A 51,077-nucleotide genomic window follows, 5' to 3' on the forward strand; every position below is an offset into this window, starting at 1 on the left:
GGGGTTGACCTCGGCCGCGGTGCACTACCACTTCGGGTCCAAGCAGGCGCTGGTCGCCGCGTTGTTGCAGAGCAGGCTCGGACCGCTGTGGGAGGCGTCGCTGGACGATCTCGCCGAGCGGGCGGCCACGGTGGCCGAATGCGTGGACGCGGTGCTCGACCCGCTGGCCCGGCTGGCCGACGATCCGATCGGCCGGTTGCATATCCGGCTGCTCGCGCGGCTGGTGCTCGGTCGTCAGGACATCGGCTGGACCGCGCGCTGGTTCACCCTCGACCCGTTCGCCGACTTGCTGCGGCAGCAGTATCCGGCGCTGTCCGCGCATGAGGCGCGGTCGCGCTGGATGCTCGCCTTCGATCTCATTCTGGGCCAGTTCGGTTCGCCGCTGGCCGAGGATCGTGACCTGTCGCCGCAGACGGTCGCGACGCTGCGCGCGTTCGTGACCGCGGGCCTGTGCGCACCGGTGGAGGCATGATGAGCACGGTCTTCGCCCCTGCCCCGCTCGGTCCGATCACCTTGCGTAATCGGGTGATCAAAGCGGCGACCTTCGAGGGCCGCACACCCGACGCGCTCGTCACCGACGATCTGATCGAGTACCACCGCGCGCCCGCGGCCGGCGGAGTCGCGATGTCGACGGTCGCCTACTGCGCCGTCTCCCCCGAGGGCCGCACCGACCGGCATCAGATCTGGATGCGCCCGGAGGCGGTGCCCGGCCTGCGCAGGCTCACCGACGCCATCCATGCCGAAGGCGCGGCCGCCAGCGCACAGATCGGGCACGCGGGGCCGGTCGCCAATGCCGCGTCCAACCGTGTGCCCGCGCTCGCACCGGGCCGGATGTTCAGTCCGCTGGGCATGGCTCGGACGGTGCGCCCCGACGCGGCCGAATTGCGGCGCGTGGTGCGCGCCTTCGCCGACGCCGCCCGCACCGCCGAGGAATCCGGGTTCGACGCTGTCGAACTGCATTTCGGGCACAACTACCTGATCAGCTCGTTCTTCAGCCCGCTGCTCAACCACCGGCGCGATGCCTACGGCGGCAGCCTCGTCAACCGCGCACGGCTGGCGCGTGAGGTCGCCGAGGCGGTGCGCGAGGCGGTCGGCGGGCTGCGGCTGGAGGAGAGCTTGCAGATAGGGCGCTGGCTCGAAGCCGACGGCACCCTCGATGCCCTGGAGCTGACCATCGGAAGTTCGCTGCTCAACCCGATGTACCTGTTCCACGGCGATGCCCCGCGCAAGGAATTCGCCAAGGCCTTCCCCGGGGCGATGGGCTGGGGCATGCGGCTGGGCGGACGGTTCTTCCTGCGCGAATACCCGTACCGCGAGGCCTACATGCTCGACCTGGCCCGCCAGTTCCGCTACGAGCTGAAGATGCCGCTGGTCCTGCTCGGCGGCATCACCACCGCCGAGACCATGCAGCGGGCGATGGACGAGGGATTCGAGTTCGTGGCGATGGCGCGGGCACTGCTGCGGCAACCGGATCTGCTGCTGCGGATCCAGCAGAACGCGAACACCCCATCGCTGTGCACGCACTGCAACAAGTGCATGCCGTCGATCTTCAGCCGCACCACCTGCGTGCTGGCAGGCCCGGACCAGCCGGTGCCGCGGTGAATCCGTCGTCGGTGGACAACTGCTGACCGCACACTCGGCTGCACTGCGCTGCTCGGCACTCGACTCGGCGATTCCGCCGACAGCGTGGGCCTGCCGCGCGGGTGGCCGCTGGGCGGCGACGACGGACGCCTACCTCCCTATCGCGAACGGGCGCCCGCTAGACCCCTGCGACAGCGTGCGCCCGCTCCGTCCGCGCCACCGCATCTGCCAGGTGGGAGTTCGCCGCCGCGAGGGCCGAACGCGCGCCATCGGAGAGCTGCGGTGTGCGCATCAGTTCCTCACACCGCCGGGCCAGCTCACGCCGGTCGGAGCCGGGCTGCTGGATCGGCTCCAGCACGATCTCGGCGACGATGCCGCGCGAGCGCAGAATGCGCCGGGCCGAGGTGGCGAAGGTGTCGTCACCCACGAAACCCGGTGCGGTGCAGGGCTCTCCGTGCGCGTCCAGGTAGCGCAACCGGATCGGCTGGACCGGCGTGCCGGTGTCGATCGCGGCCTGGAACAGCGCGGGCCGCAGCTTGCCGAAGGCCCGCCCACACCAGGTGGTGCCCTCCGGGAACGCCGCCACCCGCTCACCGGCGCTCAGGCGCTCGGCGATCTGCGCGACCACCCCGGGCAGCGTCCGCAACCGCTCGCGCTCGATGGGAATGATCCGCATCAGCTTGGCCAGCCCGCCGAGCATCGGCCAGTCGATCAGATCGGCGCGCGCGACAAAGCTCAGCGGCTGCACCGCGGCCAGCACGACCACATCCGACCAGCTGATATGTCCGGCGACCACCAGTACACCGGTGCCGGGCGAGGCATACTGCGCCCTCGGGCCCTGCGCATCCCCGCCGAGCCCACCGCCCGATCCGCGATTGTCGATCACGCGCAGCGTGATACCGCAGCTGCGCAGCACCGCGCGGGCGTACTCGCGTTGCAGCTGTTCGCGCCGGCGCGCGGGAGTGAGGATATGGGCCGCCGGGTAGCTGGCCAGCAGTCCGGCCAGGCGGACCGCACGGCCGGCCACCCGGGCCGAACCCGCCGCATCGGTGGCCTGAACGCAGCCGGGCCCGCAGGGACTGACCGGCATCCACGAATGCACCGCGGTCGCGGGCGGGGCGTCGAACACCATGACGCTCACCGCCCGCTGTCGAATCCGGCGGCGGCGCCCTGCAACCGCTCCAGGTACCGGGTGTTGATGGTGTCGAGGCCGAGCAGGGCGACGAAGTCGGCGACCGCGAAGTCGGGGTCGTGGGCCGGTTCACCGCAGATCTCCGCACCGAGGCGCAGGTAGCCGCGCAGCAGCGGCGGCAGCTTGGGGCGTGCGGGCGGGGTGAGCTCGTCGAGCGTTTTGCCGTCCACCACGACCGGGCGATACGGGTCCACCCGGCGCTCGGGGTCGCAGGCGTGGCGGCCGAGCAGCAGGTCGCGTACGCCGCGCACGTTGACGCCGACCGGATCCTCCGGAGTGTCGCGCATCGGCACCGACACGCATCCCATCACCCACTCGTATCCGGTGAGCTGGATGTAGTGCAGGATGCCCGCCCACATGAGGGTCAGCACCGAACCGTTGCGGTGATCGGGCACCACACAGGCGCGGCCCATCTCGACGATGCGGTGGCCGGTGGGATCGAGGCGGGTGAGGTCGAATTCGGTGGCGGTGTAATAGCCGCCCGCGGCGGCGACCTTGTCCGGCGGCAGCATCCGGTAGCAGCCGACGAACTGCTCGGTCAGCTCGTCGCGAACCAGCAGGTGATCGCAGTGCTCATCGAAGCGGTCGGCGTCGAGGCCGGTGCCGTCATCGGGGATTTCGAAGCCGGGTTCGGCGGCGAAGACGTCGTAGCGCAGGCGCTGCGCTGCCGTGCGGTGCTCGGTATCGGAGGAGACGACCAGTGAATACCGAGACCGTTCCACCCCGGTGTCCGTCGGTCGAGCCGGGGCTGTCAACACGGACGTAATAGTCATATCCGTTATGAGGCCAGCCGCAGACTGCGCCGGAGCGTCCGCCGAGTGTCGCGTGTATGCCCGTTCGGTGAACGAGACGGCCGTCACACCCGGTGTTCACCGCGACGTCGACGCGCGTTCCCTGCGGCGTCGGCCGCGCACAACCGATCGCGCCGTCCCGGTGCGGGACAACGCGATCGCGGCAGGTATCGAGCCTGGTCAGGCAGCTATAGGCGGTTGTTGCTCGACGGCGGGGCGGTCCTTGCCGATCTCGGCGAAACCAGGGCGGCCGTTGCCGGTGAAGGCGACCAGCCAGCCCATCACCGCCATGAACCTGTTCCGGAAGCCGACCAGATAGAACAGGTGCACCGCCAGCCACATGTACCAGGCGATCAGGCCCTTGAACTTGATCTTGTCGCTCACCTTGGCGATGGCGCTGCGCCGGCGGATCACCGCCATGCTGCCCTTGTCCCAGTACTCGAACTCGGTGCCGGGCAGCTTCTTGCGCCGGATGATGTCGGCGGCGTGCCTGCCTTCCTGCATCGCGACCGGCGACTGGCCCGGGTAGCCCTTCAGCGAGGTCATATCGCCGATGGCGTAGATGTCGGCGTAGCCACCGACGGTCAGGTCCGGGTTGATCAGCAGCCGCCCGGCGCGGTCGGTCTCGGCGCCGGTGGCTTCGGCCAGGATCTCGGTGAAGCCGCTGGCCTGCACACCAGCCGACCAGACGACGGTCTCCGCGGCGATCCGATGCTCGACGCCCTGCTTGTCCTTGACGGTCACCTTGCCGGGTTCGATATCGGTGACGAAGGTGCCGAGCAGCACCTCGACCCCGCCCTTGGTGAGCGATCGCTTCGCGTACTCCGACAGTCCGCCGCCGAACGGCGGCAGCACCTCACCGGCGCCCTCGACCAGGGTGACCGACACGTCCTGGTGGTAGTAGCGCTTGGCGAGTTCGGCCAGCTGGCCTGCCACCTCGACACCCGTGGCACCGGCTCCGACGACGACGAAGCTGAGCAGCCGCTCGCGGGTCTCCTTGTCGGCGCGCTTCGCCTCGGTGAAGACGTGGTCGATCTGGGCGCGCAGCCGCTTGGCGTCGTCGATGGTCTTGAGCGAGAAGGTCTTCTCGGCGAAATCGTCGCGGCCGAAATACGACTGGTTGGCGCCGGTGGCGGCGATCAGCGAGCCGTAGCGGATACGGCGCGGCCCATCGGCGGTCTCGTAGACGAGTTCGGCGGCATCGGGATCGATCGCGGTGACCTTGCCCAGCCGGACATCGGCCTTCTCGTGCCTGCGCAGGATCGAGGCGATGGGCGGTGCGATCTCGTCGGCGGCCAGCACGCCGGTGGCGACCTGGTACAGCAGCGGCTGGAACAAGTGTTCCGGCGTGCTCGAGATCAGCACGTAGGGCACATCCGATTTGGCCAACTGCTTGGCCGCGGCGAGGCCGCCGAAGCCCGATCCGACGATGACGACTTCGACGAACTCCGTTTCCGCAGCCCGTACGGCTTCCGTATTACGCATCCTCACAACACCCCTGTTGATCATGACAGCCTGTTCATCATGAAGAACCGTTATCAGGAGTCGAGATATTTCACCCGTCAGGGCGCATAATTCAGATGACTCTTATCTGAATCACTAATTAATGGAGGTAACGGTGGAGCTGCGCCAGCTCACCTACTTCGTCGCGGTGTGCGAGGAGCTCAGCTTCAGCAGGGCCGCGACCCGCTGCTTCATCTCGCAGTCGGCGATCAGTCATCAGATCGCCCGGCTCGAACACGACCTCGGCGTCCAGCTCTTCGAGCGATCCACCCGATCGGTCGTTCCCACCGACGCGAGTACCAGGCTCCTTCCGCTGGCCAAGCAGATGCTCAGCCTGGAGTCTGCCATCAGGGCCGCGGTGCGCACCTCGCGCCCGCGCATCCGGCTGGCGGCGAACATGTCGTTCGCGACGCGCTCGCTCTCGGCGATCGCGGGCGCCCGTGATGCCCACCCCGGCGCCGAGATCGAGTTCGTCATCAAGCCCTTCCGCCAGCGTATCGCCGCCGTCGCGGACGGCGACTGTGACCTCGCGCTGATCCGCGGCAGCGTGGACCAGCCGGGGCTGACGGTGGAGCAGCTGTGGGTGGAGGACCTGATGATCGCCACCGCGCCCGCGCATCCGCTGGCCGGACGCACCGACGTCACGCTGACCGAACTCAGCGCCTATCCCCTGCTGCTACCGCCGGAATCCGAGCAGGTGCTGCTGCACAATGTGGTGCGCGCGGCCTTCGCCGACCAGCCCTCCGGCCCCACCTTCGGTCCACCCATCCCGCCGGATCACACGGCCACCATGGAGCTGATCAACCACCCGGACGCGTGGACGATCCTGTACGCCAACAGCCCCACCGAAGGCATCGCGACGCTGGAGTTGGCCGGGCACCCGCTGCGCGTGCCGGTCTCGGCGGTCCTGCGCACGGGTGCGCGCCGATCGCCCATTCTGACGACGTTGCTGGCGGCGTTGCACTGCGCATGAGCGGTGGTCGGATCAGGCCAGGGCCCACGCCACCGCGAGATCCCGCTTCAGTTGCGAGCCCTCGTCCTCGATCGACCAGACGACCTGCTCCACCGCACGCATGAACGCCCAGCCGCGGGCACGTTCCCGATCTACTCCGAGCGCGTCGGCAGTCATGGCGATCATCCGGCGCGCGTCGGCCGGGTTCGGCTCGCTCTGCACCTGTTTGAGGATCAGGAACCCGGCGTCGTAGGCCGCCTCACCCAGGTACGGCTTCGGGTCGATCAACAACCACGGCTCGCGTTCGGCGGCAACGATATTGCCCAGGTGGGTGTCACGGTTGACGATCAGCAGCGGGCCGTCGAGCTCGGCGAGCTCGGCGCACCAGCGGCGAGCCCGATCGAGCAGCAGCGCGGGGAGCGCCGCGACGATCTCCGGATCGTCGGACCACTGCGCCCATTCGGCCACTGCTTCCACGGCCGACGGCGGTGCCGGATATCCGGGAGGTAGCTCGCCGGGTTCGCGCCGCAGGCGCCGGTACAACTCGGCCGCGATCAGCACTTTGCCTGCGTTTTCGGGCGCACCCTCCAGCGGCGGAGTCGGCTGTCGCAGCAGGGGAACACCCGGTCGCGCCCATTCCAGCAGCATCGCACCGCTACCGGGATCGAAGTCGAACAGCCGCACGGCGCCATCACCGGCGTAGCAGTACAACCCTGCGGGCTCACCGGCGTTCTCCTCGTCGACGAAGGGAACCTTCAGCACCGCGACCGAACCGTCGCCGCACCGCACCGGCGCGACGAACGAATGGGTGCCGCCCCCGAATGGTTCGCCGATGAGTTCGAGGCTCCAGTCGCGGCACCGGGCCGCCACGAGTCCCGGTAGGGCCGCCAGCCAGTGCTCGCCCTCGTCGCCGAAGAAATCGCGGATCGATGCGGCCACGTCCGGCGGCAGTGCGATGGTCACCCGGTCAGCCTGCGGCTCGGGGCCGGCCACGGGCAAGCGAATTCTTGCTGCGTGTCCGGCGGGTCTGCGTTTCCGGCGGGTGCCCGGTCCGGTGGCGCTCCTGTGATGCCGACGATGTGCCGCTCAGCCCCAACGGTGCGCACCGCGCAGCGCCACCCGGTAGGCGATCCATCGTTTGGTGGACGGGGAGGTGGCGCAGACCAGCGCGGTGCCCACGATGACCAGGAGCGGGACATAGGCGATCAGCGCGAGCCATTCGCCGGTGACGCCGATCGCGACGCACGCGATGAGACACAGCAGAGTGGCCAGTACCGAGCAGATGATCGTCAGTATCCGTCCGGAAGGTCTGCCGGTCAGCAGTAGAAGGCCTGCGGAATTCCACAGCAGCGCGACCGCCGCTACCACCCCGAGTAGCGGAATGTTCTGCTGCACCAGCTTGTCGTTTCCTTCGCCGATCGCCTTGACGGTATCGGTCACGCCGAGGATGAAGATGCCGGCGAAGAGCAATCCGAACAGCTGCGTGATGATTCCGGCGGTCAGCACGGTCTTCATCGAGGGTTTCGGGCCGTACGCCGGATTCGATGGCGCCGGGCCGTAGCCGGGCACGGCGAACCGTGCCCCGGAACCGGGCATCGGGACGCCACCGTGCGGCGCCCACGCGGCGGGCGGCGCGGAGACACTCGCGCCACCGGCCGGACCGATCGGCCCCGCCTGCCGGATGGTCGGCGACGACGGATGCACCGGCACAGCCACATGCCTGCCCTCCAGCGCATCACGCATCGCGGTGGCGAATTCGGTGCAACTGCCGAACCGCTCATCGCGCCGTTTGGCCATGGCGCGGCCGAGCACCGCGTCGACGCTCGGGGGCAGATCCTTGCGGATATCGGTGAGCCGGGGCACCGGCTGGGAGATGTGCCCCATCACTACCTGGCCCGGATTGGTCGAGGCGTACGGCGAGCGACCAGCGAGGATCGCGAACAGCGTGCAGGCCAGCGAATACTGATCGCTGCGCGCGTCGACGACCTCACCGGAGAGCTGTTCCGGTGAGCCGAAAGCGATGGTGGCGGTGAAGGTTCCGGTGGCGGTGAGTGTGGTGTTGGCCTCGGTGAGCCTGGCGATACCGAAATCGGTGAGCACCGCGTGTGATTCGCGGCCCGCGTCGGCATCGGCGATGAGGATGTTGGCGGGCTTCACGTCGCGGTGCAGTACGCCCTGGCCGTGCGCGTAATCGAGCGCGCCGGCGGTGTCACCGATCAGCCGCGCCGCCGTCGACGCCGGGTGCATGCCCGCATTCCAGGAACCGGCATCCGTGCCGCGCACATATTGCATCGCGATCCACAGATGACCCTCGTCGGCTCCGCGATCGAACACCCCGACGATCCCCGGATGATCCAGTCGCGCAACCACATCGGCCTCCAGCTCGAACCGCCGCGTGAGCTCGGGATCATCGGACACCGCCTTGTTCAACAGCTTCAACGCCACACTGCGCGGCAGCCGCGGATGCTTGGCCAGATACACCGTCCCCATCCCGCCCTGCCCCAGCACACCCTCGAGCTGATACCCGGCGAAGGTCGTACCCACCCCCAGCACGCCTGCTCCTTCCGATCGCGGTCGAACACCGCGACGCTACCGCATCGGGGTGCCGGGAAACGGCCGTGGTGTGCGGATCAGAAAGCCAGCGCGGACCAGGAAATCTCGATCGGGAAGGGGTACGGGAACGACACCCCGTCCGCCGAATCTGGTGTCCATTCACCGGCCAGCAGGTAGTTCGACGAGCGGAGCGGGCGTACGCCGGAAGGCAGTTCGGCATGGCCGATCTCGAGGATGTAGACGCGGATCGCTCCGATACCGGTGAGGTCGGGTTTCAGGTCGACTTCCCAGTACGACGGGATGCCGGCGCCGGCGTACCGGGCCTTCTTCGCCTCGACATCGCCTGGTGTATTCGATGGTGACAACACCTCACCGACCAATACCGTGTCGGTGGCGCGGACATCGGCGCCCGGCGGGAGGCAACGGTGGACGAGGAAATCGGGCGTGACGAAGTCGGATTTACCGGTCGTTCCAAAGAAGACATTGGTTTCGAGATTCCCGCGCCAGCACCGCTCAGGATGAGAGGCCCTGTCGTCGCCGGCGCAACTCCTGATCTCCTGCGCCAGCAACAATGTGGCCAACTGATGTTCCCCCGGCCCACGCCGTAGCCACACCACGCGCCGATCCCACAGCTCGATCTGATCGGCGATCTCCTCGGGCAGCTTTTCCAGCTCTTCCCAGGTCATGTACTCGGGAAGATCGGGACGGTCGGTGCGCGAGGCACTCGGCACGGTCATGCGCTCATGGTACCCACCAGCACCGATACAGCCGTCCAACGCGTGTGGCCCCGGCCGGAAATTCCGGCCGGGGCCACACGTCGCTGCGCGGCGGACTAGCCCTTGTGCGACTTGACCGCTTCGGTCAGCTGCGGCGCGACGTTGAACAGGTCGCCCACGATGCCGTAGTCCGCGATCTCGAAGATCGGGGCCTCTTCGTCTTTGTTGACCGCGACGATGGTCTTCGAGGTCTGCATACCGGCGCGATGCTGGATGGCGCCGGAGATGCCGAGGGCGATGTAGAGCTGCGGGGAAACCGTCTTACCGGTCTGGCCGACCTGGAACTGGCCCGGGTAGTAGCCGGAGTCGACGGCGGCACGCGAGGCACCGACTGCGGCACCCAGCGAGTCGGCCAGCGCCTCGACGACCGAGAAGTTGTCGGCCGAGCCGACACCACGGCCACCGGAGACGACGATGCCGGCCTCGGTGAGCTCCGGACGGTCACCGGCGACGACGGGCTCGCGCGAGGTCACCTTGACCACGCCCTCTTCCTGCGCCGGAACCTCGACGGTCACCTTCTCGCCGGCACCGGCCTGCGGGGCGGCCTCGATGGCACCCGGGCGCACCGAGATCACCGGCACGTCGCCGGTGGCCTTGGCGTCGACGGTGAAGGCGCCACCGAAGATGGAGTGCACGGCCGAGCCGTCGGCGTTGACGCCGATGACGTCGACGAGCAGGCCGGAGCCGATGCGCGCGGCGAGGCGGCCCGACACCTCCTTGCCCTCGGCGGAGGCGGCGACGATGACGGCGGCGGGCGAGGCGGCCTCGACCAGACCGGCCAGCACGTCGACCTTCGGGGTCACCAGGTAGTTGTCCACATCGTCGGACTCGGCGATGTAGATCTTCTCGGCGCCGGCCGCGGCGAGCGCGTCGGCCAGCTTCTCACCGGTGCCCGCGGCGCCGAGCACCACGGCGGACGGCGAGCCGAGGGTACGGGCGGCGGTGATCAGTTCGGTGCTGACCTTCTTGACCGCACCGTCGGCGTGCTCGACGAGCACAAGTACTTCTGCCATTTGTGTTCTCCTGTGTCTGATTGCGGTGTTCGCGATGCCCTGCGCGGTACCGGGGCGGGCATCGGATTCACATCGCGAAGCAGTCTGGTACGGGCGGGATCAGATGATCTTCTGACCGATGAGGTACTGGGCGATCTTGGTGCCGCCGTCGCCCTCGTCGGCGATCTTCTCGCCTGCGGTACGCGGGGGCTTCGGGGTCGACGCGGTGACCGCGGTGCCGGCGTTGGCCACGCCCACGGTGGAGGGGTCGATACCGAGGTCGGCCAGCGTGAAGGTCTGCACTTCCTTCTTCTTGGCGGCCATGATGCCCTTGAAGGAGGGGAAGCGCGGCTCGTTGATCTTCTCGGTGACCGAGACGATGGCCGGGAGGTTGGCCTCGAGCTTGAACACGCCCTCGTCGGTCTCGCGCTCGCCGGTGATCTTGTCGCCGTCGACGGTCAGCTTGCGCAGGTGGGTGAGCTGCGGGATGCCGAGGTATTCGGCGATGATCGCGGGCACGGCACCGGCGCGGCCGTCGGTGGCCTCGTTACCGGCGATGACCAGCTCCACACCTTCCACCTGGCCGAGCGCGCCGGCCAGCACCCACGCGGTCTGCACGGCGTCGGAGCCGTGGATCGCCGGGTCGTTGATGTGGATGGCCTTGTCGGCGCCCATGGACAGCGCCTTGCGGATGGCCTCGGTGGCGCGGTCGGGTCCGGCCGACAGCACGGTGACCTCGCCGCCCTGCGCCTCCTTGATCAGCAGCGCTTCCTCGACGGCGCGCTCGTTGATCTCGTCGAGCACCGCGTCGGCGGCCTCGCGGTCGAGGGTGAAATCACCATCGGAGAGCTTGCGCTCGGACCAGGTGTCGGGAACCTGCTTGATGAGTACGACGATGTTCGGCATCGGTCTTCGTCGACCTCCTGTTCTGGGTACACGGGGTATGGGCGGTCGGTCGCACGATCCGGCGGGCCGTACGTCCATGTGAGTCGCTCAGGGCGTGACACTACCCTACGTTAAGTTACTCGTGGGTAACTTACTCCGCGAGGGCCCTGAACACCAGACCGGGAACAAGTTCACCGGCCCGTACCAGTAACGTCAGAACGATGAGTGAGGCTGTGATTCCTGCCGCAGTAGGCGAACCGGCACCCATGACCGCCGCGACGCCGGGCGCACTCGACCCGCTGCCGCTGACCGGCGAGCGCACCGTGCCTGGAATCGCCGAGGAGAACTACTGGTTCCGCAGGCACGAGATCGTCTACGCGCGGCTGCTGGAGCGCTGCGCGGGCAAGGTGGTGCTCGAGGCGGGTTCGGGCGAGGGCTACGGCGCCGACATGATCGCCGGCGTCGCCACCCGGGTGATCGGACTGGACTATGACGCGAGCGCGGTCGAGCACGTGCGCGCGCGCTACCCGCGCGTGGAGATGATCCAGGGCAATCTCGCCGATCTGCCGCTGGACGACGCCTCGGTCGACGTGGTGGTGAATTTCCAAGTGATCGAACATCTTTGGGATCAGGCGCAGTTCCTGCGGGAATGCCTGCGGGTGCTGCGACCGGGCGGCGAGCTGCTGATCAGCACGCCGAACCGGATCACCTTCTCCCCCGGCCGCGACACTCCGCTCAACCCGTTCCACACCAGGGAACTCAATGCCGCCGAACTCACCGAACTGCTGGTGGAGGCCGGTTTCGAGGTGTCGGTGATGACCGGCGTGCACCACGGCGAGACGCTGAAAGCGCTGGACGCCAAGCACGGTGGCTCGTTCATCGACGCGCAGATCGAGCGCGCGCTGGCCGGTGAACCCTGGCCTGCCGAACTCACCGCCGACGTCGCCGCGGTGACCGTCGACGATTTCGCCCTGACCACCGACGACATCGATGCGAGCCTGGACCTGGTGGCCATCGCGGTGAAGCCTTGACCGATAACGCACAACCCGTGCCCGGCCAGTTCACCCTGGTCCTGCATTCGCATCTGCCGTGGCTGGCCCATCACGGCCGCTGGCCGGTGGGTGAGGAATGGCTCTATCAGTCCTGGGCCGCGTCCTACCTTCCGGTCGTCGACGTTCTGAGGACCCTTGCCGCCGAAGGCCGTTCGCATCTGCTGACGCTCGGCATCACCCCGGTGCTCGCCGCCCAGCTCGACGATCCGCACTGCCTGGCCGGTATGCATCACTGGCTGGGCAATTGGCAGTTGCGCGCCGACGAGGCCGCGATGGCCGGCAACATCGCGCTCGGCAGGCATGAGCACCGGCTGGCCGCGGCCGCATTGGCGGAGTTCGAACAGCATTGGCGTCACGGCGCCGCCCCGGTGTGGCGGCAGCTGATCGATGCCGAGGCGATCGAACTGCTCGGCGGCCCGCTGGCCCATCCGTTCCAGCCGCTGCTCGATCCCCGACTGCGCGAATTCCAGCTCACCGAAGGGCTCGCCGACGCCCGGCTGCGCTGGGGCCACACCCCGTCCGGCATCTGGGCGCCCGAATGCGGTTACACCCCCGGGATGGAGGTCGGCTACGCCGCCGCGGGTGTGACGCATTTCATGGTCGACGGGCCGGCGCTGCGCGGCGATTCCAGCCTCGGACGGCCGGTTCGCGAATCCGATGTGGTGGCCTTCGGCCGCGATCTCCAGGTCAGCTACCGGGTCTGGTCGCCGAAGTCCGGCTATCCGGGCCACAGTGCCTACCGCGATTTCCATCACTACGACCACGCCACCGGTCTCAAACCGGCCCGGGTCACCGGCAAATCGGTCGCCGGGCCGGACAAGGCGCCCTACGACCCCGAGCTGGCAGCCGCCGCGGTGCGCGCCGACGTCGACGATTTCGTCGCCACCGTGCGCGAACGGCTGATCGGCGAGTCCGAGCGGATCGGCAGGCCCGCCCTGGTGGTTGCGGCCTTCGACACCGAGCTGTTCGGGCACTGGTGGCACGAGGGTCCGCAGTGGCTGGCGCAGGTGCTGCGCGCGCTGCCCGAGGCGGGCGTCACCGTCGGCACCCTGGCCGACGCGCGGGCGAACGGCTATGTCGGCGAGCCGGTGCAGTTGACCGATTCGTCGTGGGGCTCGGGTAAGGACTGGCGGGTCTGGGCCGGCGATCAGGTGCGCGATCTGGTGGAGCTCAACGACGATATCGTCGCCCTCGCGCTGGACACCGTCGACAAGATGCGCGCGGATTCCTCGGCGACCGGCCGCGACCGGGTGGCCGATCAACTCCTGCGCGAGGCCATCCTGACCGTGTCCAGCGACTGGGCGTTCATGGTCAGCAAGGACTCCGCGGCCGGGTACGCCCGCGAACGCGCACACCAGCACGCGCACGCGGTGCGTGAGATCGCCGCGGCCGTCGGGGCCGGTCAGCTCGCCAAAGCACGGCAGTTGGCGGCAGGATGGGGGGCGGCCGACGGATTCTTCCCGGCCCTGGACGCGCGTCGGCTGCGCGCTGCCACCTCAGAAGGACATACATGAAGATCTTGATGGTGTCGTGGGAATACCCGCCGGTCGTCGTCGGCGGGCTGGGCAGACACGTCCATCACCTGGCCACCGAGCTCGCCGCCGCGGGCCACGAGGTGGTCGTGCTGGCGCGCCGCCCCACCGGCACCGACCCGTCGACCCACCCCACGCATTCCTACATCGCCGACGGCGTCCTGGTGGTCGCGGTCGCCGAGGACCCGCCGTTCTTCGATTTCGGCGAGGACATGCTCGCGTGGACGCTGGCGATGGGCCATGCGATGGTGCGCGCCGGCGTCGCACTGAACAAGCCCGGCATCGGCGAGGGCTGGACCCCCGATGTGGTGCACGCCCACGACTGGCTGGTGGCCCATCCGGCCATCGCCCTGGCCGAGTACTACGACGTGCCGCTGGTCTCGACCATTCACGCCACCGAGGCCGGCCGGCACAGCGGCTGGGTCTCCGGCCGGGTCAATCGCCAGGTCCATTCGGTGGAATGGTGGCTGGCCAATGAATCCGACGCGCTCATCACCTGTTCGGCGTCCATGCAGGACGAGGTGGAGCGGCTCTACAGCCCCGACCGCATCCCGCTGACCGTCATCCGCAACGGCATCGATGTCGGCGCCTGGACCTTCCGGCCGCGGCCGCCGCGCACCGGACCGCCGCGGCTGCTGTATGTGGGCAGGCTCGAATACGAGAAGGGCGTGCAGGACGCGATCGCGGCGCTGCCGCGGATCCGGCGCGCCCACCCCGGCACCACGCTCACCATCGCCGGGGTCGGCACCCAGTTCGAATGGCTGCGCGAGCGGGCCAGGGTGCACCGGGTGGCGCGGGCGGTCACCTTCGCCGGCCAGCTCGACCACACCGAACTGCTCGGCTGGCTGCACGGCGCCGACGCCATCGTGCTGCCGAGTCGCTACGAACCCTTCGGGATCGTCGCGCTGGAGGCGGCCGCGGCGGGAACCCCCCTGGTCACCTCCACGGCCGGCGGGCTCGGTGAGGCCGTGATCGACGGCGTGACCGGGGCGTCCTTCGAACCGGCCGACGTGGACGGACTCGTGCAGGCGGTGCGCGCGGTGCTCGACGATCCGGCCGCCGCCCAGGAACGCGCCTACGCCGCCCGCGAACGCCTGACCGCCGATTTCTCCTGGGATGTGGTGGCCGCCGAGACCGCGCAGGTGTATCAGTCCGCCAAGCGGCGGGTGCGGACCCCGCTCGGGCGTCCGGTGATCACCATGCGCCCACTGCCGGAACGCGATCCCAACCAGCCGGTCTGACCGGCCGGCTCATTCCTGCGGGGCGAAGACGAAGATCTCGCCGATCCGGGTGGCCACGACCACCTCGCCGTCGGCGCTGACCGAGGTTCCGGTGGTGGTGCCGCTCGCACCGGGCAGCACGTCCGAGTCGAGGGTCTGGCCGGTCTCGGTATCGAAGGTGATCAGGTTGAGGCCGTCACCGATGGCCGCCACCGTGTAGCCGGTGTGCCCCGCGGTCTGGGCGGGCGTGCCCCGGTGGCCGAGATCCTTACGCTCCCAGACCTGTTCGACGCTGTCGCCGTTGTCGCGCAGGGCCAGCAGGTAGCCGTCGTCGCCGGCCGGGATGATCAGCCCGTCGGCGGAGACGGAGATGCCGCGGCGCGGAGTCCACTCCAGCGGATGCACCCATTTGGTGCTGCCCTCCATGGCGTCGACGGCGATCAGCCGGTCGCTGTTGTCGCCCACGTAGACGGTGCTGCCGTCGGCCGACAGGGCCGGGCTGGTGGCGCTGCCGCCCTCCAGCATCTCGGCGCTCCACAACCGCTCGATCTCGCCGTCGATGTAGCGCAACGCCACCAGCGAGGCCCTGGCGTCGCCCGGACGCCACACGGTGGCGTAGAAGCGCCCGGAGTCGGTGTCGATGGGCGAGACATTGGCCACCGCGCACTGCGGGCCGCCGGTGGGGCAGTCGTCGAGGCCGTCACCGGACGGCGGCCAGCTGAGAGCGGGAAGTTCGAGATGATCGGGCTGGCCGAGCAACTGCATGGTGGGCACCAGCCGCTGACCGGTCTGCCGTGACAGCACATCGATCTGGCCGGCCTGGGTGATGGTGAGCAGGTTGCTGTCGCCGGTGAACTGCAACGAGACGGGCACGCCCGCCACCGCGGTGCGCCAGCGCGGCTGGCCCAGGTAGTTCATCGACGTCACGCCGCTGTCGTCGCCGACATAGACGTTGGCGAGGCCATCGATCAGCGTCGGCGAGGAGATCGCGTTCGGCCCCATCGGGTTACAGAACCGTTTGCGGCCGGTGGGCATCTGGAAGGAAAAAATATTGCAGCCCGACGGCGTGCGGGTGGTGACGAACATCTGGCCCTCGGCCGCCACCCCGACCGGAGTCGCGATCGGCCCGCCCACCGGGCGCGACCACTTCAACTCCACCGCGTGCGCGCCGGTGACCGGGCTGGTACCGCTGTTGCGGGCGTCGTGATGGGCGCCGGGCCAGCCGAGGCCGGGGCCGACGGTGATGTCATCGACATCGGTGCCGCAGCCGGTGAGCACCACCGCGCCCACTGCCAGTAGCGCCGCCGCCGTATTCACCCGCAGCCGTTGCCGCCCGGATACAGCTCGTACGCTGCCGATTCGCACCTGCTGCTCTCCTTCACACGCGATCTGCCGTGATCATCTCCCCGCGCGCCCGCGCGTGCCAGTGAGGTTAGCCGACGGGTATCGATCCGTTCGGGGCAGCACGTCAGTAGGCTGTGTGCGCGATAGGCGGACACACGACGGGAGAACAGTTCGTGACGAGCATGTGGGGCGCACCGTTGCGTTCACGGTGGCGGGGATCGCGGCGCCGCGATCCGCAGCAGGCACGCTTTCTCACCATGGCGTCGCTGCGCTGGGTGATCGCCAACCGTGCCTACACGCCGTGGTACCTGGTGCGCTACTACCGGCTGTTCAAGTTCCGGCTGACCAACCCGCATATCGTGTTGCGCGGCATGGTGTTCCTCGGCCGGCGGGTGGAGATCCACGCGACCCCGGAGCTGGGCCGGATGGAGATCGGCCGCTGGGTGCACATCGGCGACGGCAATGCCATCCGCTGCCACGAGGGTTCGCTGCGCATCGGCGACAAGGTGGTCTTCGGCAAGGACAACGTCGTCAACACCTACCTCGATATCGAGATCGGTGAGTCGACGCTGGTCGCGGACTGGTGCTACATCTGCGACTTCGACCACAAGATGGACGACATCACCATGCCGATCAAGGATCAGGGCATCGTGAAGAGCCCGGTCCGCATCGGCCCGGACACCTGGATCGCGGCCAAGGTGACGGTGCTGCGCGAGACCCGCGTCGGCCGTGGCTGCGTGCTCGGCGCGCACGCCGTGGTCAAGGGCGAGATCCCCGACTACTCCATTGCCGTCGGCGCACCGGCCAAGGTGGTCAAGAACCGCAAGGCGGCCTGGGAGTCCGGTGCCGAACAGCGCGCGGCCTACCTCGCCGCGCTCGAGGACATCGAACGCAAGAAGAACGGCGCCCCGGCTCAGGCGTGAGCGGCGGGCCCGCCGCCCGCACGGGCCCGATCACGGCTGCGGTAACGCCCGGTTGTCGGCGCGATCCATTACGGTCTGCCCCATGACGAGGTACGCGGCGCTGTTGCGCGGGATCGCCCCGATGAACCCGAACATGACCAACGACAAGCTCAGAGGCGTGTTCACCGGGCTCGGCTTCGAGGCGGTCGCCTCGGTGCTGTCGAGCGGCAATATCGTCTTCCGCACCGGCGAGGCCGATCCGGCCGAGCTGGAGGACCGGATCCAGCGGGCACTCAACCGGGAACTGGGCATCCCGGGCGGCACCATCATCCGCGACTACGACGAGCTGCGCACGCTGCTGGACTCCGACCCGTTCGAGGGACTGACCCATGGGCGCGGCACCTACCTGACCGCCACCTTCCTGAAGAGCACCAGCAACGAGCCGATCGAGCTGCCCGACGATCCCGATCCACTCACCCGCGTGGTCGGCTACGACCCCGCCGCCCGGGTCTTCCTGTTCGTCGTCGACAACAGCACGCCGAGGACTCCCGATTTCATGGCCTGGCTGGAGCGCACCTACGGCAAGGACATCACCACGCGCACCTGGCTGACGGTGCAGCGGGTGGTGAAGAAGATGGAAGCGATCACCTGAGCACCCGGGCTGCGCGCGATCACGCAGCGAGGCGTAGCGCGGCAGGCTTCCGGGTCGCGCCCGAGATCGATCATGTGCCTGGCGTCCTCGGCGGCGGTCGGGCAGAGCTATCCGGAGTCGGGCCGAGCGGCAGCTACGGCCTCACACAGGAACACGGTGGCGTGGCGGCCGATGCGCGTGATCACGAGCGTGAAGGGCTGGGAGCCGGTCGGTTTCAGGCGGCGGCGCAGCTGGTCCGGGTCGACGTCGACGCCGCGCACCAGGATCTCCAGCGCGCCGCAGTCCCGTCGGCGCAGCTCGGAGCGCAACGACTTCTCGCGGAAATCCAGCTGGTCGAGCACCCGGAAGCCGCGCACGCCCTCGGGCACCCGGTCGCCGGTGAGGTAGGCGATACGCGGGTCCAGCTGCCAGAGACCGTGTCTCGCCGCGTACTGGCGGACCAGGCCGGCGCGGACGATGGCGCCGTCGGGGTCGATGATCCATTCGCCGGGGGCGCGCTCGGGGATGTCGTCGGGCTCGGCGTCGGTCAGGATGGTGGCCCGGCCAGTCGACGACAGCACCGTCGCACGGCGGGTGACGCCGGAGTCGGTCAGTCCGGGCGACCACAGGCAGGCTTCCCGCACCGAACCGTCGAGGGACACGACCTCGATCTCTCCGGTCCAGTCGAGGCTATCGAAATCCAGTCCGGGGGCGCATTTCACGGCCAGATCACGACCGGGATAGGCGGCGAGGAGATTCGGCAGCGGTGGTTGGAGTTTCGCCGGATCGTGCGTTCGCCTGCCGTCGGCTCGGCGCGCTGGATCAGCGATGATCACAATGTCCCGTGTACACGGGACCAATGCATCCGCCTTGACCAGCAGCACATTTCGGGCGGTTACCGCGTCGTCGCCGGGCCGCCGAGCAGGTGCGATCCGCTCCGGCACGACAACCCCGGCGGACGCGTCGTCGGACGACACCGAACCGGTCGATGCATAGTCGGCCGGCTCGTCGACAGCAGCCGTCGTGCCGATAATGCGAATCGTTCGGGCCGGCCGCCGCGCCAGCGACAGCGCCGATCGGCCTAGATTGTGCCGCGCCATCGCGAGGCGAACGTCGTCCAGGTCGCTGCCGATCACGGCCGGGCACACCCGCGCCAGCTCGGCCAGTTCCGCGCCGATCGAGCAGGTCACATCGTGGACGGCGCGACCGGCGAGCCGGGCCGCCCGGTGCCGCGCCACCACTGTTGGCGTGGCCTGCTGGAGCGCGTCGTCGGTGAACAGCCACTCCCCCGCGTCGGCGAGTTTGGCGGCGGCCCGGCGGCGTAGCCGCACGGTCTCGATCAGTGCCGCCGCCCGGTCGCCATGGTCGCGGCGCACCCGCTCCAGATCGCGCAGGTGCGTCGACGGGGTCAGCTCCAGCCGGTCCACGTCGGCCAGTGCGGCGGCGCCCGCCGCACCGGCCAGGAAGACGACGTCCTCGTGGCTGAAGCCGTAGCCCACTACTGGCCCGGGGCGCCCGGCTTCACACCGGTGATCATGGCGTTGTAGAAGAACTGGCGCGGCACCACCCGGCGCATGACGTTCTCGTCGACCCAGCTCAGGCCCAGCCACGCCTTGTACATCGCCATCCGGTAGCGCCAGGTGAGCTTTTCGGCGGGCACGGCGGCCTCGAAGGTGCGCACCGGCCAACCCCACAGCGCCGCGGCGAACTCCTCGGTGTGCGCGGCGACCTCGACCGCGCCGGCCGAGCGGGCCATCGCCTCGAGCTGATCGGGGGTGAAGGTGTGCAGGTCGACGACGGCCTCGAGGGCGGCGGCGCGCGAGGACTCGTCCAGTTCCTCCTGCGGACGGCGCCAGCTCGCCAGACCGGGCAGCTTGGTGAGGTTGGTGGTGGCGCCCCAGGTGATCCGCCCGAGCCAGCGCGCGTAGAAATTGCCGGCGGTGGTGGGCTCGCCGGCGAAGACCAGGCGCCCGCCCGGCTTGAGCACGCGCAGGCATTCCTTCAGCGCGAGTTCGACATCCGGGATGTGGTGCAGCACGGCGTGGCCGACCACCAGGTCGAAGGTGTTGTCCTCGTAGGGGATGGTTTCGGCGTCGGCGACGCGGCCGTCCACGTCCAGGCCGAGGTTCTGCGCGTTGCGCAGGGCGACCTTCACCATGCCCGGCGACAGGTCGGTCACCGAACCGCTCTTGGCCACCCCGGCCTGCATCAGGTTCAGCAGGAAGAAGCCGGTGCCGCAACCGAGTTCCAGCGCCCGGCCGTAGGGCAGCGCCACCGGCCCGACCGCCGCGTCGAAGCGGCCGCGCGCGTACTCGATACACCGTTCGTCATAGGAGATCGACCACTTGTCGTCGTAGGTCTCGGCTTCCCAGTCGTGGTAGAGGACCTGGGCGAGTTTGGTGTCCTTGAGCGCGGCTTCGACCTCGGCCTCGGTGGCATGCGGGTTCGGCGCGGGGTCGTCGTGGCGTACCGTCATGGTGGCCTAGCCTAAACCCTCGCTGTAGGTCGTCTCATACCAGTGGGTGGGATCGCGCGCGCGGCGGCGGGTCAGCGTCCGACGAACTCCGCCGAGCCGGGCCCGTCGGCCAAATAAGAACGTGTTCCTATCAGGCGATCTTCCGTGCCGAACAGCTCCGACCACGCGATTCGGGCCCGATCGTGGCCGTGCGGGCCCGCCTCGAAGACCGCTTTCGCGGCCGCCAATGCGCGGGCCGGGCCGTCGAGGAAACCACGCGCCCAACCCACTGCCGCGGTGTAGACGTCATCGGGTGCCACGACCTCGTCGACCAGTCCGAGGGCGCGTGCCTCGTCCGGTTCCACGAAGCGGCCGGTGTACACCAGATCCTTGGCGGCGCCCGGCCCGATGAGCGCGGTGAGCCTGCGGATGCCTGCCAGCGGGATCAGGCCCGCCTTGATCTGCGGCAGCCCGAGCTTGACGTTGTCGCCGATGACGCGGCGGTCGGCGCCGAGGGCGAGTTCCAGGCCGGAACCGAGCGCGTAGCCGCTGATCGCGGCCACCGTCGGCTGCGGAAGCCGGGCCAGGCAGCCGAGCGCGTGCTGCAGATCGGCGGCCACGGCGCCGGCCTGCTCGGCGGAGAGCGCGGCCAGTTCGGCGAGATCGTCGCCGGCGCAGAAGACGCGTTCGTCACCGTAGACCACCACCGCGCCGATGCGCGGATCCACGCCGACCGCATGCGCCGCGGCGGCCAGCTCCCGCACCACCTGGATGTTCAGCAGGTTCATCGGCGCACGGGCGATACGCAGTACCGCCACCCGGCGTTCGGTCTCGCCGTCCAGCTCGTCCACGGTCACGAATTCGGCCATGGCTGGCAACCTACCGGGTGCGCGCCGGATCTCTCATTCGCGCGTGGAGCCCTGCAGCTTGCGCTGATCGGGAAGGTCGTCGAAGTACCGGGCGCAGTCCGGGAAGCTGAGCGCCTTCCTGCCCTCGGCGGCACTGAACACCGGTTCGATCGGGTCGATGGCGCGCTCGGCGGCCAGGATCTCGGCGGTGGAGGCATAGCCGGACAGCGCGTCCAGCTGAGCCCAGGTGGGCGGCAGCAGGATGTCGGCACCGGCCCGCCAGCGGTCCAGCGCTTCGGCGGGGGTGCGCCACTGGACCTCGTCGGCCTCGGAGGTCGCGCCGTCGGCGCGCTGGCCTTCGGGCAGCACGGCGACGAAGAATCGGGTGTCGTAGCGACGCTTCTCGACCTCGGGGGTGATCCAGTTGGCCCACGGGCGCAGCAGATCGGCGCGCAGCACCAGCTTCTCCTCGACCAGGAACTGCGCCAGCGACAGCTCACGCCGCTCCAGCTTGCCCCTGGCCTCGCGATAGCCGGTGGTATCGGCGACCACCTGGTCGGCGGCCGGGCCGGCCAGCAGCACTCCGCACTCTTCGAAGGTTTCCCGCACGGCGGCACAGACCAGGGCCTGGGCACGCGGTTCGGTGGTGCGGAAACGCACGGCCCACCAGGCCGGTTCCGGCCCGGCCCAGGCGATGTCGGCGGTCGCGTCGGAGGCGTCGACGCCGCCGCCGGGGAAGACGGTCATGCCCGCGGCGAAGGCCATGGCTCCGACCCGGCGCTGGAGGAACACCTCGGGGCCGGTGGCCCCGTCGCGCACCAGCATCACCGTCGAAGCATCCTTGGGCAGCACCACATCACTCATTCCTGCACCCTAACGCTCGCTTGGGAACGGGCACGCCGACGGCGTGGGGTTCCGACCACTCAGCGAGAACGGTGTTTGCCGAAGCGGCGCGCCCGGCGCGCGAAGTATCGTCCGTCGACTCGATCGAGCGCGATGGACTGACTGAAGGCCTCGCTGAGGTTCTCCGCCGTCAGCACATCCGTCAGCAGCCCCTGGGCGACGACGGAGCCCTCGTTGAGCAGCAGCCCGTGGGTGAACCCCGGTGGGATCTCCTCCACGTGGTGGGTGACCAGCACGATGGCCGGTGCGTCCGGATCGGCGGCCAGGTCGCCCAGGCGCTCGACCAGTTCCTCGCGGCCGCCGAGATCCAGGCCGGCGGCGGGTTCGTCGAGCAGCAGCAGCTCCGGGTCGGTCATCAGCGCACGGGCGATCAGCACGCGTTTGCGCTCCCCCTCGGAGAGGGTGCCGTAGGTGCGGTCGGCCAGGTGCTCGGCACCGAGGCTTTCCAGCATGTCGATGGCGCGGTCGGTGTCGACGTCGTCGTAGCGTTCGCGCCAACGGCCGAGCACCGCGTAGCCGGCCGAGACCACCAGATCGCTGACCTTCTCCTCGCGCGGCACCCGGCCCGCTACCGCGGCCGAGGACAGACCGATGCGCGGGCGCAGTTCGCTGACGTCGACCTTGCCGAGCACCTCGCCGAGCAGATGCGCGATGCCCGAGGTGGGATGCACTTCAGCGGCGGCCATCCGCAGCAGCGAGGTCTTGCCCGCGCCGTTGGGGCCGAGCACGACCCAGCGTTCGTCGAGCTCCACCTGCCAGGTGACCGGGCCGACGAGGGTATGGCCCGAGCGGCGGATGGTGACGTCGGTGAAATCGATGAGCAGATCGGGATCCGGTTGCGGCACGCGCTCCATCTTGGCTCAAAAGCCACGCGCGCGTACGACCGGGCCGCGTACCGGCGGTGACAGATACCGGGCGATTCAGCGAGTGAGCAGGCCGGGTGTGGCGATGACCGTGATCGAACCCGGTGCCACTTCGGTGAATCCGGCATCGCGCACCGCGACGGCCGTGCCCGCGTGCACCGCGCGGCTCAGCTCGGCCCAGTGCTCGGGATCCGATTCGCGCACCGCGCAGGCGAACTCACGCTCGGCCCAGGCCAGCGCGGCACGCTCGGGCAGCGCACCGGCGAGCAGCATGCTCGCGTGCCCCACCTGTGCCGCGGCCTTGCCGAGGGTCATGCCGAGGGCCGAATTCACCCACAGCACGGGCAGTTCGGGATCCGGCAGGCCCGGGTCGTCATGGTCGAGGTCGGTGCCGCCGATCTGCAGCTTCCTGATCCGCGGGTCGATCGCGCCGACCGGGCCGGGGACGAGCGCGCGGGCCTGTGCGCCACCGAGATCCACGGTGACGCCGTCGACCTCGTTCGCCGCGGCCCACTGCGCCCCGCGCGCACGCCTGGCGACCTTGCGGATCCGGGACCGTTTCCACGCCAGGTATCGGTCGGCCCATTCCCCGCCGGGGCCGACGCGCGGATCCAGGCACAGCGCCACGGCGGACGCCGCCGCGGCCGCCAGCAGCGCGCTGCGGGCGGGCGGGTCGGTTTTGGGCAGGTACAGCACCATCTGCATGGCCTGCACCAGCGCCGGATCGTCGGGGTCGCCCGCACCGCCGTAGCCCGCGGCGAGCTCGGCGTGCCTTGCGGCGAAATCACCGTCGGTCGGGCGTGGTTCGGCGGGCGCGGTGTCCTCGATCTCCTCGACCGGGGCGGCCTGCTGCGGCGTATCGGTCATCGGCTCAGCCCAGCGGTACCCGGCGCAGCAGTCCGTCCATGGCGTCGGCCGCCTCCACCTCGTCCCTGGTGACGCCGAGGATGAACAGCACCGCATCCAGGTAGGGGTGCGACAGCGCGGCGTCGGCGATCTCGCGCAACGCCGGCTTGGCGTTGAAGGCGACACCGAGTCCGGCGGCGTTGAGCATGTCGATGTCGTTGGCGCCGTCGCCCACCGCGACGGTCTGCTCCATCGGCACCCCGGCCTCGGCGGCGAATTTGCGCAGGGCGGTGGCCTTGGCGGCCCGGTCGACGATATCGCCGACCACCCGTCCGGTGAGCTTGCCGTCGACGATCTCGAGCGTGTTGGCCTGCACGAAATCCAATTCCAGATCGTGCGCCAGCGGTTCGATCACCTGGCGGAAACCGCCGGAGACCACCCCGCAGCGGAAGCCGAGCCTGCGCAGGGTGCGGATGGTGGTGCGGGCGCCGGGGGTGAGCTCGATCCGTTCGGCGACCTCCTCGATCACCGACTCGTCCAGCCCCTCGAGGGTCGCCACCCGCTGGCGCAGCGATTCACCGAAATCGATCTCGCCGCGCATGGCCGATTCGGTGACCCGGCGGACCTCGTCCTCGACGCCGGCGTGCGCGGCCAGCATCTCGATCACCTCGCCCTGGATCAGCGTGGAGTCGACGTCGAAGACGATGAGCCGCTTGGCCCGGCGCGCCAGTCCGGCCCGCTCCACCGCCACGTCGACCTGCTCGGCCACCGCGACGTCGGCCAGTGCGGTGCGCAGCCGGGAATCGGTGTCCTCGCCGGGGTCGGTGGCGCTGACCATCAGCTCCATGCCGGTCACCGGGTAGTCGGCGACACCGCGGATGGCATCGATATTGGCGCCGAGCGCGGCGAGCTGACGGGAGACGGCGCTGAAGGCACGGGCGGTGACGGGTGCGCCGAGGATCACCACAGCGTGGGTGGGCACCGGCGCGCGGGCCGGCTCGGCATCGATGTCGACGTCGACGTGCATGCCGACGGTGTTCATCGCCTCTTCGAGCTCGTCCTGCAGTTCTTCGGGATCGTTCGGGCAGGTCACCAGCACCCCGAGGGTCAGACGGCCCCGGATGACGACCTGCTCCACATCCAGCAGGCTGACCTGATGGCGCGACATCGCCGTGAGTAGCACCGACGTCACGCCCGGCCGGTCGGGACCGGTGACGGTGACGAGAACTGTGGTGTCTGCCAAAACCTGCGCTCCAGTCTGTGTGAAACGCAGAAGCGGCGTACAACGGATACCCCGGGGGGCCGCCGACGCCGCAACTACGAATTGTCTGCTGCGCATGCACCCGCTGGTCACCCCGGCGAGTGCACACTCATCGTCGAATGCTGTCTTCCGCTACTTGGTCAGGGCGCCTTCATGCACCTCGGTGGCATGCTTGCCCGAACCCCAGCCGACGTGGGCCTCGGCCCGCATCCGCTCGACCATGTGCGGGTAGTGCAGCTCGAAGGCCGGACGCTCGGACCGGATCCGCGGCAGCTCGTAGAAGTTGTGCCGCGGCGGCGGGCAGGTGGTGGCCCACTCCAGCGAGTTGCCGTAGCCCCACGGATCGTCCACGGTGACGACCTCGCCGTAACGGTAGCTCTTGAAGACGTTCCACAGGAACGGCAGCATCGAGGCGCCCAGCACGAACGCGCCGATGGTGGAGACCGTGTTCAGCGTGGTGAAGCCGTCGCTGGGCAGGTAGTCGGCGTAACGGCGCGGCATACCCTCCGCACCCAGCCAGTGCTGCACCAGGAAGGTGGTGTGGAAGCCGATGAAGGTGGTCCAGAAGTGCCACTTGGCCAGCCGCTCGTCCATCATGCGGCCGGTCATCTTGGGGAACCAGAAGTAGATGCCGGCGTAGGTGGCGAACACGATGGTGCCGAAGAGCACGTAGTGGAAGTGCGCGACCACGAAGTAGGAGTCGGTGACGTGGAAGTCCAGCGGCGGGCTGGCCAGGATGACACCGGACAGACCACCGAAGAGGAAGGTGACGATGAAGCCGATGGAGAACAGCATCGGCGATTCGAAGGTCAGCTGCCCCTTCCACATGGTGCCGATCCAGTTGAAGAACTTCACACCGGTCGGGACCGCGATCAGGAAGGTCATGAACGAGAAGTACGGCAGCAGCACCGCGCCGGTGGCGTACATGTGGTGCGCCCACACCGCGATGGACAGGGCGGCGATGCCGAGGGTGGCGTAGACCAGGGTGGTGTAACCGAAGATCGGCTTACGGCTGAAGACCGGGAAGATCTCGGAGACGATGCCGAAGAACGGCAGCGCGATGATGTACACCTCGGGGTGGCCGAAGAACCAGAACAGGTGCTGGTAGAGCAGGATGCCGCCGGTGGCCGGGTCGTAGATGTGGCCACCCAGGTGGCGGTCGTAGGCCAGGCCGAACAGGGCGGCGGTCAGCAGCGGGAAGGCGAGCAGGACCAGGACGCTGGTGACGGCGATGTTCCAGGTGAAGATCGGCATCCGGAACATGGTCATACCGGGCGCACGCAGGCAGACCACGGTGGTGAGCATGTTGACACCACCGAGGATGGTGCCGAGACCCGAGACCGCGAGGCCCAGGATCCACAGGTCGGTGCCGACGCCCGGGGAGTGCAGGATGTCGGTCAGCGGGACGTAGGCCGTCCAGCCGAAGTCGGCCGCGCCGCCGGGGGTGATGAAGCCCGCGGTCGCCATGGTGGCGCCGAACGCGTACAGCCAGTAGCTGAAGGCGTTCAGTCGCGGGAAGGCGACGTCGGGGGCGCCGATCTGCAGCGGCAGGATGATGTTGGCGAAGCCGAACACGATCGCGGTCGCATAGAACAGCAGCATGATCGTGCCGTGCATGGTGAACAGCTGGTTGAACTGCTCGGGCGAGAGGAACTGCAGACCCGGGCGCGCCAGCTCGCCACGCATCATCAGCGCCATCAGGCCGCCGATGAGGAAGAAGACCATCGAGGTCGTCAGGTACATGACGCCGAGGACCTTCGGGTCGGTCGTGGTGACCATCTTGTAGATGAACGACCCCTTGGGACCGGTCCGCGCCGGAAAAGGCCTAGTCGCTTCTAATTGAGGGACTGGCTGGGGCTCTACGGCAGTCACTGATCCTCCTGAAGGTGCCTTTAGGTCGCTCCGCAGGCTCCACTGTCAGCATGTGTCCGGTGGCGCCCGGGCACACGACGGTTAGCTTGCGCTCTTCGAATCGTAAACCGTGCTGCCGCAGGCGACCGAGCGGGTCCTACTCTGTGTCGTATTCGCGGCCCCTCGACACCCGTTTCCGCTGCCCTGGCCCGGTGTGTCGGCGCGGCGCGGACCGATGAGTCCGGCTCGACCGCGTCGTCTCTATCGATGGACATCGCCGCTGATCCCGGCGGCGGTGCGAACACCGAGGAGAGCGCAGATGGCACAGAACGCAGCGCACCGGCCCGGCGATCCCTGCTGGGTCGATGTCTACAGCTCCGACCCCGATCGCACGATCGCCTTCTACGGGGAACTGTTCGGCTGGACCGCCGAACGCGATGACGATTTCGGCGGCTATCTCACCTTCCGCACCGACGGTAAGGCCGTCGGCGGCGGGATGGGCCGGATGCCCGATGATCCCGACAGCCCGGATCAGTGGACGGTCTACCTGGCCGTCGAGGACGCCGAGGCGACCGCGAGGGCCGCCGTCGCGCACGGCGGGCAGATCGTGGTGGCGCCGATGGCGGTCGGCGATCTCGGCTCGATGGCGATCCTCGGCGATTCCAGCGGCGCGGGGGTCGGCATCTGGCAGGCGGGCACCTTCGGCGGTTTCGAGACCGCCGGGCTGGTCGAGGGCGGGCAGTGGAGCGATCATCACGGCGCCCCCTCCTGGTTCGAACTCACCACCCGCGATTTCGCCGGCTCGGTCGAGTTCTATCGGACCGTCTTCGGCTGGGACGACCTGTTCCCGATCTCCGACACCCCGGAGTTCCGCTACAGCACGCTGCATTCCACCAGCCCCATGCTCGGTGGCGTGATGGACGGTTCGAGTTTCCTGCCGGAGGGGTCACCGGGCGGATGGTCGGTGTATTTCGGCGCCGACGACGTCGACGCCACCGTCGCGAAGGCGGTGCGGCTGGGTGCGACGGTGACCGCGCCCGCCGAGGACACCCCGTACGGGCGGCTGGCCACTCTCGTCGACCCGAACGGTGCGCGATTCAGCCTCGGCGGCGACAAGGGCTGAGCACCGGCCGACCTCACCTGCGGATCGAGGGTGCGCGCATGTACCCTCACCGGCATGCCGGTGAGCGCGATGGGTCATGCACGCACCCGAATCCGCACGATCATGGGTGCCGTCGTCGTCGGCTGCGCCGCGATGCTCGGCGCGGGTTGCGCGACGCCCGCCGATGATTCGGCCTCGATCATCCGCACCACCACCAATATCGCCGGTGCGGGTGTGGTGGGGCTCGAGCGCGATACCGCGCACGCGTGCAGCCTGCCCACCGCGCCCGATCCGGCCGCCGGCGCCACCCGCACCGTCACCCACCCGTTCGGCGTCACCGAGGTGCCCGCCGACCCGCAGCGCATCGTGGTGCTCAGTACCGCGGCGCTGGACGCGGTGTGTGCGGTGGGCCTGTGGGAGCGGGTGGTCGGCGCCGCCACCGTCGATGGCCCGCGCCCGCAGCCGAGCTACCTGGGCACCGGCATCTCCGAGATCCCCGGCGTCGGCACCGTCGCCGCGCCGGACCCCGCCCTGATCGCGGCCCTGCACCCCGATCTCATCATCGGTGACCTGCCCGCGGCCGGCGCCGATTTCGGTGCGCTGTCGGGGATCGCGCCGACGGTGCTGATCGGTGACACGGGCGACTGGCAGCACCAGTTCACCTCCCTCGCCGCGGCAATGGGACGGTCCGCGGCGGCGGAGACGGCGCTGGCGAACTTCCGCACCGAGGCGGCCGACGCCGGAAACGCCGTGGCCGCCAATCTCACTCAGGCCTCCCTCGTCCGCTTCACCGGCGACGGCACCAGGGTGCTCGGCAACGAGACCATGCCCGCGCAGGTGCTCGCGGCCCTCGGCGCCCATCGTCCGACCGCCCAGCGCGCGGGCTCGTTCGACGTCGACGAATCCGAGCTGACGCCGGTGGAAGGCGATCTGATCTACGTCATGTTCGCCGGCCCCGAAGGCCGCGAACACGGCGAGACGGTGCTGCGTTCGGATGAGTGGAAGGCGCTCGGCGCCGCCACCGACCGGCGGGTGTTCGCGGTGGACGACACCATCTGGCACACCAAGGGCCTGACCGCGGCCCGCGCCGTGCTCACCGATCTGCGCAACACCCTCAACGCCTACGTCAACGACTGATGCCCCGGCCGGGGCCACCCTTGGTGGGCAAACCACCACCCTGAGAGGGTGTGAGCCCGCGCCTTGGGGTGCTGGGGCCGCGGCCCCGTGACGGCGAGAGTGGAAGACAACCAACAGCGCCTTCCATTCCTCCGAGGGGACACCATGCACACTCCAGTCGAATCGCACACCGGCAACGTCACCGTGCTGCCGACGGCCCGGCCCGCCGCCGTCGACCCGCAGGCGGTCGTGCTGGACGCCGCGGATGTCTCGCTGTCCTATGCCGAGCTGGACAGCTGGTCGAACCGACTGGCCAGGCTGCTGCTCGAGATCGGCGCGGGCCCGGGGATCCGCGTGGCGATCGCCGTCGACGAGCCGGTGGAGGCCGTGGTCGCCGAACGCGCCGTCGTCAAGATCGGCGCGATCCCGATGACGATGCAGGAGGGCGAGTCCACCGCCTTCGGCACCGGTATCGGTGTCACCACCAAGCAGGAACGTCCGCAGCTCGACGATCGGATCAGCTGGCTGGTGCTCGATGACCGGTCGACGTTGCGGCGCTACCTGGCCGGCTCGGACGGCCCGCTGACCGAGGCGGATTTCGCGGTCATCGCACGCTCGGCCTGATCGGCGTTTTCTGCTCGTCGCGCGGCGCGGCCCGGCCCGGAAAATCGCGGGCGCGCAGTGTGGCCGATACGCCCACGGCGCGGCGCGCGCCGGTTCACACTGGACTTGCCGTGTTGTTGCTGCGCGGCGAGTACTACCACCACCGGGGTAGCTCGGGGGCGAATGCCTCGGTCGGCTACAGCGCGGTCGGAACGTAGGACTTCCATGACACAGCTATCCTCCGCACCCACCGACTCCGCACCCGCTCTCCCGGCGGGCGCGTTCCCGCTCTCTGCCGCCCAGCGCGGTATCTGGTTCGCCCAGCACGTCGCGGGCGACACCCCGATCTCGATCGCCCAGTACATCGAGCTGGCCGGGCCGATCGACGCGCAAGCCCTGGCAGCGGCCGCCCGGCAGGCCGGGCGCGAGTTCGGCACCGGGTATCTGCGACTGATCGAGGTCGACGGCCATCCGTTCCAGGTCGTCGATCCCACGCTGGACGACAGCATCCGCGAACTGGACCTGCGCGCGGAGCCGGACCCGGAGGCCGCGGCACACGCCTGGATGCGCGCCGAATATTCCGCGCCCCTGGAGCTGACCCGGGATCGGCTGGTGCGGATGGCGATGCTGCGGCTGAGCGATGAGCGCTGGTTCTGGTATTCGCGCATCCACCACATCGTGCTCGACGGCATGGGCGCGCTGGCCATGGTGCAGCGCACCGCCGAGCTGTACAACGCGGCCGCCGAGGGCAGGCAGGCGCCGCCGTGCAAGGCCGAGGATCTGCGCCGCATCGTCGACGCCGATCTGGCCTATCGCAGCTCCGACCGGTTCGCCGCCGACCGTGAGTACTGGCGTGACCATCTGGCCGGAATGGCCGATCCGGTGAATCTGGCCGGGCGCACCGCCGAGGTCGAGGCGCATCCGGCCCGCGTCGCGGGCGCGCTGCCCGCCGAGACCGCGGCCCTACTGGACGAGGTGGCCGAGGCGGCCGGTTCCGGGATGGCGCCGACGGTGGTGGCCGCGTTCGCCGCCTACCTGTCGACGATGACCGGCGCCGGCGAGGTGGTGCTGAGCCTGCCGGTGTCGGCGCGGATCACCGCGACGCTGCGGCGTTCGGGCGGGATGATCGCCAATGTGGTCCCGCTGCGGCTGACGCTGTCGCCGACGATGACGGTGGGTGCGACGATCCTGGCCGCGCAGGGCGAGCTGACCGGTGCGCTGCGGCGACAGCGCTACCGGCAGGAGGACATCGTCCGCGATCTTGGCTGGTCCATGGACGAGGCCGCCTCCTTCGGTCCGACGGTGAATCTGATGATGGCCGACACCAGGATCACGCTCGGCTCGGTCGTCGGCCGGCTGCATGTGCTCACCTCCGGGCTGATCGACGATCTGTTCGTCAACCTGTATCCGGGCGTCGGCGGGGAGAGCACCCACATCGATTTCCAGGCCAACGCCAACCTCTACAGCGATCCCGAACTGGCAGCCCACCACGAACGGTTCCTGCTGTTCCTGCACCGATTCCTGGCCGCGGGGGTCGACGCCCCGCTGGCAGGCATCGTGGCGCTGACCCACGCCGAGCGGGGTGAGCTGGTGCCTGCGCACGGCCCTGCGGGTGGCGCCGAGCGGACGCTGCCCGAACTGCTCGCCGCGGTGCGCGACCCGGAGGCCGTCGCGCTGGTGGGCGGCGCGGTGCGGCTGACCTACCGCGAGGTCGACGAGTACACCAACCGGCTGGCCCGGGTGCTGATCACGGCCGGGGCCGGGCCCGAACGCGGTGTCGCCACGGCCATCCCGCGTTCGGTGGAATCGGTGCTGGCGATGTTCGCGATCGCGAAGACCGGCGCGGCGTTCGTGCCGATCGATCCCACGTATCCGCTGGACCGTATCGAGCACATGCTCGACGACAGCGGTGTGGTCGCGGGCGTCACGGTGGCCGACGCGCGCGAGACCTTGCCGGAGCACGTGGAGTGGCTGGTGCTCGACGATCTCGCCACCGCCGAATCGGTGGCCGCGCGGGATCCGGGGCCGGTTCACGACGCCGACCGACGCGCGCCCGTGCGTCTGGATCAGGTCGCCTACATCATCTACACCTCCGGTTCCACCGGTCTGCCCAAAGGCGTCCTGGTCACCCACCGTGGTCTCGCCGATCTGGCGGCCGGCTCCGGCGCGGGCTTCGGTGTCGACGCCGACGCTGTTGTCGCACATGCCGTCTCGCCCAGCTTCGACATCTCGGTCGAGGAGATCCTCATCGCTTACACCGCGGGGGCCACGCTGGTGGTGGTGCCGCCCGCCGCGTTTGCGGGCGAGGAGCTGGCCGAGGTGCTGCGCACCTTCGAGGTCACCCATCTCAATGTGACGCCGACGGTGGTGGGATCGCTGGATCCGGCGTCGCTGCCGCGGCTGCGGACGGTGGTCGTCGGCGGTGACGCCTGCCCGCCGGAACTGGTGACCACCTGGGCGGGCCGCGCGCTCATCAATGGCTACGGACCGACCGAGACCACCGTCACCGCCACCCTCACCGCGCCGATGACGCCCGGCGCCCCGGTGACCATCGGTGGCCCGGCCCGTGCGGTCCGTGCGGTGGTGCTGGATGCGTGGTTGCGCCCGGTGGCGCCCGGCGCCGTCGGCGAGCTGTATCTCGCGGGTCCAGGGGTGGCGCGCGGCTACCACCGGCGTACCGGGCTGACGGCGAGCAGGTTCGTCGCCGACCCGTACTCCCCCGGCGCGCGGATGTATCGCACCGGCGATCTGGTGCGCTGGATCGCCGCGCACGGCCGGCACGAGCTGGAGTACCAGGGCCGCAGCGACTTCCAGGTCAAGATCCGCGGCTTCCGGATCGAGCTCGGCGAGATCGACGATGCGCTGCAGCGGCAACCGGGGGTGGAGTTCGCGTTGACCCTCGGGACCGAGACTCCTGCGGGGTCAACAGCTCTGGTGTCGTATGTGCTGGCCGCCGGCGACGTCCATCCGGAGGCTCTGCGTGCGGCGGTGGGCCGGAGCCTGCCCGCCTACATGGTGCCCTCGGTGATCATGATGCTCGACCAGGTGCCGCTCACCCCGCTGGGCAAGGTGGACCGTAAGGCGCTGCCCGCACCGGATTTCGCTCCGGCACCGACCACCGGGCGGGCGCCGTCCACTCCAGCCGAGCACACGCTCGCCGCCCTGTTCGCCGAGGTCCTCGGCCTGGACGCGGTGGGCGTCGACGACAGTTTCTTCGCGCTCGGCGGCGACAGCATCGTCTCGATCCAGCTGGTGTCGCGGGCCAAGGCGGCCGGATTGGGGTTCAGCGCGCGCGATGTGTTCGAGCGAAAGACGGTGGCGGCGTTGGCCGCTGTCGCTACCGAGGTGTCGGCGGAGCAGGTGCGCGAGTTGCCCGGCGGTGGGGTGGGTCCGGTGGACCTCACGCCGATCGTGTGGGCGATGGTGGAGCACGGGCGCCCATGGCATCGGTTCGCGCAAGCCGTGCTGATCGGGCTGCCGGACGGGTTCACCCGGGACCGGTTGTGTGCCGCGCTGCGGACCGTCATCGACCACCACGATGTGCTGCGATCGACGTTGCGACCGGTCGGCGAGGCGTGGGAATGGGTTGTCGCCGGGCCGGGTTCGGTCGAGGTCGACGCGCTGATCGACGTCATCGAGGCTGGGCCCGACCCCGAAACCACCTGTGAGCGCGCACTCCAGGACGCCGCCGACCGGCTCGATCCCGAAGCCGGTGTGGTGGCCCGCTTCGTCATCATCGAGCACGGCGACGCCGAACCGCTGTGCTGGCTGGTGCTGCATCATCTGGTCACCGACGGAATCTCGTGGCGCATCCTGCTGCCCGATCTGGCCGTCGCGGCCGCGGGCGGCGAGCTCGCGCCGGTGGGCACGTCGTTCCGGCGCTGGGCGCGGGCGCAGACCGAGCAGGTCGCGACCCGCGCGGCCGAACTGCCGGTGTGGCAACGCATCCTGTCGACCGAGGATCCCCCGTTCGGCCGCCGCGCCCTCGATCCCGCGGTCGACGTGGTCGCCACCATGGGCCGCCATCAGACGGTGATCCCGGCCGAGATCGCCGATGCCGCGGTGACCACCGTGCCCGATCGATTCCACTGCGGCGCCGACGATGTGTTGCTCGCCGCACTGACGATGGCGCTGTGCCGCTGGCGAACCCGCACCGGTGCGCTGATCACCCTCGAAGGGCACGGCCGGGCCGAGGAGATCCTGCCCGGCGCCGATGTGGCGCGCACCGTCGGCTGGTTCACCAGCGTGTACCCGGTCGCGATCGACCTGGCCGGCATCGACCTCGACGACGCGTTCGCCGGTGGCGCCGCCGCGGGCGCCGCGGTGAAAGCGACCAAGGAACAGTTGCGCGCGGTCCCGGACAAGGGCGTCGGCTACGGCATGCTGCGTCACCTCGACGCCGAAACCGCCGCGGCCCTGGCCGAGACACCGCAGCCGCAGCTCGGATTCAACTACCTCGGCCGGGCGGGCACCGCCACCTCCGGCGCGTGGCTGCCGCGCCGCTTCGCCGCCACCCAGGACGATGGCGCACCGCTGCCCGCCGTGATCGATATCAATGCCGTGCTTACCGACGGCGGGCTGGAGGTGACCTGGGACTATGCGGGCCACCTGCTCGACGCCGACGACGTGGCCGAGCTCGCCGAGCTGTGGAGCGCGGCCCTGCGAGCGCTGGTCACGCATGCGGGCCACGCGGGCGCCGGTGGACGGTCGCCGTCGGACTTCGACCTCGTCCCGCTCACCCAGGCCCAGATCGACGACTGGGAGCAGCGCTACCCCGACCTGGTTGACGTGTGGCCGCTCTCGCCCTTGCAGTACGGCCTGCTCTTCCACGCCCGCTACGACTCCGACACCGCCGACGGCTACACGGTGCAGTCGCTGCTCACCCTCGCCGGCGCCGTCGACGCGGACCGGCTGCGCAGCGCCGCGCAGGCGCTGGTCGACCGGCACGAGAACCTACGGGTGGCGTTCACCGAAACCGAGGACGGCCCACGTCAATTGGTGCTGGGGTCAGCCGAGGTCGGCTGGCAGGAGATCGATCTCACCGCGACCGGCGAGGCCGAACGTGATCGGGAACTGCACCGGCTGATCGCCCTGGACGCGAACACCCGCTTCGATCTCACCCGTCCGCCGCTGCTGCGGTTCACCCTCATCCACCTCGGACCGGACACCTACCGGCTGATCATGACCAACCACCATCTGGTGCTGGACGGCTGGTCCACGCCGCTGCTGGTGCGCGAACTGCTCACCCTCTACGTCACCTCGGGTGACACCACCGCGTTCGCGCCCGCCCGGTCCTACCGGGAATTCCTGGCCTGGCTGGCCGAACAGGATCAGGACGCCTCGGTCCAGGCGTGGTCGCGGTATCTCGCGGGTGTCGACACCCCCACCCGGGCGGTCGCATCGCTGGCCGATATCGAATCCCCGCAGACCGCCGAGGTCTCCGCCGAGCTCACCGCGACGACCCTCGCCCGGCTCGAATCGGCGGCCCGCGACTGTGGGGCGACGGTCAACACGATGGTGCAAGCGGCGTGGGCCATGCTGCTCGCCATGCTCACCGGACGCACCGACGTGGTGTTCGGCGGCACGGTGTCGGGCAGGCCGCCCGAACTGGCCGGCGTCGAGGACATGGTCGGGCTGTTCATCAACACCCTGCCGGTGCGGGTGCGGTTCGCGCCGGGCGAATCGGTGGCGGACCTGCTCGCGCGGGTGCAGGCCGAGCAGGCGCGGTTGCTCGATCATCAGCATGTCGGGCTCGCCGCCATCCATCAGGCCGTCGGACTGCCGGAACTGTTCGACACGCTCGCGGTGTTCGAGTCGTATCCGATCGATAGGGAAGCGCTGTCGCAGGCTCTCGACATCGCCGGGATGCGGGTGCTCGATGTGGCGGGCACCGATGCCACGCCGTATCCGCTGAATCTCATGGTGATTCCACTGCGCGGGCTCGACGGCCGCGATTCGCTGCGGATCACGCTGAAATACCTCGCCGACCACTTCGACGCGAGCGAGGCGGGCCCGCTGCTGGATCGTTTCGTCCGGCTGCTGGTGCAGCTCGCCGACGATCCCGGGCGCCCGGTGGCCCGGCTGCGGTACTGCGACGACGTCGAACTCGCCGCACTCGCACCGGTGCAGGGGCCGCCGTCGGCGCCGCAGCGACCGCTGCCCGACATCCTCGCCGACGGCGCCCGCCTCGACCGCGCCGCCCTCGCGGTGGACGCCGGCGAACTCACCATGACCTACGGCGATCTCGATGCCTGGTCGAACCGGTTCGCCCGGGTGCTGCTGCGGCGCGGCGTCGGCCGCGAGGTGTTCGTGGTGCTGGCCCTGACCCGCTCGCTGGAATCGGTGGTGGCGGTGTGGGCGCTGGCCAAGACGGGCGCGGCGTTCGTGCCGCTGGATCCGAGTCATCCGGTGGAACGGATCGAGCACATGCTCACCGATTCGAAGGCCCCCATCGGCGTGACGGTCACCGAGATCGGCGAGAGCTTGCCCGGCACCATCGACTGGCTGCTGCTCGACGACCTGCCCACCATGCGCCGCGCCATGACCGTCTCGGCGGACCCGATCACCGACGCCGAGCGCGGCGGCCCGATCGATCTGGACCAGACCGCGTATCTGATCTACACCTCCGGCTCCACCGGCAAACCCAAGGCCGTGCTGGTGAGCCATCGCGGGATCGCCAATCTCGCCGCGGGCAAACGCGAAACCCTTGGCATCGATGCCTCCGCGGCGGTATTGCAGGTGGCCTCACCGAGTTTCGACGCGTCGGTGTCGGAGCTGGTGATGGCGCACAGCGCGGGCGCGCGGCTGGTGGTCGCGCCGCCGGAGGTGTATGGCGGCAGCGAACTCCAGCGTTTGCTGCGCACTCGGCGGGTCACCCATGCCGTGATCACGCCCTCGGCGCTGGCCACCATGGAGCCGACGGACCTGTCGGAACTGCGGGTACTCGCCGTCGCCGGAGAGGCCGCGACCCCCGAGCTGATCGCGCGCTGGGCACCGGGCAGGCGCATGGTGAACGTGTACGGCCCCACCGAGTTCAGTGTGTGGGCCACCGGTCCGGCCGAACTCACCGCGGGTGCGCCGATCACCATCGGCGGCCCGATTCGTGGCGCGTCGGCGCTGGTGCTCGATACCTGGTTGCGTCCGGTGCCGGTCGGGGTCGCGGGCGAGCTGTATCTGGCGGGCCCGGCGCTGGCCCGCGGCTACTTCAACCGGCCCGCCTTGACGGCGGGGCGATTCGTCGCCTACCCCTCGGGTAACGCGGGCGAGCGGATGTACCGCACCGGGGATATGGTGCGGTGGGTGCGCGACGGCGACTCCGCGTTGGCGCTGGAGTATCTGGGGCGCAGCGATTTCCAGGTGAAGATCCGTGGTCTGCGCATCGAACTCGGTGAGATCGACGCGGTGCTGTCGGCGGTCGATGACGTCGAATACGCCGTCACCATCGGCCGGGCCGGGCCGGCGGGGGCGACGGTGCTGGTGTCGTATGTGCTGTCCGTCGCCGGTGCGACGCTCGACCCGGAACAGCTACGCGCCCGCGTCGCCGCTGAACTTCCCGGATACATGGTGCCCGCCTATCTGGTGGTGCTGGACGAGATCCCGTTGACGCCGGTCGGCAAGCTGGATCGGGCCGCGCTGCCGGTGCCGGACTTCGCCGCGGCTCGGCGGCCCTACCTCGCGCCGCGCGGACCGGTGGAGCAGGCCGTCGCCGAGGTCTTCGCCGACGTGCTCGGCAGCGAACGGGTCGGTGCGGACGAGTCGTTCTTCGAACTGGGCGGCAATTCCCTCAGCGCGACCAGGGTGGTGGCGCGGGTCAACGCGGCATTGGGCTCGACCATCGCGCTGCGCGACCTGTTCGACGCACCGACCGTCGCCCAGCTCTCGGCCCGGATCGTGCCCGCCACCGACGGCGCGCGGGGCCGGTTCGTGCTCGCGCCCCGGGTGCGCCCGGACCGGGTGCCGCTCTCGCCCGCCCAGCAGCGCATGTGGGTGCTGAACCGGATGGACCCGGCGTCGGCGGCCTACAACATCGCCGTCGCGCTGCGCCTGACCGGCGACCTCGATCTCGCCGCGCTGCGCCGGGCACTCGGCGATGTGGTGGGCCGCCACGAGAGCCTGCGCACGATCTACCCCGCCGATGCCGAGGGGCCGCGTCAGGTGGTGATCGGCGCCGAGGTCGCCACGCCGGCACTCGAGATCACCAATACCGATGACGGTGCCGCACTCCGGGTCCGCATCGCGGAGCTGACCGGTGCCGGTTTCGACATCACCGAGCAGCCCCCGCTGCGGCTCGGCCTCTTCCGCCTCATCGGCACGGCCGAACCGGAGCATGTGCTGGTCCTGGTGGTCCATCACATCAGTGCCGACGGGTTCTCCATGGCGCCGCTGGCCACCGACCTGATGGCCGCCTACGCCAGGCATCGTTCCGTGGCGGTGGGTGGGCCGTCGGCGACCGTCACCGAATCCGAGCAGGCGCCGCTGCCCGTCCAGTACGCGGACTTCGCGCTGTGGCACCGTGAGCTACTCGGCGACGAAACCGATCCGGAATCCCTGGCCGCGCAGCAGATCCGGTATTGGACCGAAACCCTGGCAGGCGCGCCCGACGTGCTCGATCTGCCCGCCGACCGGCCGCGTCCGGCGGTGCAGTCGATGCGCAGTGCGGATGTGCCGCTCACCATCGATCCCGCGCTGCATCGCCGGCTCACCGAACTGGCCGCGACCACCGAGACCAGCGTGTTCATGGTGTTGCACGCGACGCTGGCGGCCGTGCTCGCCCGGCTCGGCAGCACCGACGACATCGTGATCGGCACGCCCGTGGCCGGTCGCGGCGATGCAGCGCTGGACCGGCTGGTCGGCATGTTCGTCAACACGCTCGCCCTGCGCACCCCGGTAGATCAACGGCTGAGTTTCGCCGAATTCCTCGCCTCGGTGCGTGGACGCGATCTGGACGCGTTCGCCGCGGCCGATGTGCCGTTCGAACGGCTGGTGCAGGTCCTGGACCCGCCGCGCTCGACCGCGCATCATCCGATCTTCCAGGTCTCGCTGTCGTTGCAGAACTTCGTCGAACCGATGCTCGAACTGCCCGGTCTGCGGGTGCAGGTGCAGGACTTCCAGCGTGACAGCGCGCAATTCGATCTCATCCTCGACCTCCGCGAACGCTTCGGCCCCGGCGGGCCGGAGGGTGTGCAGGGCCTGCTGACCTACGCCACCGACCTGTTCGAACCCGACACCGCCGCGACGCTGGCCCGGCGCTGGGTGCGGCTGCTCGCCGCCGTCGTCGCCGATCCCGGGGCGCCGCTGGCCGAGATCGATCTCCTCGACGACGCCGAGCGCGCCGAGCTGGTTCCGGTGCGCGGGCCCGGCAGCGCGGGGACCACGACGCTGGCGCAGCTCCTGGCCCGCTCGGTTCAGCGGTATCCGGATCGTCCCGCGATCATCGCCGACGGGCGGACGCGGACCTATCGCGACCTCGATACCGACTCCGACCGGCTCGCCGCGCGACTGATCGAGGCCGGCGCCGGACCGGAAACCGTTGTCGCCCTCGGCATGCCACGATCAGCGCAGCTGCTCATCGCGCTGTGGGCCACCGCGAAGACCGGCGCGGCGTTCCTGCCGGTCGATCCGAAGCATCCGGTGGACCGGATCGAGCACATGCTGGGCGATTCCCGTGCCCGGCTCGGTGTCACGGTCGCCGCCCATCGGCCCGCACTTCCCGACAGCACGCACTGGGTAGTCCTGGACGGCGACCCCGCGGTGGCTTCGTCACCGCGTCCGGTCCCCGAGCCGCACCCGGATCAGCCCGCCTGGCTGATCTACACCTCCGGCTCGACCGGCACCCCGAAGGGGGTCACCGTCACCCACCGTGGGCTGGCCGATCTCGTTGCCGCACAAGGTGAGCTGCTCGGGCTCGACGAGCAGGCCCGTGTCCTTCAGGTAGCGTCACCGAGCTTCGACGCCTCGATCTTCGAGGCGCTGATGGCGTTCGGATCGGGTGCGGCAGCGGTCGTCGCGCCGCCGGAGGTCTACGGTGGCAGCCCGCTGGCCGAGCTGATCGAGGCCGAGCAGGTCAGCCATCTGGTCATCACGCCGTCGGCGCTGGCCACCGTCGACGCCGACGCGGTGTCGAGCGTGCGGATGCTGGCGGTGGCGGGCGAGGCGGTGGGCGCCGAGCTGGTCGAGCGCTGGTGCAGCGGCCCCCATCGCCGCATGCTGAACCTGTACGGTCCCGCCGAATTCACCATTTGGGCGACGGCATCGCGGCCGCTGCTGCCGAACTCGCCCGTCACCATCGGCGCACCGATTCGCGGAGCGGCGGTGCTGGTGCTCGACGATCACCTGCGCCCGGTCCCGGTCGGCGTCGCGGGCGAGCTGTATCTGACCGGCCCCGCGTTGGCGCGCGGCTATCACAACCGGCCCGGCCTCACCGCCGCGCGCTTCGTCGCCGACCCGTTCGGCGCGCCAGGCACTCGCCTGTATCGCAGCGGTGACCTGGCCCGCTGGGTGCGCACGAACACGGGCACGGTGGAGCTGGAATATCTGGGGCGCACCGACTTCCAGATCAAGGTGCGCGGGCAGCGCGTCGAGCTCGGCGAGATCGATGCGGTGCTTGGACGCGCCGAGGGCGTCGACTTCGCCGTCACCCTCGGTGTCCCCGGCCCCACCGGATCCACGGCACTGGCGGCCTATCTGGTGCGCGCACCTGGCGCGGAGATCGACCTGACGGCGGTGCAGACGTTCGCCGCCGACATCCTGCCGTCGTACATGGTGCCCGCGGCGTTCGTCGTGCTGGAGGAGATACCGCGCACCGCCGTCGGCAAACTGGACCGCGATGCGCTGCCCGCGCCGGTCTTCGCCACCGAGCAGACCGCCTACCGGCCGCCGGGCACCCCGACCGAGCAGGCCCTCGCCGAGATCTTCGGCGAACTGCTCGGCCGTCCACGAGTGGGCGCCGACGATTCCTTCTTCGCCCTCGGCGGCGACAGCATCCTGGCGATCCAGCTGGTGTCGCGGGCGAAACTGCGCGGGATCGCCTGCACGCCACTACAGGTCTTCGAACATCGCACCGTCGCGGCGCTGGCCGCGGCCGCCGACGCGGCAGGCCCCGCCGTCATGCTGGAGGAGCTGCCCGGCGGCGGTGTCGGCGAACTGCCGCTCACCCCGATCGTGCGCTACATGATCGAGCGCGGCGGTGATTTCGGCCGGTTCGCCCAGACGGCGGTACTCGAGCTGCCTTTGGGCATCGACCGCGAGCAGCTGGTCGCGACCCTCACCGCCGTGGTCGACCGGCACGACATGCTGCGCTCGCGGCTGCGCCACGACGGTACGGACTGGCGGTGGAGTGTCGCGGCCCCTGGCGCGGTCGACGTCGGGGCTCTCCTGCACCGGATCACCTTCGACGCCGTGGCCGATACCGTCGAGCTGCACGAATTCGCGGTCACCGAACTGGATTCGGCGCTGCACCGGCTCGACCCGGCCGAGGGGGTCCTGGCGCAGTTCCTGTGGCTGGATCCGGTCGGCGCGGCCGGCACCAGGACCGCATCGGGCCGGTTGATCGTGGTGCTGCATCATCTCGCCGTCGACGCGGTGTCCTGGCGCATCCTGGTGCCCGATCTGATCGCGGCCTGGGCGCAGGTCAGCACCGCGACAGCGCCGGTGCTCGCCGAGACCGGCACCTCCATGCGCCGCTGGTCGCACGCACTGACCGAGCAGGCCCACACCGAGCACCGCATCGCCGAACTCGACTACTGGCGTGCGGTCGTGGACGGACCCGACCCGCTGCTCGGCCCCCGCGCACTGGATCCGGCGATCGACCTGTCCGACACGCTGCGCACGGTCGAGGTGACGGTCGCCGCCGACGTCACCGCGGCCCTGCTCGGCAACCTGCCACGGTTGTCCGGCGGCGGCGTCAACGACGGCCTGCTCGCCGCGCTCGCGCTGGCCCTGATGCACTGGCGCGCCCGGCGCGGCACCACCGAATCCACCGCGCTGATCCGGCTCGAAGGCCACGGCCGGCAGGAGGAGGTCGTGCCAGGGGCCGACCTGTCGCGGACGGTCGGCTGGTTCACCAGCCTCTACCCGGTGCGCTTGGCGCTCACCGGTATCGACGTCGACGACGCCTTCACCGGCGGCCACGCGATGGGCGCCGCGGTGCGCGCGGTCGAACGCACGCTGCGCGCGGTGCCGGACAAGGGCATCGGATTCGGCCTGCTGCGCTACCTGTATCCCGAGACCGCGCAGCGGCTTCCGCGCGCACTGCCAGGGCAGATCGCGTTCAACTATCTCGGCCGGTACTCCACCGCCGACATCCCGGCGGGCCTGGAGGGTCTTGGCTGGCTACCGACCGACGATCTCGGCGAACTGCCCGCCCCCGAACATCCCGATGTCCCGTTGATGTCCGCGCTCGCGGTGGATTCGGTGGTCATCGGCGACCGGCTGCACGCGACATTCGGCTATCCGCGCACCCTGCTGGACGGCGCCGACGTCACCGAATTGGCGGACCTGTGGATCGAAGCGCTCGCCGCCCTCGCCACCTACGCCGCGTCACCGGAGGCCCAGCGCACCGAAGCCGCGCCGCAGACACCCGCCCCGGCAACGGGACTCGGCCTCGACGTGCTGCTGCCGATCCGCCCCGACGGCAGCGAACCGGCACTGTTCTGCGTCCACCCCTCCTCGGGCATGGCCTGGAGTTACCTCGGGTTGGCCGAACGGCTGCGGCCGGGCCGCCCGATCTACGGCCTGCAAGCGCCCGACCTGTCCGGTCGCGAACCCTCGGCCCGCTCCATCGACGAGTTCGCCGACCGCTATATCCGCGAAATCCGTGCCCTTCAGCCCGACGGGCCCTACCACCTGCTCGGCTGGTCCTTCGGCGGACTCATCGCCCACAACATGGCGGCGAAACTGCGCGCGCAGGGCGCGACGGTGGGCGTGGTGGCGCTGCTGGACGCCGACACCGCCGATATCGACGGCGACAGCATCGAGCGGCTCACCCCCGGCGGATTCGTCAACAGTTTCGGCGCCGTGTTCGGCATCGACAACGTGCCCGCCGAGGCCACCGCGCGGGAAGCCGCCGAACTGATCCGGGAACGCTTCGGCGGCGTCTCGATCATCGACGCCGACACCATCGAACGCATGGCGGCCTCCTACAACGCCTCCGCCCGCACCCGCACCGGCTACCAGCGGCCGCGCTACGACGGCGACCTGGTGTATTTCAGCGCCACCGTCGACAGCTCCGACATCTTCGGGCCCGAGGGCTGGCGACCCTATGTGAGCGGGACGATCACCGACCACGACGTCGACGTCACCCACGACGAAATGACCACCCCCTACGCGCTCTCGATCATCGCGCAGGAGCTCGATACCCATCTGGGAGGCCCGCAATGAGTCCCGATCACGGCGTCCTCGTCGAAGGCATCGAGAAATCCTTCGGCGCCGTCCACGCGCTGCGCGGCGTCGACTTCCACGCCGCCCCCGGCGAGGTGCTCGGCATCCTCGGCCCCAACGGCGCGGGCAAGACCACGACGGTGAACATCCTGTCCACGCTGATCCCGCCCGATCGCGGGCGCGCGGTGGTGGCCGGCCACGATGTGGTCGCCGACCCGGCCGCGGTGCGCCGATCCATCATGCTGACCGGCCAGTACGCCGCCCTCGACGACATGCTCAGCGGCTACGAGAACCTGGTGATGTTCGGCAGGCTGATGGGTTTGCGCAAACGCGCCGCCCGCGCCCGCGCCGACGAGCTGATCGCCGCCTTCGACCTGGTCGCCGCGGCGGGACGGCGGGTCGGCACCTATTCCGGCGGTATGCGGCGCCGCATCGATATCGCCTGCGGGCTGGTCGTGCGCCCGGAGGTGGTGTTCCTGGACGAGCCGACCACCGGCCTCGATCCACGCAGCAGACAGGGCGTCTGGGATCTGGTCGGCGGCTTCCAGCAGGCGGGCATCACCACCCTGCTCACCACCCAGTACCTGGAAGAGGCCGACGCGCTCAGCGACCGGATCATCGTCATCGATCACGGCGTGGTGATCGCCGCGGGCACCGCCGACGAACTGAAGGCCCGCACCGGTGGCAGCTATTGCGAGGTCGTGCCGCTGGATCTCGGCGATCTGCCGGCCATCGCCGACGCGCTCGGTTCGCTGCTGCCGCAGGGCAATCGGGCGATGTTCACCACCGAATCCGACCGCATCGCGATCCCCGCCCCCGATGGCGCGAAAACGCTGGCGGAGGCGCTGCGGCGACTGGACGCGGCCGGGGTCGAACTGGTCGACATTGCACTGCGCCGCCCGTCGCTCGACGACGTCTTCCTCCAGCTCACCGGCCACCTCGCCGCCACCGAGTCCGAGGCCGAGCCGCAACCCGCTGCGGCACAGGCACTGCCATGACCGCCGCGGTCTGGTTGACGGGCACACGGGCCCGGCAGGTGACCCCCGCGCAGTGGTGGGTGCTCACCGCCCGGTTCATCGTGCCGTCGGTGCGGTCCGGTGAGATCCTGTCCTCGATCCTCGCACCGGCGGCCTTCACCGCGAGCTTCTATCTGCCGCTGAAGACCGTGATGATGTTCGCGGGCACCGGTTTCAGCAGCTACGCCCAGTTCATGATGCCGATCGTGATCCTGCAGGCGGCCGCGTTCACCGCCATCTCGGCGGCCTTCCGGTCGGCCACCGACGCCGTCGCCGGACTCAACCGCCGCTTCGGCGCCATGCCGATCAACCCGTTCGTTCCGGTCGCCGCGCGGATGTCGGGCAACGTCTTCCGGTTGGTCATCGCGCTCACCACGGCGCTGGTCTGCGGGTACGTCATCGGGTTCCGGTTCCGCCTCGATGCCGTGCACACACTGGGGTTCCTGTTGTTCGCGCTGCTCGTTGGCATCGCGTTGACGCTGGCGGCCGACGTCATCGGCACACTGTCGAAGAGCCCGGAGGCCACCACGCAGGCGCTGGTGCTGCCGCCGTTGATCCTCGGCATGCTGTCCACCGGACTCGCACCCGCGGCCCAATTCCCGGAGTGGGTGCAGCCGTTCGTGCGCAACCAGCCGGTCTCCCAGTTCGTCATCGCTTTGCGCGCGCTGGCCGGCGACACCCTCGGCAATGCCGGCGACGTGTCGTGGTCGCTCATGGGGCCGCCGCTGGCCTGGGCCTTCGGCATCCTCGCGGTCTGCGCGCCCGCGGCGGTGCGGCTGAGTGCCAGGAGGCGATGATGACCCTGCCCGCCGCCCACCCCGCCGACCTGCGCACCGCGCCGGAAACCTCGGCTACCGCGCTGATCCGGCACACCGTCATCCAGACCCAGCGGCTGCTGCTGCGCTGGGCGCGCAACCCGATCACCCTGCTGGAGACCCTGCTCATCCCCTGCCTGCTGCTGCTCATGCTCGACATCGTGGTGGGCGGGCAGATCCAGAAGTTCACCGGCCAGGACGCGCTCTACGGTTCGGTCCCGATGGTCGCCGTCGTCGGCGCGCTCTCGGGCGCGGTCGCCGGCGGGGTGCTGCTCGGACGGGAACGCGATGCCGGGCTGCTGGCGCGGTTCTGGGTACTGCCGGTGCATCGAGCGTCGGGCCTGGCCTCGCGGATTCTCGCCGAGGGCTGCCGGATCTTCGCCGGCACCGTCACCGTGGTCATCGTCGGCTACCTGCTCGGCTTCCGCTTCCAGCAGGGTCTGGCCGCGACGGTCGCGTTCCTGCTCGTGCCCACCCTGTTCGGCCTGGCGTTCGCCACCGTGGTCACCGCCGTCGCGGTCTACACCGCCAAAGCCACCCTGGTGGAGGCGATTACGATCCTCACCTCGCTGATGATGTTCTTCAGCACCGGCTTCGTCCCGCTGGCCGCCTACCCGCAGTGGCTGCAACCGATCGTGCACAACCAGCCCATGTCGACCGCCGTGGACACCATGCGCGCCCTCGCCAAGGGCGGCGAACTGGCCCGGCCGCTCACCTTGACCCTGCTGTGGTCGGCCGCCGCGATCGTGCTGTTCGCGGTACCGGCCACCATCGGGTACCGGCGGGCCAGCCGGCGCTGACCCTCCCGGCTCACAGCCGACTCCCAGCGAATGCCCAGCCCGGCCGGAGCCGGCAGCCATAGCGTCGTGAACGACAACGTGGATCGAGGGAAGGACATCTCGTGGGCAGACAGCACAGGCGCGGCGGCGAGCACGAGCACGATCTGGGGCTCGCGCACGATCTGCGGGTGATGTCGCGTCGACGGGCGCTGTGGATGTTCGGTGCGGCGGGCGCCGCGGGGGCTGCCGCGGTGGCAGCCGGGTGCGCGAGCGACGACGGCGCCGAGGCCGTGACGACGCGCACGGCGGCGTCGACCGAGACGCCCGTCGCCGCACCCGCCGAAACCGCCGGCCCCTACCCCGGCGACGGTTCCAATGGCCCGAACGTGCTGATCGAATCCGGCGTCGTCCGCTCCGATATCACCGGCAGCTTCGGCGCCTACACCGGTGTGGCGGAGGGTGTGCCGCTCACCATCGACCTCACCCTGCACGATCTGGCCGCCGGGACCCTCGGCGCGGGCATGGCGCTGTATCTGTGGCAGTGCGACCGGGAAGGCCGCTATTCGCTCTACAGCGACGGCGTCACCGAACAGAACTATCTGCGCGGAGTCCAGATCGCCGACAGTGCGGGCAAGATCACCTTCGCCTCGATCTTCCCGGCCTGCTACGACGGCCGCTGGCCGCACCTGCATTTCGAGGTCTACGACTCCCTCGAAGCCGCGGTCGCCGGCGACAACGCCCGCCTCACCTCACAGATCGCCCTGCCCGAGGACGCCTGCGAAGCCGTCTACGCCTACGACTCCGGCTATTCGGCCAGCATCCCGAATCTGTCGGCGGTATCGCTGGATTCGGACATGGTCTTCGGCGACGGCTGGGACGCCGAGCTCGCCGACGTCACCGGCTCCCCCGCCGCCGGCCTCACCGCCACCCTCACCATCGGCGTCGCGGAAAAATCGGCCAACACCTCCCCCGACGGCGGCGCCCCCGGCGGGATGCCACCGGGCGCGAGCAACGGCCGCCCGCCGGGGCCACCGCCCGGCGGCACCCGCCCGCAGCCCGGCAACTGAGCGATCCCGCCCCGGTCCCCGGCCGCCCGAGGCGCCCCACCTGCGGGTCTGGCAAATCCTCCGCGATCGCGCGCGACGCACCCGGCACCGATGCACGCCCCGGCCCGGCGATGGCGGACAATGGGGCGCACGGCAGCGGCCGCCACAGCTCCCCACCTGGCCGGTGAGGATGGCCGCTCGACACAAGGTGTTGTGTTGTCCGGAGTTGTCACCCACAAGGAGTAGTGTTCTGGGTGTAGGGAATTCCGTGACAGCAGCGTGCTCGGATGTGCGCGGGAAAGGCGTGGAGGCAGGATGAAACTGATCGATCGGGTGTCGGCCATCAACTGGAATCGGGTGCCCGACGAGAAGGATGCCGAGGTCTGGGACCGGCTGACCGGCAACTTCTGGCTGCCGGAGAAGGTGCCGGTGTCCAACGACATCCCGTCGTGGAACACCCTGACCGCCGACGAGAAGCAGCTGACCATGCGGGTCTTCACCGGCCTCACGCTGCTCGACACCATCCAGGGCACCGTCGGCGCGGTGAGCCTGATCCCCGATGCGCTCACCCCGCACGAGGAGGCGGTGCTCACCAACATCGCGTTCATGGAATCGGTGCACGCGAAGAGCTACAGCTCGATCTTCTCCACGCTGTGCTCCACCCGCGAGATCGACGATGCCTTCCGCTGGTCGGAGGAGAACCGCAACCTCCAGCGCAAGGCCGAGATCGTGCTCGACTACTACCGCGGTGACGAGCCGCTCAAGCGCAAGGTGGCCTCAACCCTGCTGGAGAGCTTCCTGTTCTACTCCGGTTTCTACCTGCCGATGCACTGGTCATCGCGGGCCAAGCTCACCAACACCGCCGATATGATCCGGCTGATCATCCGCGACGAGGCGGTGCACGGCTACTACATCGGCTACAAGTACCAGAAGGGCCTCGAGCAGGTCACCCAGGCCGAACGCGACGAGCTCAAGAACTACACCTTCGAGCTGCTGTTCGAGCTCTACGACAACGAGGTCGAATACACCCAGGATCTCTACGACGAGGTGGGCCTCACCGAAGACGTCAAGAAGTTCCTGCGCTACAACGCCAACAAGGCGCTGATGAACCTCGGCTACGAGGGCCTGTTCCCCAAGGACGAAACCGAAGTCAACCCGGCCATCCTGTCGGCGCTCTCGCCCAACGCCGACGAGAACCACGACTTCTTCTCCGGATCCGGGTCCAGCTACGTCATCGGCAAGGCCGTCAACACCGAAGACGAAGACTGGGAGTTCTAGAACCGGCGGTCTGCTCGAGCCCGGCGTCCACGATTCGATCGTGGCGTCGGGCTCGAGTTATTTTGTCCGAAGACCGGTCCCCCTCGGTGGGTCGGCGCCCACCCGAGGGAGTTTCGTTGTTGCGTCGCCTGGCCATCGTTGCCGCAGTAGTGATCGGCGGCGTCGGCTGTCAGCAGCAGAGCGCGTCGAGTCCGGTCGATGAGATCTGGTTCACCCCCGCCGTCTCCGAGGCGCAGGTCTCCGAGGTGTTCCAGCGCATCCGCACGGTCGATCCGTGCGCCCTGATACCGCGGTCGGCACTGCAAGAGCACGGGACCGTCGGCGAGGTGCACGTCGGTGGGCAGACGATCAACGGCTGCCGGGCCCGCCTCGACGCCGGCGGATCGGCGGTCGACACCACCTGGGCGCTGGCGTGGGCGCCGGCCGCAAGCACCGTCCAGGAGACCCGGCGGGTCGGTGAGGTCAAGGTCGAGGTGCTCTCACCGGAGGATCTCGGGTCCACCGCGGAGCCGAAACAGTGCTGGGCCACCGCGGAATTCCCGTCGATGGCACAGATCGTGCTGACCGTCGAGGCGCCGACCCCGGTCGACACCTGCGCGATCGGCAACGCGCTGATCGACACCGCGATCGAGCAGCTGCCGAGCAGCCCCGGCTACGGCACCTCGCCGGATTCGGTGCGCACCGTGCTCACCGGCGCCGACCCGTGCGAGGCGCTGCCGAAGCTCGCCGCCACCCCACTGCCCGTGCACGACTATCAGACCGCCCACACCTGCCGGTTCGGCACCGCCGACGCGCCCACCGCCATCGAGTACGGCTACCAGGCCGAAGACGAGATCCGCCGCGATCAGACCGTCACGATGGACAACCGCACCGTCTACGTCGGCCGCGTCGGCGGCGGCCAATTCATCGGCTACACCTTCGCGGTGGGCCCGGAGCTGCCCGGCGGCGCACTGCCCGTGATCACCGTGCTCGGTAAGAATCAGCCGGAGGTCGAGCGGGCCCGCGACCAGCTGATGACCATGTACCCGCTGCCCTGAGCGCGGCGGTCCGGCTCAGATCCCGAGCACCAGCTTCGCGGTGGTGAAGTAGATGATCAGGCCGGTCGCGTCCACCAGCGTGGTCACCATCGGCGCCGACACCACGGCCGGGTCGATCCGCAACCGCTTGGCCAGCAGCGGCATGGTGCCGCCGATGGTCGCCGCCCACCCGCAGATGATGATGAGCGTGACGCCGACGACCACCGCGATGCGCGGGCCGACGAAGAAGGCCCCGATCACCACGCCTGCCCCGGCCAGCATGGCCCCGAGTACCAGCCCCACCCGGCATTCGCGCCAGATCACCTTCAGCAGATCGCTGCCACGAACCTCACCGACCGCCAGCGCGCGCACGCACGCGGTGGCGGCCTGCGCACCCGCATTGCCACCCGCTCCGATCAGCAGCGGGATGAACAGCGCCAGCTGCGCGGCCTGTTCGAGGGTGCCCTCGAAGAAATCGGTCACGCTGACGGTCAAGGTGGCCGCCAGCAGCAACAGCAGCAGCCACAGTGCCCGGTACCGGGCCAGCTGGAAGACCCCCGCCGCCATGTAGTGGCCTTCCCACGGCGCCGAACCGGACTGCTTGGCGACGTCCTCGGTGTCGGCGGCCTCGATGACCTCCACCGCGTCATCGAAGGTCAGCAGCCCGACGAGGCGATCCTCACTGTCGACGACGGGCAGGTTGAGGTCGTTGGTCTCGCGCATCAACCGGGCCGCCTTCTCCGCGGAGTCGGTGGCGCGGACGAACGCGGGCTCGGTGACGACCAGATCGGCCACCATCGTCTCGGGGCTGCTGAGCACCAGCTCCCGCAGTTCCACGATGCCGCGCAACCGGCGTCCGGTGTCGACCACGGGCAGGGTGTAGACGGTTTCGGCGCCCGCACCCTTGAGCTGCACGGTGCGCAAGGCTTCGGCGACGGTCAGATTCCCCGGCAGCGCAACGACTTCCGGCGTCATATACCGGCCGACCGAGCCCTCCGGGTAGCCGAGCAGGGCGGCGGTCATCCGGCGTTCGCGCGGGCTCAGCCCCGCCAACGCCTTCTTGGCGACCTTGGCCGGTGCCTCGCGCAGCATCCGGGCACGGTCGTCGGGCGCCATGGCCTCGACCAGTTCGCGGAAACTCTGATCCCGCATGCCCTGCAGGATCTGCTGCTGGTCGACCGGCTCCAGCTCTTCGAACACCGCCAGCGCGAGGTCCTTGTCCAGCAGCCGGAACGCGACACCGGCGCCGACGGCGTCCATGCGGGCGATCTCGTCGGCGATGACGTGGGGTGGGTGGGTGTCGAGCCAGTGCAGGGCCGCGTCGACGCGGTGGCGTTCGACGACATCCTGCAGGGATTCCGACAGCGTGGGACGCTCGTGGATCAGTTCGGTCTGCGACATGGCAAAGTCCTCGGCACAGCAGTGAGTTGGCGAGTGAATCGGAAATCGACATCACACCGCGGGCGCTCACGCCAGTCGCTACCGCCGGAAGAACCTGCTACCGGGAACGCGAAGGCGCGGCGCCGCGCGGCCTTCGACTGGGAGGTTCGCTGCGCATCGCAACACCACCTCCTCCGGAATTCGCCGCCGCGTCATATCGCGGCCGGTCCCCACTACCGGCAGGCGGACGCCCACCGGTTCTTATGCAAACGCATTCCCGTGCAGGATACATCCCATCTGTCCCACCCGCGCACCGACACGTTCGTCACACGGCGTTTCACACCCCGGGCGTGTCGGACAACAGCTCCCCGCGTCGCCGCCGTCACACCCGCCGGGCGTCGCACCGGCAGCCGGGCTGACGCAGCCAGAAGCCACTCCGGGCCTGGCGGACTCTGTCGAGCCCCGGCTACTCGGCATGGCCGCGATTGCCGGCCCGCCAGGATGAGGCGGACCACCCTTCACAGCTGCGGCAGGTAGCTGAGCTGGACCAATTCCGGGGCGCGGGTGGGACAGATGGGATGTATCCTGCACGGGAATGCGTTTGCATAAGAACCGG

Annotated in this window: 36 protein-coding genes; 18 read left to right on the plus strand and 18 right to left on the minus strand. The window is 69.7% G+C overall.

Annotation, left to right across the window (positions count from 1 at the left end; translation table 11 throughout):
• Both GV790_RS23500 and GV790_RS23505 read left to right on the plus strand, forming a co-directional pair.
• On the plus strand, nucleotides 1–472 hold a 472-nt coding region (locus tag GV790_RS23500; protein ID WP_163816144.1), incomplete at its 5' end, for a TetR/AcrR family transcriptional regulator.
• Nucleotides 472–1,602 carry an NADH:flavin oxidoreductase gene (locus GV790_RS23505; RefSeq protein WP_163816145.1) on the plus strand — a complete coding sequence of 377 codons (1,131 nt, stop codon included), beginning with the start codon at nucleotides 472–474 and terminating at the stop codon, nucleotides 1,600–1,602. The genes GV790_RS23500 and GV790_RS23505, both read left to right, overlap by 1 nt.
• Nucleotides 1,603–1,759: 157 nt before the next feature.
• On the opposite strand, the gene GV790_RS23510 is transcribed toward GV790_RS23505, so the two are convergent.
• From GV790_RS23510 to GV790_RS23520, 3 genes are all read right to left on the minus strand, one after another.
• Entirely contained in the window at nucleotides 1,760–2,722 is a 963-nt protein-coding gene (locus GV790_RS23510) for a lysophospholipid acyltransferase family protein (RefSeq protein WP_163816147.1), read from the minus strand.
• Entirely contained in the window at nucleotides 2,719–3,546 is an 828-nt protein-coding gene (locus GV790_RS23515) for a GNAT family N-acetyltransferase (RefSeq protein WP_163816150.1), read from the minus strand. Before GV790_RS23515 ends, GV790_RS23510 begins: the two co-directional genes overlap by 4 nt.
• 198 nt (nucleotides 3,547–3,744) lie before the next feature.
• Nucleotides 3,745–5,049, minus strand: coding sequence for an NAD(P)/FAD-dependent oxidoreductase (locus GV790_RS23520; protein ID WP_163816152.1), 1,305 nt, complete (start codon nucleotides 5,047–5,049; stop codon nucleotides 3,745–3,747).
• A gap of 133 nt (nucleotides 5,050–5,182) precedes the next feature.
• Between GV790_RS23520 and GV790_RS23525 the strand changes: the two genes are divergently transcribed.
• The gene (locus GV790_RS23525) at nucleotides 5,183–6,040 is read left to right on the plus strand and encodes a LysR family transcriptional regulator (RefSeq protein WP_280211802.1); all 858 of its coding nucleotides are present in this window, start codon (nucleotides 5,183–5,185) and stop codon (nucleotides 6,038–6,040) included.
• 12 nt (nucleotides 6,041–6,052) lie between these two features.
• Here the strand turns inward: GV790_RS23525 and GV790_RS23530 are convergent, their stop codons facing one another.
• From GV790_RS23530 to GV790_RS23550, 5 genes are all read right to left on the minus strand, one after another.
• Nucleotides 6,053–6,982: an aminoglycoside phosphotransferase family protein gene (locus tag GV790_RS23530; protein ID WP_163816157.1), complete on the minus strand. Its 930-nt coding sequence runs from the start codon at nucleotides 6,980–6,982 to the stop codon at nucleotides 6,053–6,055.
• 123 nt (nucleotides 6,983–7,105) lie between these two features.
• Nucleotides 7,106–8,572: a serine/threonine protein kinase gene (locus GV790_RS23535; RefSeq protein WP_163816159.1), complete on the minus strand. Its 1,467-nt coding sequence runs from the start codon at nucleotides 8,570–8,572 to the stop codon at nucleotides 7,106–7,108.
• A gap of 77 nt (nucleotides 8,573–8,649) precedes the next feature.
• A complete protein-coding gene (locus tag GV790_RS23540; RefSeq protein WP_228815125.1) occupies nucleotides 8,650–9,309 on the minus strand; it encodes a Uma2 family endonuclease in 660 nt (219 codons plus the stop codon).
• A 95-nt stretch (nucleotides 9,310–9,404) separates the two neighbouring features.
• Entirely contained in the window at nucleotides 9,405–10,361 is a 957-nt protein-coding gene (locus GV790_RS23545) for an electron transfer flavoprotein subunit alpha/FixB family protein (protein WP_163816161.1), read from the minus strand.
• 99 nt (nucleotides 10,362–10,460) lie between these two features.
• Complete coding sequence (locus tag GV790_RS23550) at nucleotides 10,461–11,246, minus strand: electron transfer flavoprotein subunit beta/FixA family protein (RefSeq protein WP_163816163.1); 786 nt, start codon at nucleotides 11,244–11,246, stop codon at nucleotides 10,461–10,463.
• A gap of 245 nt (nucleotides 11,247–11,491) precedes the next feature.
• Here GV790_RS23550 and GV790_RS23555 point away from each other — a divergent pair, with 245 nt between their 5' ends.
• From GV790_RS23555 to GV790_RS23565, 3 genes are read left to right on the plus strand one after another with little or no spacing between them, the layout of a single operon-like run.
• On the plus strand, nucleotides 11,492–12,256 hold the full coding sequence (locus tag GV790_RS23555; protein WP_163816202.1) for a class I SAM-dependent methyltransferase: 765 nt from the start codon (nucleotides 11,492–11,494) through the stop codon (nucleotides 12,254–12,256).
• A complete protein-coding gene (locus GV790_RS23560; protein ID WP_163816165.1) occupies nucleotides 12,253–13,791 on the plus strand; it encodes a 1,4-alpha-glucan branching protein domain-containing protein in 1,539 nt (512 codons plus the stop codon). The genes GV790_RS23555 and GV790_RS23560 overlap by 4 nt, the downstream gene beginning before the upstream one ends.
• Nucleotides 13,788–15,050 carry a glycosyltransferase family 4 protein gene (locus GV790_RS23565; RefSeq protein ID WP_163816167.1) on the plus strand — a complete coding sequence of 421 codons (1,263 nt, stop codon included), beginning with the start codon at nucleotides 13,788–13,790 and terminating at the stop codon, nucleotides 15,048–15,050. Before GV790_RS23560 ends, GV790_RS23565 begins: the two co-directional genes overlap by 4 nt.
• 9 nt (nucleotides 15,051–15,059) lie before the next feature.
• Here the strand turns inward: GV790_RS23565 and GV790_RS23570 are convergent, their stop codons facing one another.
• Nucleotides 15,060–16,394 (minus strand): outer membrane protein assembly factor BamB family protein, encoded by a 1,335-nt coding sequence (locus tag GV790_RS23570; protein ID WP_280212970.1) that lies wholly within the window; start codon nucleotides 16,392–16,394, stop codon nucleotides 15,060–15,062.
• A 152-nt stretch (nucleotides 16,395–16,546) separates the two neighbouring features.
• Between GV790_RS23570 and GV790_RS23575 the strand changes: the two genes are divergently transcribed.
• Nucleotides 16,547–17,296, plus strand: a complete 750-nt coding sequence (locus GV790_RS23575; protein ID WP_163816169.1) for an acyltransferase — start codon at nucleotides 16,547–16,549, stop codon at nucleotides 17,294–17,296.
• A gap of 82 nt (nucleotides 17,297–17,378) precedes the next feature.
• Nucleotides 17,379–17,927 carry a DUF1697 domain-containing protein gene (locus tag GV790_RS23580; protein WP_163816171.1) on the plus strand — a complete coding sequence of 183 codons (549 nt, stop codon included), beginning with the start codon at nucleotides 17,379–17,381 and terminating at the stop codon, nucleotides 17,925–17,927.
• 107 nt (nucleotides 17,928–18,034) lie between these two features.
• On the opposite strand, the gene GV790_RS23585 is transcribed toward GV790_RS23580, so the two are convergent.
• From GV790_RS23585 to ctaD, 8 genes are all read right to left on the minus strand, one after another.
• A complete protein-coding gene (locus tag GV790_RS23585; RefSeq protein WP_375139420.1) occupies nucleotides 18,035–19,318 on the minus strand; it encodes a THUMP-like domain-containing protein in 1,284 nt (427 codons plus the stop codon).
• Nucleotides 19,319–19,404: 86 nt separating this feature from the next.
• On the minus strand, nucleotides 19,405–20,382 hold the full coding sequence (locus tag GV790_RS23590; RefSeq protein WP_014352264.1) for a class I SAM-dependent methyltransferase: 978 nt from the start codon (nucleotides 20,380–20,382) through the stop codon (nucleotides 19,405–19,407).
• Nucleotides 20,383–20,453: 71 nt separating this feature from the next.
• Complete coding sequence (locus GV790_RS23595) at nucleotides 20,454–21,230, minus strand: enoyl-CoA hydratase-related protein (RefSeq protein ID WP_163816175.1); 777 nt, start codon at nucleotides 21,228–21,230, stop codon at nucleotides 20,454–20,456.
• A 33-nt stretch (nucleotides 21,231–21,263) separates the two neighbouring features.
• On the minus strand, nucleotides 21,264–22,073 hold the full coding sequence (locus tag GV790_RS23600) for an NUDIX hydrolase (protein ID WP_163816177.1): 810 nt from the start codon (nucleotides 22,071–22,073) through the stop codon (nucleotides 21,264–21,266).
• Between the two features lie 59 nt (nucleotides 22,074–22,132).
• Nucleotides 22,133–22,966 (minus strand): ABC transporter ATP-binding protein, encoded by an 834-nt coding sequence (locus tag GV790_RS23605; RefSeq protein WP_163816179.1) that lies wholly within the window; start codon nucleotides 22,964–22,966, stop codon nucleotides 22,133–22,135.
• A gap of 66 nt (nucleotides 22,967–23,032) precedes the next feature.
• On the minus strand, nucleotides 23,033–23,842 hold the full coding sequence (locus tag GV790_RS23610; RefSeq protein WP_175585987.1) for a peptidyl-tRNA hydrolase: 810 nt from the start codon (nucleotides 23,840–23,842) through the stop codon (nucleotides 23,033–23,035).
• Nucleotides 23,843–23,846: 4 nt separating this feature from the next.
• Nucleotides 23,847–25,064 (minus strand): phosphoserine phosphatase SerB, encoded by a 1,218-nt coding sequence (gene serB / locus GV790_RS23615; protein ID WP_163816181.1) that lies wholly within the window; start codon nucleotides 25,062–25,064, stop codon nucleotides 23,847–23,849.
• Nucleotides 25,065–25,214: 150 nt separating this feature from the next.
• Nucleotides 25,215–26,954 carry an aa3-type cytochrome oxidase subunit I gene (gene ctaD / locus GV790_RS23620; protein WP_138447082.1) on the minus strand — a complete coding sequence of 580 codons (1,740 nt, stop codon included), beginning with the start codon at nucleotides 26,952–26,954 and terminating at the stop codon, nucleotides 25,215–25,217.
• A gap of 298 nt (nucleotides 26,955–27,252) precedes the next feature.
• Here ctaD and GV790_RS23625 point away from each other — a divergent pair, with 298 nt between their 5' ends.
• The 10 genes from GV790_RS23625 to GV790_RS23670 all read left to right on the plus strand — a co-directional run bounded on the left by GV790_RS23625 (nucleotide 27,253) and on the right by GV790_RS23670 (nucleotide 49,102).
• Nucleotides 27,253–28,056: a VOC family protein gene (locus tag GV790_RS23625; protein WP_163816183.1), complete on the plus strand. Its 804-nt coding sequence runs from the start codon at nucleotides 27,253–27,255 to the stop codon at nucleotides 28,054–28,056.
• Between the two features lie 54 nt (nucleotides 28,057–28,110).
• Nucleotides 28,111–29,172: an ABC transporter substrate-binding protein gene (locus GV790_RS23630; protein WP_256673487.1), complete on the plus strand. Its 1,062-nt coding sequence runs from the start codon at nucleotides 28,111–28,113 to the stop codon at nucleotides 29,170–29,172.
• A gap of 144 nt (nucleotides 29,173–29,316) precedes the next feature.
• Nucleotides 29,317–29,775 carry an AMP-binding protein gene (locus GV790_RS23635; RefSeq protein ID WP_163816185.1) on the plus strand — a complete coding sequence of 153 codons (459 nt, stop codon included), beginning with the start codon at nucleotides 29,317–29,319 and terminating at the stop codon, nucleotides 29,773–29,775.
• A gap of 204 nt (nucleotides 29,776–29,979) precedes the next feature.
• A complete protein-coding gene (locus GV790_RS23640; protein ID WP_163816187.1) occupies nucleotides 29,980–43,131 on the plus strand; it encodes a non-ribosomal peptide synthetase in 13,152 nt (4,383 codons plus the stop codon).
• Nucleotides 43,128–44,129: an ATP-binding cassette domain-containing protein gene (locus GV790_RS23645; RefSeq protein ID WP_163816189.1), complete on the plus strand. Its 1,002-nt coding sequence runs from the start codon at nucleotides 43,128–43,130 to the stop codon at nucleotides 44,127–44,129. The genes GV790_RS23640 and GV790_RS23645 overlap by 4 nt, the downstream gene beginning before the upstream one ends.
• Nucleotides 44,126–44,944 carry an ABC transporter permease gene (locus tag GV790_RS23650; protein ID WP_163816191.1) on the plus strand — a complete coding sequence of 273 codons (819 nt, stop codon included), beginning with the start codon at nucleotides 44,126–44,128 and terminating at the stop codon, nucleotides 44,942–44,944. The genes GV790_RS23645 and GV790_RS23650 overlap by 4 nt, the downstream gene beginning before the upstream one ends.
• Nucleotides 44,941–45,762 carry an ABC transporter permease gene (locus tag GV790_RS23655; RefSeq protein ID WP_163816193.1) on the plus strand — a complete coding sequence of 274 codons (822 nt, stop codon included), beginning with the start codon at nucleotides 44,941–44,943 and terminating at the stop codon, nucleotides 45,760–45,762. Before GV790_RS23650 ends, GV790_RS23655 begins: the two co-directional genes overlap by 4 nt.
• Nucleotides 45,763–45,932: 170 nt before the next feature.
• Complete coding sequence (locus tag GV790_RS23660) at nucleotides 45,933–46,808, plus strand: dioxygenase family protein (protein ID WP_163816210.1); 876 nt, start codon at nucleotides 45,933–45,935, stop codon at nucleotides 46,806–46,808.
• Between the two features lie 294 nt (nucleotides 46,809–47,102).
• Nucleotides 47,103–48,065: a class 1b ribonucleoside-diphosphate reductase subunit beta gene (gene nrdF, locus GV790_RS23665; protein ID WP_014352279.1), complete on the plus strand. Its 963-nt coding sequence runs from the start codon at nucleotides 47,103–47,105 to the stop codon at nucleotides 48,063–48,065.
• 116 nt (nucleotides 48,066–48,181) lie between these two features.
• Entirely contained in the window at nucleotides 48,182–49,102 is a 921-nt protein-coding gene (locus GV790_RS23670) for a hypothetical protein (protein ID WP_163816196.1), read from the plus strand.
• 15 nt (nucleotides 49,103–49,117) lie between these two features.
• Here GV790_RS23670 and mgtE read toward each other — a convergent pair whose 3' ends face one another.
• Entirely contained in the window at nucleotides 49,118–50,482 is a 1,365-nt protein-coding gene (gene mgtE / locus GV790_RS23675) for a magnesium transporter (RefSeq protein WP_163816198.1), read from the minus strand.
• Nucleotides 50,483–51,077: the final 595 nt, after the last annotated feature.

The organism is Nocardia cyriacigeorgica, assembly GCF_010858045.1.
Classification (GTDB): Bacteria; Actinomycetota; Actinomycetes; order Mycobacteriales; family Mycobacteriaceae; genus Nocardia; species Nocardia cyriacigeorgica_E.

Excerpts from the sequence above, each read along its gene's own strand:
- GV790_RS23630 (WP_256673487.1), top strand. The coding sequence starts at position 28,111 with ATGCCGGTGAGCGCGATGGGTCATGCACGCACCCGAATCCGCACGATC.
- GV790_RS23580 (WP_163816171.1), top strand. The coding sequence starts at position 17,379 with ATGACGAGGTACGCGGCGCTGTTGCGCGGGATCGCCCCGATGAACCCG.
- GV790_RS23640 (WP_163816187.1), top strand. The coding sequence starts at position 29,980 with ATGACACAGCTATCCTCCGCACCCACCGACTCCGCACCCGCTCTCCCG.
- GV790_RS23590 (WP_014352264.1), bottom strand. The coding sequence starts at position 20,382 with ATGACGGTACGCCACGACGACCCCGCGCCGAACCCGCATGCCACCGAG.
- GV790_RS23650 (WP_163816191.1), top strand. The coding sequence starts at position 44,126 with ATGACCGCCGCGGTCTGGTTGACGGGCACACGGGCCCGGCAGGTGACC.
- nrdF (WP_014352279.1), top strand. The coding sequence starts at position 47,103 with ATGAAACTGATCGATCGGGTGTCGGCCATCAACTGGAATCGGGTGCCC.
- GV790_RS23555 (WP_163816202.1), top strand. The coding sequence starts at position 11,492 with ATGACCGCCGCGACGCCGGGCGCACTCGACCCGCTGCCGCTGACCGGC.
- mgtE (WP_163816198.1), bottom strand. The coding sequence starts at position 50,482 with ATGTCGCAGACCGAACTGATCCACGAGCGTCCCACGCTGTCGGAATCC.
- GV790_RS23550 (WP_163816163.1), bottom strand. The coding sequence starts at position 11,246 with ATGCCGAACATCGTCGTACTCATCAAGCAGGTTCCCGACACCTGGTCC.
- GV790_RS23660 (WP_163816210.1), top strand. The coding sequence starts at position 45,933 with ATGTCGCGTCGACGGGCGCTGTGGATGTTCGGTGCGGCGGGCGCCGCG.
- GV790_RS23655 (WP_163816193.1), top strand. The coding sequence starts at position 44,941 with ATGATGACCCTGCCCGCCGCCCACCCCGCCGACCTGCGCACCGCGCCG.
- GV790_RS23545 (WP_163816161.1), bottom strand. The coding sequence starts at position 10,361 with ATGGCAGAAGTACTTGTGCTCGTCGAGCACGCCGACGGTGCGGTCAAG.
- GV790_RS23540 (WP_228815125.1), bottom strand. The coding sequence starts at position 9,309 with ATGACCGTGCCGAGTGCCTCGCGCACCGACCGTCCCGATCTTCCCGAG.
- GV790_RS23565 (WP_163816167.1), top strand. The coding sequence starts at position 13,788 with ATGAAGATCTTGATGGTGTCGTGGGAATACCCGCCGGTCGTCGTCGGC.
- GV790_RS23610 (WP_175585987.1), bottom strand. The coding sequence starts at position 23,842 with ATGACCGATACGCCGCAGCAGGCCGCCCCGGTCGAGGAGATCGAGGAC.
- GV790_RS23635 (WP_163816185.1), top strand. The coding sequence starts at position 29,317 with ATGCACACTCCAGTCGAATCGCACACCGGCAACGTCACCGTGCTGCCG.
- GV790_RS23625 (WP_163816183.1), top strand. The coding sequence starts at position 27,253 with ATGGCACAGAACGCAGCGCACCGGCCCGGCGATCCCTGCTGGGTCGAT.
- GV790_RS23595 (WP_163816175.1), bottom strand. The coding sequence starts at position 21,230 with ATGGCCGAATTCGTGACCGTGGACGAGCTGGACGGCGAGACCGAACGC.
- GV790_RS23515 (WP_163816150.1), bottom strand. The coding sequence starts at position 3,546 with ATGACTATTACGTCCGTGTTGACAGCCCCGGCTCGACCGACGGACACC.
- GV790_RS23520 (WP_163816152.1), bottom strand. The coding sequence starts at position 5,049 with ATGCGTAATACGGAAGCCGTACGGGCTGCGGAAACGGAGTTCGTCGAA.
- GV790_RS23600 (WP_163816177.1), bottom strand. The coding sequence starts at position 22,073 with ATGAGTGATGTGGTGCTGCCCAAGGATGCTTCGACGGTGATGCTGGTG.
- GV790_RS23645 (WP_163816189.1), top strand. The coding sequence starts at position 43,128 with ATGAGTCCCGATCACGGCGTCCTCGTCGAAGGCATCGAGAAATCCTTC.
- GV790_RS23505 (WP_163816145.1), top strand. The coding sequence starts at position 472 with ATGAGCACGGTCTTCGCCCCTGCCCCGCTCGGTCCGATCACCTTGCGT.
- GV790_RS23605 (WP_163816179.1), bottom strand. The coding sequence starts at position 22,966 with ATGGAGCGCGTGCCGCAACCGGATCCCGATCTGCTCATCGATTTCACC.